The organism is Mesorhizobium sp. M6A.T.Ce.TU.002.03.1.1 (assembly GCF_003997275.1).
Taxonomy (GTDB): domain Bacteria; phylum Pseudomonadota; class Alphaproteobacteria; order Rhizobiales; family Rhizobiaceae; genus Mesorhizobium; species Mesorhizobium mediterraneum.
Genome location: NZ_RZTI01000004.1, coordinates 1 through 57,671 on the forward strand (window position 1 = coordinate 1; position 57,671 = coordinate 57,671).

The following is a 57,671-nucleotide window of genomic DNA, read 5'->3' on the forward strand; positions in this document are numbered from 1 at the left end:
GACCCGAAGTTCAAGCGCGACGTAGCGAAGAAATATAAAATGACCGTGTTTCCGGAAACCAAGGGGGCCTTTGTCGTCGATCTGAAGGGGACTTACAAGGCAATGGCAATGGGCCACAAGTGCCTCACGCAGTGACTCCGGCGGGCAAGGTCTATAGCGAGGTTTTTGAAAAATAACGACTTTTATGGAAGTCAGTTGGCGGAGCGCCCGCCATACTTATGTCCTCCATCGTCTTCTGATGTCCACCAACCTATTGTAAATAGGTGATTTTCTTTGACCAACTGTCGTCCATTGACGTGACGCCAGAATACACCATAAGTACTACGCCTTCTGGATCCACCGCAGCACATTGTCCTCTATATCTACTAACCTTTCCACACATTATAATGCTCTAAACGCACGCGATCATGGTGTGCGGGTTGGGAGGACTATTTCATGGCAAAGCCAGTGTTAGTACCAGTCGGCCCGGATTTCTCGCTGTCGGCGGCAAGTGTCGACCTGAACCTGAAAGCACACAGAGTCCAACTCGAAGAGAACGTCCCGCCGAGCGCGACAGTCACCGACGAGGCCGCTTATTTCGCCGGCGGGACCGCGGTGACAACAGATTTCACGTACACCGGCATCTGGTTCGGTTCGGACTTCTCAGACCGAATGATGGGTGACGACTTCGGCAACCTTTTTTTCAGTGGCCTCGGCAACGATTTCCTGCACGGCGGGGCCGGGGATGACTCCCTCAGCGGCGGTATCGGCGACGACACCATTAACGGCGGTCACGGCAACGACACTATCAGAGGCAGTGACGGTAATGACATCTTGAACGGTGGGGCTGGCGATGACTTCATCAGCAGCAGCGATGACAGCGGAGCTCACTCCTCTCCCGGTGACGACACCGTCAACGGTGGGGCCGGGAACGACACCATCAGCGACGGTCGTGGGAACGGCATCCTCAACGGTGGGGCCGGGAACGACATCATCGGCGGCGGCGAGGGTAACGACACCATCTACGGCGGTGCCGGCAACGACACCATCCGCGGCGACGGCGGCAGAAGCCTCAATAGTAACGGCACCGACATCATTCACGGCGGTGCCGGTGACGACATCATCTACGGTGATGAATTCCTTCCATCCGGCAGGGACAACATCCTATTCGGCGACAAAGGCAACGACACCATCATCGGTTACCTTGGGAACGACACCATCGACGGCGGTGCCGGCAACGATATCATCGACGGGGGTGACAATGTCTTCGGAGGTTCCGGGAGTGATACCTTGACGGGAGGCGGCGGAAACGACACCTTCATCTTCCACGACGGGGTAAAGGACACGATAACAGATTTCAAGCACGGCCAAGACAAGTTCGACCTTAGGGACACTCACGCCACCTCGTTTCTGCAAGGTGTCGATTTCAACTCGGCACAGTCGGCCCTCGATTACCTCGACGCCAACGAAATATCCGCCGAGGGCATGGTAGTAAAGGTCATCGACGGTTCTGCCGGAGCCCTCATCGGTTTCAGCGACGACGCCGGCACAATCGACCTCGACGTGTCAGTGGGCGCGAGGGCAGCAGCTCTCATAACCGATTCAGACTTCATCTTCTAACCCAGAGTGAGGGGCGGCGCACAGGTCGCCCTTCTCCGACGGGCTCGGCGGCGTGGACAAAGTCTCCAACCTGTACTTCATCGGCGACAGCACTCATGATGACTTGTTCGAGGCAGCAGTCCTTCGGCCTTGAGCGCATATTCAGGCAAAGTTTAGGGATTCCGTCCCTCCCGGTTGCAAGACTATCTGGATAACCGCGACGTAGTGGGAACCGACGAAGCCGCCATCAAAGCGCGATGAACTGGTGATTGCCGACCGCACGTCAGGTGCCCCTCGACGAGGCCGACCGCCTGAGCATACGCTCCGCTGAAAGCTTCACGGCTCCCGGAACTGAAGCAAGACCATGCCCTACCGACGCGGCGAGCGCGGGCGATTGCTGCAGCGCGTCGGCATCCTTATTTTTTTTAGCAAAATTTTTGATCACCCTTTGCAGAGGTTAGTCTGCATCTTTGCTAAAAGCCGACCGGTCCATCGCGGGGGTGGTGGTGGGTAGGTTCCACACGGTTCGCAGGCAATCGAAGGGCAGGTACCTGCGAACGCATATGCTTGAACTCGGAGGGACTAGGGGGGGAAGGAAATGGGGAAGGAGTACAACCAAGCCGTAAAGCCAAGTGTTTTCAGCTGGATAGGACGATAGTTGGCGGAGAGAGCGTCCGCCAAGAATAATTCTCATGCGTTCTCAATATTTCTCAAATTAAACTGCAAGCCATTGAATTTTCGATGGGTACTATCCTAATGTGTCTCACAAGTTGACTTTTTGTCCCGTCAAATCTCACCCCTCAGTTGGGGCCGGCGTTGGGGCCGATAGTCTTGGCAGACGGTTTAGGATTAAAATGCATGGCGCGCGCACTTCACAAATTGTCGGTACGAGCCTTCGGTGCAATCGATAAACCTGGGCGGCATGGTGACGGTGGCGGACTCTATCTCAATGTGTCAGGGGATGGGCGCCGCCGCTGGATCTTCCTCTACAGGCGTGAAGGCAAGCTGAAAGAAATGGGGCTCGGGAGCGCTCGCGATGTAACGCTGGCAAAGGCTCGGGAGGCGGCAAGCGCAGCGAGGGCGGTCTTAAATGCCGGCGGTGATCCTCTTCGTCTGAAACGCGCCAAGGAATTGGAAGCCGCCAACCCTTCTGCTGACGACGCCACTCCTCTATTTGGGGTGTTCGCAGATAGTTTGATCGAACAGATTAAAGGCGGGTTTCGTAATGCGAAGCATGTTGCCCAATGGAAAATGACCCTGGGTGACACTTATTGCCGAGCAATAAGGAAGATGCCTGTCGATCAAATCGCAACCGCCGATGTCCTGGGTATCCTTCAACCTATCTGGTTGTCTAAGGCCGAAACCGCCGGTCGAATTCGCGGTCGAATCGAACGCGTTCTTGATGCCGCCAAGGCCAGCGGATACCGTGAAGGCGAAAACCCTGCCCGCCTTCGCGGCCATCTAGCCTTGCTGTTGCCAGCAAGACCAAAACTGCAGCGTGGTCACCACCCCGCGATGCCTTACCCTGCGGTGTCCGCTTTTATTCAATCGGTTGGAAAGCTCGACAGCATATCGGCCGACGCCCTCTCGTTCCTGATCTTGACCGTGGCGCGAACCGGTGAGGTCACGGGCGCCACTTGGCGGGAAATCGATGCAGCTGCAAAGATTTGGACGGTGCCTGCGGAGCGAATGAAGGCGGGCAGGGAGCACCGTGTACCGCTTTCCGATGCCGCAATGACGTTGCTGCGTCGAATGGCAGAGATCGCGCCAGAAGGGCCTACCAGGGCGGCGGCATTCGTATTCCCGGGCGCGAGGTCAGACCGGCCATTGTCAGTCATGGCGATTGCAATGTGTTTGCGCGGCTTGGACCCATCCGCAACCGTGCACGGCTTTCGTTCGTCATTTCGTGACTGGGCTGGAAATGAGACGCGTTTCGCCCGTGAAGTTATAGAACAGGCGCTTGCACATCGTGTCGGTGATTCTACGGAATTGGCTTACCGGCGGTCGGATGCCCTCGATAAGCGCCGCAAGCTCATGGAGGCATGGGCTGGATTCGTAACAGCAAAGCCGTCTGCAAATGTCGTAGCATTTCCAATCAATGCAACCGGTTAGGCAAAAACTTCGCGATGCGTGACGGCATAATCTGTCAACGCAGGCGTTTGCAATTTCGAAACATCGTGGGAACCCATTTCTCAGAATGTGTATATGTATCCCATCCAGTATCACTCGAATGAAGGATCTGGAAAATGGGCCTCGAAAAGAAGTTCTACACGGTTGATGAGATCATAAGTCTCACCGGTAGCAGTCGTGCAACAATTTACCGTCTTCGCGGACGTGGCGTTATACAGTTTCGCAAGTTTGGCGGACGCACGGTTATTCCTCGCCTAGAATTCGATCAATATATGGACGATTTGCCGATCATCCCGGCCGAGGCGCAGCCTCATCCCGGCCGCGTTAAAAGCCGCGCCTGAAACGCAAAACCCCGCCTGGCAGGGCGAGGTTCGCATTCTCATAATCAGGTAAGCAGGCAATGGCATTTCATACCCAAATTGCGTCTTCCAAGCAAGTCGCTGGCGACGTTCATAGTGTTTGCGAAACGCAAACACCCAACGTCAATCCGTCTGGCGGATTGCGCCGGCTCATCGCCTCTGGCGTGGATCTATCCGAAGAGCAAGTCGCGGCGATTCGGTGTTCACAGGCCGCCGACATCGATCCGAACATCCCGATTACCTACGCTTGGCCCACGGCCGTCGAAGTTCTCCGAGGCGGTGGCCTGCACATAACCGGGATCACGAAATGCAGCCTGTGCAGGCGACTGCATTTTACCGGGCTAAGTGCCGATCCGTTGAGAGTCCCGGAATGCAGCGATGGCTTTCCGCCTTTTCATGGCGGGCGTCGAAAACCCGGCCTAGTCCGCGTCGTGCCTATTCTTGACGTTTTGCCCGACGAGATAGTTTTCGAAATGAAGGCGCCCACCGCAGATCTGGCTACTTTCTGTAAGATCGCGCTTGAGACGGTGGAGCGTGAGCCGGCCGCCTATGCCAGTTTGGCCGCCGATGTTTCCGAGCTTCGTAGCTTGGCGGTCTATCGGCGCACGACGCGCTGGCGTCGTTCCCACAGCGAGGCAGCTTTTGCTGCGCTGGTGCGTTCGAGGGTACTGGAAGAGCGGATTTGCATCATCGCGGAGGGGTCGGACCTACCCGAGCCGCAGCGGACGTACAGCGCAAGGCGACAGGCGCTCGCACAGTTCATTCGTGGCTATGGTCCGGGAAAGATGCGCAACCGGGTCGCTCGCGCGCTGTATGCCGCGCTTAAGGCGGCGGGACGTGGTGAATTGTGATGGACGGCAATCGGCCGGCCCCCGACGACTATTCTTCGGAACGGCCTCAATTTAAGAAGGAGCCTGCTTCACGCCGTGGCGCCAGCGGTGCCGCCGGCAAGCCCCTTGCGGTGTCAGCTTCGCCATTCGTTTGGGTTGAGCCGAGTTTACTTCCGCATCGTCAGTGGCTTTATGGAAGGCATTTGGTTCGGAAGTACGTGAGCGCAACCATCGCGCCTGGCGGCGTCGGAAAATCGACGCTCGGCATGGTGGACGCCGTCGCGATGGCCTCCGGGCGCCAGCTTCTGAACGACAAGCCTTTTGGCCCGCTTCGTGTCTGGTGTTGGAACGGTGAGGACGATTCGGACGAGCTACGACGGCGTGTCAGCGCTGCGATGCTGCACCATGAAGTCGACCCTTCGGAACTAGAGGGGCGGCTTTTCCTGGATAGCGGCCGCACCACTCCGATCAAGATTGGCTCAATGCAAAACGGTGCAATCGCAATCGCGACGCCGGTCGTTGATGCTCTTGAGGCGGAAATAAAGCGGCTTGGAATCGACGTGCTGATAATCGATCCATTTGTGTCCGCTCACTCCCTTCCCGAGAACGGCAATGAAGCGATGGACGCCGCCGTAAAGGCGTTCGCATCAATCGCGGACCACACAGGATGCGCCATTGATCTTGTGCACCATGCCCGAAAACTCAATGGGCAAGACGCCGATATCGACTCTGCTCGCGGAGGCTCAGCAATCGCAGCTGCCGTGCGCGCCGCCCGGGTTCTCAACGTCATGGGGGCAGATGCCGCGAAGGGCTTCAACGTTTCGGCCGCCGACCGCCGAAGCTATGTCCGTGTCGATGACGCTAAAGCTAATTTGGCGCCGACACGAGCGGCACGGTGGATACACCTTGTCGGCGTTCCGCTTGGCAACATCGCCCCTGGAAGAGAGGGCGATTGGGTCGCCTCCTGCGAATTATGGACTCCACCAGACGCGATGGCAGGAATAACGCTTGATCACCTTTTGGCGGTGCAACGCGAGGTCGACGGAAAACAATTCCGCGAGAATGTCCAAGCCAAAAATTGGGTGGGACACGCGGTCGGAAAAGTCCTTTCGCTCAATAGCCGCGTCGAGCCGGAGAAAACGAAAATCAAGGATCTGATCCGAGCATGGGTCAACAGCGGAGCGTTGGAAGAGGCGATCATTCAGGACGCACAAAAGGGCCGCGATGTTAAGATTTTGGAGGTCGGAAAATGGGCGGATCGCGAATGATTTCCCACCTTGAAACGTGGGGTGGGAAACGTGGGAAAGTGGTGCAAATCCTGCTCACCAAACTCACCCCACCCCACCTTCTTATAGGTGGTGGTGGTGGTGGTGGGGTGCTCGGCGGGCCGAGAATACGGTGGGGGCTTTGACCATGCTTGATCGTGGAGCGCGTCCGACCGGCCACCGTCCCTCCTATGGCGATCCTATTGCACCGCCGCTCAACCGGGCCGGAATCGAGGAAGCGCTAGCCGTCATGCGCAAGGTTGCGGAACATTACACCGGCACGGATGCCGGCCGTGCCTTCGAGGAAGCCGCTACCCTGTTATCCAAACTTGAGGCCATACCCGAGCGCGGCGGCGCGAAACAACATGAGCGCGGCCTTCGGCTGCGCTACCTAAGAACCTCTACGCACTACGCTGCGAAGACCAAAACAGTCAGGGGGTTTGTAAGTTCATTTCGCGCCGACGCTGATCACTATCTGAAAAATCACAGCAAATACGATGACCCGCGAACTGGCCTGCCACGCTTCGAGCCTTGGCTTTCCGTGGCGCGCGTCATCGAGCTTTGCGGTGGCGAAATTCCAAGCGGCAATACAATACGCCGCGATGTTCAATGATTTCAATGGCTTATAAAAACACGGGTCCTTCCCAGGCGGTGCCAGGGTGAGGGGAGCGCTGCATCGCACCTTTTCACTAGCGACAGAAATCTAGGAAAGCATACCTATTCTGTTCGTTGTGAATATTGCCAGGCGCCGGTCGGCTAAAGATTTCAGCTACTTGATCGTGTCGCACATGAGCTCTTTCGTATCGGTGGCCCACGATCCCCATGGCGATGGGCCAGGTTTCACAGGCACGGTGCTCTTCGAAAAGGAAACCGCACCGTGACCCAATCATTTTCAATGAGCCGTTTGCGCAAGATCGTTGCCGAAGCCAATGCCGCGTTCGCAGCGTCGCGCCAGGTGACCGAAGATTTTCGCAACGCGAAGTCAGTCGTTATCGGCATCGAAGCCAGGATCAATCCGCAGACTGGGTCAGGCTACGAGACGAAAAATTGGGACCGCGAACCGAAGGACACGTGGCCCGCCGAATATCGCAAGGCCCGTGAAATCCTGGCCGAGGCCGAGGCCGCCGTCGAGCGTCAGCGTGAAATCACGCAGCACGCCGGGCGAATAAGAGCCCGCGCCATCGAATTCGCGAGAGCAAGTGGCATCGAACTTCCCGCAGATTATTGAGGATCAAACTGATGGCAAAAATCATTGAGAAATTCGCCGGCCTCTTCGACAAACAGCGCCGTGCCGCTCGCGAGATTTCCGACGCAATCGAGGGTCCGCGCGTCGAGATCATGGCGCTGAATGAGAAGCGTCGCGAGGTCCAGGCCGCCCCGATATCGCCGGCCGAGGTTCAGGCGCGCATCGAAGAGACCTTGTCCGCCGCAGAAGCGGATACGCAAATATTTTTTCATCCTGACGCGCTCATCACGCCTCCCAACAGTGGAGTCGTTACCGATGCGCGCGTTGCGGAAGCCTTCACGGCTAAGCCGTTCGGCATGATGCTTGTTCTCGGCTTTCGCGAAGAGATCACTGAGGCCCTCACAGCAGCCGCAAACAAAAAACTTGCCGGGCGCGGCCGTGCCTACAGTGCCGAGGAGCGGGCCAAGGAACTTGCTCGCATCGACGCAGAAATCCTTGAAGCCGAACGCGACGAGGAAAAGCTCTGCCGATTGGCCGAGGAGGCCGGAATCTCGGTTGCACGGCGCGCCGATGCAAACATGGAATTCATTCTTGCGGAGGATCTATAATGGCTCTCAACCCGATTCTGGCCGCACTGACCTTTGCGTTGTCGCGCAAAGAGAAGCCGACTAGCACGACGCCCGTCCAGCAAAAGCGGCGATCCTCGACCTCAACACGCCGGGACTCGGTGAACCCGCCGTTCATGTCGGCTGGCTACCTGCCTACGGCATTTCGCGAAAATCCGATCGATGATCCAGCCGTTGAACAGAAACGCGCGGCGAGCGCAGCGCTTTGGCGCAAAGCGATGCGTCGGGAGCAATCGTGATGGCGAGTAAACCAACAGATCGAGCTTCGGCAGCGGCGCTTTCCGCGTTCAAAGCCAGTGTCACGACGGGCACTTTCAAGGCCATCGCTGCGGCGGTGCAGGAGCGCAACGTCGCTGCGGCAGCGGTACGGGAGCGCGCCAAGCCGGTGCCAGTTGCCGAGCCTGCGAGGGATTGGCAGTCAGTGAGGGTTTGGCGTCCAATGATAGCACGCAATCGTGACGGAGGCTTGGTCAGCCCCTCGGAGCGAGCGGCAGCAATCGCCGAAATCAACCGCATCGCCGATGGCGGCAAGCCCTATGCTGGCAAGACCAGCGATGCGTGACCTTCCTCATCTTGTGGCAGCCATATTCGGCACGGCGCACGCAATTCGAGCCGATAAGCTCGACATCATCGTCAACGCAGTCGCCGCCAGGATTTACGAAGGCCAAGGCATGCCAGCGACGGTGGTTGCTCCACTGCGTGAGTCAATCAAGTTCGGCACCAAAGCCTTTGCGCGTGGTGGGTATTATCTTGGGGCCGGGACCGGTGTCGCCGTGCTTCCTATCCTCGGCACGCTTGTGCGACGCGGTTCCTGGCTCGCATCGGAGTCCGGCTTAGCGAGCTATGATCGCCTTACGGACGCTTTCGCAGAAATCGCGATGTCCGATGCGGTGCGCGGCATCATGCTGGAAATGGATACGCCTGGCGGCGAGGCAAACGGCTGCTTTGATTTTGCCGACTTCATCCGAAAAGCCAGCGAAGCGACCGGCAAGCCCGTTTGGGCGCATGTCAACGAAGTCGCGGCTTCGGCCGGGTACGCCATCGCCAGCGCGGCGGCTCAAATTTGGGTGCCGACCACGGGCGAAGTCGGATCGATTGGCGTCCTAGCCGCGCACGTTGATCAATCCGGCGCGGATAAAAAGGCCGGATTGGACTGGACGTACATCTTTGCCGGCGAAGAAAAGGTCGATGGCAATTCGCATGAGCCCCTGTCTGATTCAGCGCTTTCTGTTCTGCAGGCTGATATCGACATGCTTTACGGCATGTTTGTCGACCTTGTGTCCCGCAATCGAGCAATGACCCCAAAGGCCGTGCTGGCGACCAAGGCCCGCATGTTCCGAGGCAAGAATGCCGTCGCCGCTGGCCTGGCTGATCACATTGGCACTCTTGACGAGGCACTTGCTGCGCTCTGCGCCGAGGTAGCCACGCGATGATGGGCCACAACGGAGGGCCGGCGCTGGACGACTTTCGGCCGGACGAATTCAATCTGAATGACCGGCATGGTGCCATGGCCGCGCTTGAGCGGGAACGCCGGGACCAAAAATTGCTCCTCGTAGATATGGAGGTTCTAAGCGGCGTGTCCGCAAACACCTTCCTGGCTTGGCGAGGTGGCCAGCGCGACCCGACTCTCGGATGCCTGGTCGCCCTCGCGCAAACCCTTGGTTTTGACGTCTTGATGGTCCGAAGGAGCAACGCTAGCAGATCAGATTGCGGCATGCTTCCGGCGGTTTCAAAGGCGGCTCGACTACAATTGACGCCTGAGAATCGAGGCGTGTCGTGACCGGGAAGCCAGTAGCAGAAGCCGCCGTAAGGCTATCGCTAATCGACCGGATCTCCGGGCCGATTAAGCGGCTACAGGCGCGCCTCGCCGCTCTTAGTTCCCGTCTTGGCTTCGACCGCATCGGCGCGTCCGTGGGACGCCTCGGCAGGGCCATAGGCGGCCTTGGCGATGGCCTGGCCCGAACGACCGGCCGCCTATCTTCATTCGTCGGACTCCTTGGCCTTGGCGGTGCCGGTGCTGTTGCTGGCGCCTATGCGCTGGCGAAGAGCGCTTCGGACCTCGGCAGCGAGATCGGCGAAGCCGCGTTCAAGCTCGGGGTCGGCGTCGAGGCGCTACAGGAATACCGCTTCGCCGCCAAAATGAGCGGCATAGAATCGGAGTCCCTGACCAAGGGAATTCAAAAGCTCGGGATCAACGCGTCTGCCGCGTCTCGCGGGAACAAGGCGCTTGCGAAGGACTTCAAAGCACTCGGGGTTGTCCTGAAAGGGCCGAACAAACAGCTTCGTTCGACCGAGGACATTCTAAACGACACGATGACGGCGCTCGCCCGCGTGAAAGATCCGCTTCGCCGCAACGAGCTCGCGTTCAAGCTCTTCGGCAAGTCCGGTGTTGATCTCGTCAAGATGCTTTCGGATGGGGAGAGTGGCCTTCGCGGCATGCGAGAAGAGGCCCGCCGGCTCGGTATCATCTTGAGTGACCGCGCAACCAAGGCGGCCGATAAATTCGGCGACAACCTTGATTCTCTGCTCCTTCGCGTCGAAGGCCTCAAGCTGTTCCTCGGCGTCCAGCTTTTGCCGGTCATGAACGAAATGATCGAAGCGACCACGAAGTGGTTTGACGCGAACGCAACCTTGGTTCGGTCCACTATCTCGGATTGGGTCAAGACCTTCGCGGGTGTCCTTCGTGACCTCATGAATCCGGCGTCGGATATCCGGCAGGAAATCAGCGGCATCGCCGAAAACTTTACGGCCTTCCTGGCCGCCATCAAACCTGTTGTGGATTTCCTCGGCGGGCCGATGCAAGCGACGCTCATTGTGCTCGGTACCTGGACGGCGGCGCCGCTCATCACCGCTCTAACGGCCGTTGGTGCCGCCTTTGTGACCCTTGGCATCACCATCATGGCGACACCTGTCGGATGGTTCCTTGCCGCCGTGGCGGCCATCGCTGGCGCCGCCTACCTGATCTATACGAATTGGGATTCCATCGCGAAGTTCTTCGGCGAGTTTTGGGATTATGTCACCGGCCTGTTTTCGTCCGCCGTGGCCTACATCGCGTCGATTCCCGCGAAGCTCTATGATGTCGGCGCCGCCATGGTGGACTCCATCTGGCAAGGCCTGAAATCGAAGTGGGGCGAGGTCGTGGCGTGGTTGAAAGGCGCCGTTGCGGACCTCATTGGCTGGCTTCCCGAAAGCATCAAATCCAGGCTCGGGTTTGATCTCACCACGTTGTCCCCGAATGCGGCGGCGGGCGATGCCGGCGCCAGGGTTGGCGGCATGGTAAAGAAGCCGCCAGCGGAGCAGCGGCCGGCGGCGGCGCCAGCGTTCGCCCCGAGCGTGAAACCAATGGAAGACGTGACCGCCGGGTTTACGGCGGCCTGGCGCGACCTCATGAAACCGATAGGGGATCTCGGCAAAGCGACCGAGAAGACGGACAAGGTCGAGGCCGGCACCGTTACCACGCAACGCGTGGACATCGCCGAGCCTATCATGGTTCACCAGCCGCAGGCGGTGAATGCACAGCTTAATGTCGGCGGCATCACCATCAACGTGCAGGGCATGACGCCGGCCGAGGCGCAAGGCATGGTCACGCGCGCCTTGGCTGCGGCGCAAGCCACGCATGCAGCTAATCTGCAGTCCAGTCTGTCGGATTGATGCAATGGAAGCGGATGGCGGCGACGCATCCCTGATTTTTGGCAACGATCCAGAGAACATGGTCACGTTGTCGATCATCGATGTACACGTTCCGGTGGTTCCCCTAATCGTCACCCCAGGCGCCGGAGTGGCGGCAACCGGCGTCGACTTCGAGGCATTTTCCGATTCAGGACAGAAATTTATAGGCCACTTGTTCACGTGGCAGTTGCCCGCTGATGTTGCCGCCATAGTGCGCCAGTCCTGGGCTGTGAAGCGGCGCCTATGCATCACGGCGGTGCGCACGGAAGACCCGCACGCTTCGGGTAGGCTCTGGCTGTCCGGCACGATTCATCTATCGGGCGACGAGCCGCGCATGCAGAGTACCACGAGCAGGCACCTGCACTGACTATTCGCCCCTGGTGATTCTAAGTCTTCGTTTGCATATCGCAAACATTGCCCGGTGAGTTTTTCTAATCCGTTTGCGCAACACAAACAACATGAAAAAACATCCCTGATATCGCTTAATACACCGTGCCACAGCGTGCGATTTCTGTTGCGTTATGTATGAGGTTAGTTGCAGATTGCGTGAGCCGGTGAATGGGGAAAACACTCACCGGCTCTAACCGAAACCGAAGAAGGACCTTCGATAATGGCACCCCTACAAACTACAGAACTGCCCGAATTCAGCAAGTTGATCTTAGCCGTCGCCAAGCTCGCTAAAGCCGGTCAAGACCGCGAATTGGTTGGCGTCATGACTGGCGGCACATACCGCACGCGCGGCGGCGTCACTGTTGGCCCGCTGCGGCCGTTTCGCGACGAGGAGGATGGCGCCCATACCGATGCCGTGGGGAGGTCCGCCTGGTTCTTCGTGGATGGCGTCGGCGCCTATGACCGCTACGGCTGCATCCTGTCCGGCGCCCCTGGTAGTAGCGAACTGGATTGCGTCTCGGTCTGGGATTGTCGGCCCCTCCTAGAATTTGCGGCATGAGGGAGCGGGCGCGCGAAATGTCCGGTGTTGATCCTATCCGCGACCTCCGAATCGCCATCACCGGAGCACGCCGGGCGATTGCGATTGCCGAGCGCGCCATTTCGAACGTTGCCGAGAAGGCGGAAGCGCTGTCGCACGCGGCCGAGCGAGCGAACGACTTTAGCGCGGTGGCCTTTGCCGCCACCGGCGAGGTGCTTCTAACCGTTGATGACGTCGCAAGCGTTCTGCACGTCAGCAAGCCCACGCTCGCCCGCTGGCGGGTGCTCGGAACCGGCCCCGGCTACGTCAAAAAGCAGGGCCGGATTCTTTATCGGGCCGAGACAATCGAAAATTTTGTGACTTCGAAAGAGCGCATCAAGACGCGCGACGATGATCCTGCGCGGTAAAAGCCGGCCCACATTCGCAAAACGATGGGCCTAACTTCCGACGCATGGTGTCCCTCGAAAGAGGAGCACAACGAATGCCTAATGCAATTTACGAGAACGGTGACGGCGGCGTAGAGGTTGATCCGACTCTCGCATCCGGCCTTCGCGGTTACCACGGCTGGTCGATGGTGACGGCTCTAGTCGCCGATGGCGAGCGCCGCGTTCGGCGTCTCGTTGACTGGACCGGCGGCGAAGGTATCAAGCCTGATGTTGGCGGCTACATCGGGCCGCTCGGGCTGGTTGTAGACATCGCAGATGCTACCGACGACCGTGGCACTAAGGGTGAAGACGGCGAAGGCCTGCCGGGGGCTCCGGGGGCGCCTGGCGAGGATGGGGCGGACGGCAAGAGCCTATATCAGGTTGCCGTCGATAACGGGTTTGTTGGGACCGAAGTGGAATGGCTGAACTATTACGTCAATGAGATCGCGGAGGCCGCCACGGCCGAGGCAATTGATGCGCGTGACATAGCGCAGGCAAGCGCTGTCATATCCACTGACAATGCTACGCAAACAGCGGCCGACGTCGATGCCTCAAATGCTGCGCTAGCTGACGCCGAAGCGGCAAAGGTGGTGGTCGAAGGACTGGCATCGGCGTTCATCATCGCGGAGAACACATTCGCCACCAAGGGTACGGCCGAAGAGTGGTCACCAATCGCCGCGCCTGACTACATCAGAACGGCAGGGGCGCTCGCGCCCGCCGATGGCGGCGGCACCACATACATGAAGGGAACGGGGCCAGGAGGGTTCACCCTCAACCTGTCCGGCGGCGGAACGCAAGATTATAAGCCTGGCGATATGCGCGGCGTCGATATCCGCGTGTTTGGCGCAGGGCCGACGAAGACGGCGACGGAGAATTCAGCGCGTATTGCCTTAGCCATGACCATGGCATCGGAAATTTGGTTTCCGCATCTTCCCGCAGGCGAGCACATCAACATCAACGAAACGATCGTTGTTCCTGATCACGTAAAGGTGCGGGGTTCCGGTTGGGCTTCTCGCGTGCGCCAAACCGTCCGTGAAAAGAACATTTTCGAAGCCGGGAATTTTTGCAGCTTCGAAGGGCTTCACCTTATCGGCGATGGTGGAATAACCGGCGTCGCGTTCGAAAAGATTAACGGGATTTATGCCTCCGGTAAAACGGGCGTTCTCGTCCAGAGCTGTTTCGGCGAGAAGTTCGAGGGCTGCCCCGTCCACCTTCGAGGCTGTAAAGACTACAAAATTCTGAACAATACGTTCTTTGCAAATCATTGGGGCGCGATTGCTAGCTCAGCCGACATCGTAGTTTATTCCGGCGTGGTAGCCGGCGAGCGCGGGCAGATCATCGGCAATAGCTGCCTGTCGAACAACTCCCAGGGCATTTTCGTGGATGCGCTGGGCCACGATGCTGACGTTATCGTTTCCAACAATAACGTTGTTACGCTCGACCCGCTGACATGCGTCGAAGCTGGAACCTGGGTCGAAGCGCCAACGGTCGGCGTTGCTCCATCGATTGTCAGGCGTCGGCACGGCATCGTCGTGGGATATCAAGCCAGCTCGGTCGGTGGACCTCGCGCTCTCGTCACCGGCAATATCTGCCGCAACACCAAGTGGACCGGCATTTACAAGCAGGGCGGCGGCGAAGGCGGCGCGTTGATTGTCGGCAACTTCTGTAGCCTTAACGGATGGGAGCTGGGGAATTCGCTTAGCGGCGGGATCTACGTGACCACAAGCGGCAATGACATCGTTTCGGGCAATCTCATTCGGGATTTCCAGAACACCGGCAGCGCTTCGGGTGGCATCACGATTAATGCAACCGTGGCCCCGACGACGCCGACAAAGGTTCATGGAAATACAATCCTGAACAGCATGGGCAAAGGCATCGCGGTCGGTACGAATTCGGCTTACGTCGACATTGAGGATAATACCGTTGTCGGTTCATCTGGCATGGACATCGACATTGTAAACAACAGCAATGCGACTACTGGCGGCCACAAGATCAGTGGCAATAAAATCAAGCGCACAAGCGGCAACTCTGTTCCTAGTATTCGTGTAGCGACAGGAACTACCACGAATATTACGACCGTAGATGGAAATTATATTGAGGGATTCGACAGGGCTAATGTAAGCAACCAGAACGCCGGTATTACCACCACAACCCCGATGGTTGTTCGGGTGCGGGGAAATCATATAAAGAACTTCAACGTCGCTTTCAGTTCGACAGCTTATTACGCGGCGGCGTCCCGCCTCTTCGATGTGGTGCTCGCGGATAACTTTATTGACGATTGCACCACGGGTTTCGGCGTGGCCGGAAACAACAACACGACTGTCGTCCCAATCGTCGGCAATCGCTTCACTAACGTTACCAATAAGACGGCAGCAAGCATCGGCTACGCGGCGGGCGGCATCAAGTGCGGGTACATCTGCCGCAAAGACAACGACAGGCTTGTTGTGCTTGAACTGGCGGCTGCTCCTACGGTCGGAACATGGGCTGTCGGTGATCGGGTCGAATTTACCGTGGCGCCAGCGAACGGCGCCCGAGACGCGATTTGTATGGTCGCCGGTAACCCTGGCACATGGGACACGCCGATATCGATTTCGATACTGACGGCCGACGCCGCGAAACTCGACATCGATACCGCACAGAACGTTTTTGCCGCCGCACAGGACGAATTGACCGTTGCCGCTCTGACGACCTACGAATTCGAAGCGCAATATGTCATAAGCCGCGCGGCTGGTGCGGTGTCGCGCACGTTGTCCGTGCTGTTCGGCGGAACAGCGACCTTTACCAGCATCGACTATACAGCCGAAACCAGTAGCGCAATCGGCAACGTCCTGGCGCCGAAATCGGAAATCGTCGGCAACGCCGCAACCGCCTTGACCGTGACCGCACCAAGTATCGAGACGACCGAAAATATCCGGGTCAGATTGCGCGGGACATTGCGGGTCAATGCGGGCGGAACGATCATCCCGCAATTTCAATTCTCGGCCGAGGCGGGCGGCGTTCCGACCGTCAAGCGGAATTCGTTCTTCCGCGCCCGGCCAATCGGGCTGAACACGATGCTTTCACAAGGCAGTTGGTCATAAATGATCCGATACAGCCTTGCCGATATAGCCGCGCGAAAGGTCAGGCGTCCGCGCGGCCAAACGAATTGTGTTGCCGAAGATCGATCCTAGTGGAAGTCAATCTTTTTTGACGGCTGCGCGGTGAGGCTTTTGAGACTGATGAGCGCAGGCGTGTCGATCTTCGATGCTATGCGCCGGGCGAGTTCCCGCAATTCGAAAAAGCCGTCAATACTCATCAGGCTCAATGGTTGGCCTGACGAAGTATCCCACCGCAAAGGTGCTTTGTCTTGCCTGTACGAAGATCCGTTCATCTCGCAAATGGCGTCGTATATCGCCTGTGCGATCAACATTTCGGCACGGATACGCTCTGCGTCTTTTTGGCTATTCACGAGAATTTTCCCCCAAACCCGCGTTCCCCCTTAGTCGGTTTTATTGGGCGCCGCTAGATCACGCGGATGTGACACGTCGGATAAAATCGATTGATATGGCAGAGGGAGATCGTGGCGTTGAATGGCAATATGCGCAATGTATATTGGACCGATGAGCACTATCGGCTACCCCAAGAAAGAGGCCAAGCGTTGATCAACCCGCTTCCGGATCCCGAGGTCGCGGACGAAGCGCCAAGCGAGCCCTACCTCACCCCATACGACCATAAACGCGTCGCCACGTATATGTGGCTGCTGGACGCCGCCTACGACGACGAGGATTGGCGCTGGGTTGCCAGGACTGTGCTGCATATCGATCCCGATAAGGAACCGGAGCGGGCGCACCGAGCCTGGGTAACGCATCTCGAGCGAGCCCGCTGGATTCTCAAGGAAGGGCACAAGTTCCTGTTCCCGAGCCCCACGACTCACTAAGGGGTCTGTCCCGTTAGGGCCGAAATTGGGGCCGAAAGTTGATGCCGACGAAATATCGAGTTAAATCAATGGCATATGGCGGAGAGAGCGTCTTTCGATTTCACGCCCATGGCACTGAAAATGTTAAGCTATTCGTGCTGTTTGTTACACAGTTTGTTACACAGCTAATGGGGCAGGAAGAATGAAGGGCGCTGCAAACATGGTTTCTGCAGAGCTTGTCGAAGCGCGCGAGTTTGCAAACAGGCTGCGCGAAAATCTGCCGGCTCGTATCGACGCTGCCGCTCTAGGCGTTTGGTCCAAAGCACCATTCCAATTGCTGTGCGCACGCGAAGCGCTGATCTGGCGGAGCGAAGAGCTGGCGCGCAATGCATGCGATGCTCTTGAACGCGAGGACCTGAGCGTTGCCGCCCTTCTGACCCGAGCGCTTACCGAGAATGCTGCCCTGGTGTGGAAACTCTGGGAGATTCTCGATGCGCGGCATACCCATTCACCGCAAGACCTGAACGATCTGCTGATACGGCTGCTCGTGGGCTCACGTAAATGGCCGGACGGGCCACAGGCCATGCAAATCTTGAGTTGTATCGACCGCATGGACAAAGCCGTACGGGGGGTGCGTGCCAGCTACGATAGCCTGAGTGAAATCGCACATCCGAATTGGTCCGGCGTCGCCGGACTATATTCTAAGCCCGACCCTCCACGGTATTTGACAGATTTCGGACGCGGATTGAGGGATACAAAGGGCACCGTCGACATGATCGCCAATGCGCTGCTTGGCTCGCTCGGCTTGTTCGAACTTGCGTACAATCGAATATCCGAAGCGATGCCGGAATTCCTGGCGGAACTTGAACCCATTTGATCAAATGAACGCTCCCAGGTCGCAAGCATGGATCACGAGCAAGCGCAGAAGTCCTACGGCACCGATCGAGCGCAACTCGTCTACGGAAGGCGCCCCGACGGGACATTCGCTCATATAGGCGAGGTCGCGCGCGGGCTGGCTTGCGGCTGCGTCTGCCCGGCCTGCAATGGGCAACTGGTGGCCCGGCTGAAGGAGGATCATCGGGTGGCGCATTTCGCCCACCACGATGTTGAGGCCTGTGGTGGCGGTCCGGAGACGGTTTTGCATTTGCTGGCAAAGGAAGCGTTTCGCAGCAATCCGAAGCTGATCCTGCCAGAGCGGCTTGGGCTCGATAACAAACGCCTGGTGATGAAGCCCAGCCTTGAGGTCGAAACCGAATTTCTTCGGCTCGAGTACAACGATTCCAAGGCCATCATTCCCGACCTCTATGTTCGCGCACTCGGCTATGACCTGTTCGTCGAGGTCGCCGTCACCCATTTCGCGGACAGCGCCAAAATCCAGCGCCTCAGGGAACACAAGATCCCCGCCGTCGAAATCGATCTGTCCAAGCTTCCGCGTGACTCGCTAAGGGATGCCATCAACGATGCGGTGCTGAAAACCGCAACTCGTCGGTGGCTTTATCATCCAGGCATCGAAGCTGCGCGGGCCAAGCAAGACGCAGATGAGCTCAAATGGCAGCAAGAACGGGGCAGGCGTGAGGCTGCCGCGACGGCCAAATACCGAAGCCGGGTCGAGCAAACAGCGGCAGCATACAGACAGGCATTGGCGAACCCGGTCGGCCGAGACTTCGTCGTCCCACGCGAGCTCGAGCTTCAAGCGATCGGTCTTGCAAAGTTTGTCGGCCGCGACGTCCCGGGCTTCGCCTGTTTTTCCGAACCGCCGGCGGTATGGCAAGCCATCATCCTGGCCGAGGTCTTTCATGATCGCTGCCTCGGCAACGCCCCGTGCAAAGCCGTGCCGATCGTCAACCATTTGGAAAAACGCCGGCTGATCCAAAAAGCCTTTCTGCGTGTGTCTGGCGAGGTGGCAGACGATGTCACCGCGATCGATGCCCGTTTCGCCCCGGCCTGGAAAGCGGTCGACAATTATATAAAATATTTGCTCGGTGAGGGTGTCCTTATCCCGCAACGCTTCGGTGTCATACTCGCCCCGGCGTTCGCTAAACAATGGAACGCGAGGACCCTGGCTGTAAACCAAAGAACCGCTTTGATTCAGGAGACCGTGCAGCGGGTAGGGTGGATACTTGGCGAGCTTCCCGAACACGAACGAGCCGGCACAACGGTCGAGCAGTGGCTGCAATCGGTTCACCAGGAATCCGGTTTGACGTATGACAGGGCGCTGCGCTCGGAGGTCGGGGCGCCCAAGATCATCGGCGAAGTCGAAACTATTGTGCAGATGCTGGAAGGAAACGGGCCTCTTTCCTATGGGAATGCAGGGCTGCCTATCGGCCATGCGATTTCCCGCCGCAAAGCCAAGATGGAAGAACAGGCCGAAGAACGCCGCCAACGGCAGCTGCTGGAAACAGGTCGCCTTCGTCACTCGCGGCGTGATCGTTTATGCGTCGATGCGGAAACGGAGTTGAACGGCGCGGATCGAAGCGCGTTCCTGCACACCAAACGCGCGGACATGATGCCGGTTTGCGAAAATTCGGGGGAGCGTGCATAGAAATTGCCGATGAGCAGGCATTGCTCGACCGCATCGCTGGCGCCTTATTGCGCCGAAGCCGTCTTACCCGGCTCGATCGACCATTGTTGCGAGCGGATCGGATTACCTACTACCGAACGGATGCCGCCGTGGCCGAAGGGGTCGATATCAAGAACCCGACACACCTTCCCTTTTTGAAGCGCGATACCTACGCTGCGGAGCAGGAATACAGATACGTCTTTGCCAAACGGGGAGGTTACGAACTCAATCAGGTCATCGTGAACAGGCTTCATGAGCGCAACGCCGACATTGGTAAATTGGAGGCTGACCAGATTACGGTTCGCATCGGCTCCATCCGAGATATCGCAAGACTGAGAGCCGCCTGAGCCATCATTTGCATAGGCTGGAACCTTTCACGCAGAGTTACGGCTTTCGTCACCACCCGGATGGGAGTTTGTGGTCTGCACAATCCCTTCGCCGTGCCCTGCGATCTCAAGTGCGAGATGCCGCGACGTCTAGTTGAGGCCGGCGAACCATCCGAAGCCTTTGGGCATCGTGTCTCGGCGGTAGGGAAGCTTGAATCCGACGCCAGCTTCCGGCGCTTTGTAAAAAGTCCTGCCAAGATCGGCAAATCGGCCAACACGCTCTCGGCGATATCGCCAATGTCGTCAAAAAGGGCTGTATTTTCCCGGGCCCCGTACTTCGCCCATATGGATTGGTGCGCCTGATGCAACCGTTCAAAGAATGGTCGAAATCAATGGTCTTCCAACCCCGGAAAAGTTGACGCAGAAATTCAACGCTGCACTCAAGGAGCTAATGCTCACGCCAGGCTCTCACTTCATGGACAAGAACCGTGACTATCGCGACTTCTCCGCGACCATTCGGGCAATTCAACGGATGGTGTCGGGCGAAACCCGCGTGTCTGGCGAGATGATGGTCATCGTGAACATGCTGCTGCGTCAGCATCGCCGGCTCAAGGAGAATCCCGATCTCAAGTGGGAGCGCAATCAGCACGGCGCCTGTTGGGCGACGGTATTTCACCTCAGACGCGCGGCCGTTGGATCCCCTCCTGCAGCCGTGGGCAGAGCCCCAAGGACTACAGCCCGCCTTTCGGTCGCTGGCTCGACTCGCTCGAGGGGCGAAGACCAAGGCTCTTGACAGCGGCGTGGCCGGGTAGACAGTGTTAATCTGCGCAGTAAAGGATTCTGCGAAGCCCGGCAGTCCTTGTCGTCCATCTAGCTTCATGACGTCGGAGCTGCCTGTGCGCACGAAATCGCGCCAGTAGCGCACGACATCGTCGACCAGAATTTGCTCGTTGGCGCTCAGGTCGAGCGAGCCGTCATCCGGATACTCGAATGCACCTATGAGGCCGCTTGGTTCCTGTACCATCGCATTCGCCTTGCAATGGCGTCTGGCGACCTCTCGCCGCTCGGCGGCAACGGCAAGACTGTCGAGGTTGACGAAACCTAGATCGGCCGCCTGACCAATACCCCGGTAACTCGTGGCACCGGCCACAAGAAGACCGTGGTTACGCTTGTCGAGCGCGGCGGTCGTGCACGCTCTTTCCATGTCGATACCGCCCGCATCGCAACAATCATGCCAATCGTGCGCGCCAACACTCGCCAAGGAAAGCGCATTGATGACGGATGAGGCTGGCGCCTACCGTCGCGTGGGCCAGGAATTCGCCTCTCACGATTTCGTCACGCATTCCAAGGACGAATACGTTCGCGGCACGGTCCACACCAACACCGTGGAAGGCTTCTATTCGATCTTCAAGCGCGGCATGAAGGGCGTCTATCAGCATTGCGCAGAACACCATCTGCACCGCTACCTTCCCGAACTCGATTTCCGCTATTCAAACCGGATTGCAATGGGCGTTGATGACGGCACCCGCGCTTTCATCGCCTTGAAGGGGGCCGCCGGTAAGCGCCTCACATCTCAGAGACCTGCTTGACGAAAAGCGGACGCATTTTCGGAGGCCGCTACAGTTAGAGTTGCCGCCTCTGGCGGACTGCCAAACGGCGCCGGCCTTGACGCGGACTCGCGAATGATTCATGATGTATGCAGGTGACGCCCGTCGCCTTCTTTACCTACCCCTTAGGCGGCTAACCTTGATAGGGGTAAGAACGGCAATGAGAGCAAACGCTCTCCCACCGTCCAAAGCGGAACCGGATATAATTCCGGACAGCCACCGCTTTAGGCCACGAACATACAACCATTGTCATACTCCATGAGTTGCTAGGTGAAAGCCTAGCGGCTCTTGGAGCGCTTCATTGCGCCCCAAGCTATCAAAGACGCTTGAAGCTTGGGACAATGAATGTGACGACGGGCGCCAATGTCTGTATTGCAGAGAATCAACCGTTGGTCAAGATTGTTTCAACCGGGTTGGGCATTGCTTGGTTTATGGCGGTTTGCGCATATCTGAATGTCTTTCTTGGCTTGATTGTTCTCTTAATGTTCGCTCACCAATCAATCGCGCCGATTGCATTCTCGCTTGATGTAGAGTAAACAAGGACTCATGAAAACGAACCCGTCCCTTTCCGACGTCGCGGCACGGCGTGAGCAACTCGAAGCGGAAATCGAGGCGCGAAAGCTGGAGCTGTCCGAACTGGCCTTCGCGGAGCGTGTTCTTAAGCGCTTAGGAGAATACATGCCGCCTGTAAGGGTGGAGCCAGCGGGGGGCGGCGTAACGCTAAACAGCGTCTCAAGGCCCATTCCGCCTAGGCCGCCGCCCCCACCTCCACTTCCGCCGCTGAAGGTTGAAGCCTATACCGTCGACCCCACCAAGGAATCTGTGGAGAGCTTGATACTTATCGTGTTGGGAGCCAGCGATAGGGTCTGGTGGACAGCGAACGAGTTGCAGTCAGAACTGACCGTTTTGAAGGGGGCCGAAGTGCCCATGTCAACGATCAGTCCCACGTTGAGCAATATGAAAGGGACACGCAAGATTGTTCGCGATGGAATGAAGGTGGCAGACCCCAAGCGGGCCGGCTGGCAGACGGATATAGATGATTTGATCGGCGTCGATAAGGACAAGACGCAAAACGAGAATGGGGAGGCGAAAGCCTCCCCAGAAACCGGAGAACTTGCAGGTTCTCCAAATGACAGTTCCGCTTGATCCGGCGGCCAGACCCGCCACTGGACAGTTGCCGGGAGACTGGAGCAAACCCATGCTCCACTTACCGCACGCGGCGGGCTATTCCCAACCGCGCCTCATAAGATAGAGTTTGGGCGGGGATCACTCCCCGCCCATTCGTTTAGCATACGCACGAATCGGAGTCTATATTCCTATGTCTAAGCCAGCAGATAAGCCGCAAAGTTCCGAGAGGCCGCGCGCGAACTGAAAACCGATTAGTCGGACGCTGCCTTCGAGGCCGTGGTCAACAAGATCGCGCACGCGCCGAAGCTCACCAATGAACAGATAAGGGAACTGGTGCGCCGGAAGCGCAAAGAAGGCGATCGCTAGGAGATCACGAAATCGGCGTGCGCCCTCAACTCGCGTCGCGCGCCCTTATGACCAAGGCTGCATAGCATCACTTTGACGCCTTCGCGTCGGACAAACTTGAACGCCGGTACAAAGTCACTATCACTAGTGACCACGACTACTGCTCGAACCATGTCTCTTAGCGCCAAGCGCGCCATGTCTAGGCCGATACGGATGTCCACGCCCTTCTGATTGATGTCTAGGGCAAAGTCCCCATCCACCAGGTCGCGCGACTTCTTGATTAGTTGGGCGGCCTTTGCAGGCTTCAGCTTCCAGTGGAAGGGCGTCAGGCGCGTTTCGCCCATACGAAGCGCAAACCCTTCTGTAAGCTCCAGTTGGTCATAGAGACTTTGCGCGTGTCGCGCTCTGTCGGTCGCAGCTAACGGATGTTCGGCTCCGCTTACTGGCAACTTGACGGTCTCCAGCGACGGCGGAGCATCATAATAATAGATACGCATAAGCTCATAGCTTGCTAGATGCGCGTTCGCGCGGATTGCATCACACAGGGCGACGACATCCGCTGCTGTTGGGGGGGGTCCCAAGCTTTTCGCTCAGCTTCCTAGTGACGAAGCCTCCGTCTAGGAGAATGGCGTAGCGAGCTTGTAGCATCTATAAAACGGAACCAGCCCATCCAAGTACCGCGATCGCGGAAACTTATCGGATGGGCTGGCTCACTGTTTATCTCGTTGCCGCCGAAGCGGCTTGTATGGGGTTTAGGAGCCGGCGGTTACCAAGTCAATAACACCGATCGGATGCAGACAAATAAATGTCCCAATAGCGTTAAGCGCTCAGCCAAAGCCTATGTAGGAAGCGGTAGCGCCTTCGGAAAGGACCTCCCGGCCTATTTTTGCCTGTAATCGATTATAGCGCAGCTACTACCCTACGGCTGGGTAGCGCAGTTCTAGCCCCTTTCGCAGCCTATCCCGTCGTGATCGCGGTCGAGATCATAGATATCTGCACCTACGACATTGACAGGCCCGCCTACATACGCTGGGCCATTGCCGGATCCGGATGAGCAATCGACATCGCTGGCTATCGGGACGCAACCACCCGTGTAGTTTGGATCGCAGGCTTGCTCGGCATGAGCGCAATCAATGAGTGACGTGACGCAAAGAGCGACAACGCACAGACGACGAATGGCCATGACTGCCCCCCGGCTTTTACACCCAAGAACACCTTAGAGACACAGACCTGCCAGCGCAAGTTCGGTTTGGTTTGACCTTACAATGGTTCGTCCAGACTCTATTGCGCTGCAACGTTATCCGAAAAATAACCGCAAAGCGGACTCTCTGGAGTCTTTCTGCTATCCCATGCATCCATGGACATGTCTAGTTCAAGCCCGAAAGACCTGTGCAGGCTTTGGATGTCTTGGTCCATCCGCCTCAACGCGGGCGGTTGATCGCGGTTCAAATCTGGAGGGCGAACGGCCTCGCTTCCCGCGGCGAAGTGTGACCGATAGCCGATGCCTGGCCGTCTTTCGCGAAGGGAGCCAACGACTGGTAGACCGTGGAGAATCATGGCACGCTGAAAAAATAGGGGTTGTTAGCGGCTAGATGCTCGATCTCTAGGTCCTCGGTTCTGGTCAATGGAGCCGGTCCACAAATGGTTTGGCGGACAGGGCGTCTTTCGACTTGACGCTTACGTCCTTGAAAATATTGAGCTTTTCGCGGCATTTGTTACACAGTCTGTTACACGGCTACAGCGTTAATTTAAGCTCTCGGCATCTGAGCTCGCGCGCCCGAGCATCGACCTAATCCGATACTGACTCGGGCATCGTTGCTCCCGGAGCTTCAGCATAGTCTCGCAAAAATTCCCAAGCCGCTTCGGGGCTGACGAGTCTGCGAAGCCGACGAGCGATAGGCAATACCGAGACGCAGACATTACGTGACGGCACTTGATATTGCAGTGCAGCAAGCGTAGAGCACCGCCCGCTTATCGGAGTGTCGTCCATGGCCCTTACCAATGCTGGTAACGAGGCAGAACCTGTCGAACAATCGAGCCATTCTGAGGTCGAGCAGCACAGCACCAAGGTGCTGATGCTGGGCGCGTTGGGCGTGGTTTACGGCGATATCGGCACCAGCCCGATCTATGCATTCCGAGAGGCGTTGCACGCATCGGCCGGTGGCAACGTCGCCAACCGTGGCGACATCCTCGGCGTACTCTCGCTGATTATCTGGTCGCTGACGATCACCGTCACCATCAAATACATCATGTTCGTGCTCCGTGCGGACAATCGCGGCGAGGGCGGGGTGCTGTCGCTGATGGCGCTGGCGCGCAACAGTTTCCCGACGCGCTCGGCGGTGATCCTCGGCATCGGCATTGTCGGCGCGGCGCTTTTTTTCGGCGACGCAGTCATTACGCCGGCGATCTCGGTGCTGTCGGCGGTCGAAGGTATGAATGTCGTCACGCCGACATTCCAGCCCTATGTGGTGCCGCTGACACTGGCCATCTTGGCGATCGTGTTTGCGGTACAGCGGTTTGGCACCGGTGGCGTAGGATTGGTGTTCGGGCCCGTTACCGCGCTGTGGTTCCTGGCCATCGGCCTTTCCGGCCTCAACCACATCATGGACGACCCGGAAATCCTGCTGGCAATCAGCCCGCATTACATCGTGTCATTCCTGATCAACTCGCCCGAAGTCGCCTTCGTCACGGTTGGTGCGGTTTTTCTCGCCGTCACCGGCGCTGAGGCGCTCTATGCCGACCTCGGCCATTTCGGGCGCAAGCCGATCGTGCTTGCCTGGCTGGCCATCGTGTTTCCTTGTCTGTTGCTCAACTATGTCGGGCAAGGCGCCTTCGTGCTGGCAAATGGCGGCGTTGTCGGTCATCCATTCTTCGAGATGAACCAGGGCTGGACGCTTATTCCGATGGTCGTGCTGGCGACGGCGGCGACCGTTATCGCCAGCCAGGCGGTGATCTCCGGCGCCTTCTCACTGACCAGACAGGCGGTGCAGCTCAATATGCTGCCGCGTTTCGTCATCCAGCACACGTCGGAAAAACAGTCGGGCCAGATCTATCTGCCGCGCATCAACCTGATGCTGGCGCTGGTGGTGATGTTGCTGGTGGTCGGCTTCGGCGAATCCAGCCGCCTGGCCTCGGCCTACGGTATTTCGGTGACCGGCAACATGCTGGTGACGAACATACTGCTTTTTGTTGTGATGACGCGCATCTGGAAATGGCCGCTCGGCGTCGCGGTCGCCCTGATGGCGGTGTTCGCCTTCGTCGATACCGGCTTCTTTGCAGCCAACATAGTCAAGGTGTTTGAAGGGGGCTGGTCCTCGCTTGCCATTGCCGCGGTTATTGTGCTGACCATGTGGACCTGGATCCGCGGCACCCGCTATTTGTTCGAAAAGACCCGCCGGAACGAGATCCCGCTGGATTTCCTTGCAGGCAATCTGTTGAAGAGGAAACCGCAGCTGATGTCCGGTACGGCCGTGTTCCTGACCAGCGATCCCGCCAGCGCGCCGACCGCGTTGATGCACAGCCTGAAGCACTACAAGGTGCTGCACGAACAGAATGTCATCCTCTCGGTGGTGACGGCGCAACAACCCGTCGTGCCCGACAGTGACCGGGTCAAGATGGAAACGATCAACGAGCTGTTCATGCGGGTGACGCTGACCTTCGGCTATATGGAGCAGCCCAATATCCCGCGCGCGCTGGCGATCTGCCGCAAGCAGGGCTGGAAGTTCGACATCATGACGACCTCTTTCTTCCTGTCGCGGCGCTCGCTCAAGGCCTCGCCCAATTCCGGCATGCCGGTCTGGCAGGACAAGCTGTTCATCGGGCTGGCGCGCACGGCGGCCGACGCAACGGAATATTTCCAGATCCCGACCGGACGTGTGGTTGAGATCGGAACGCAGGTGGCGATTTAGTGCATGCCGCAGTTCAGCAGCTGAGAAGCCACTTGAGCGTGTCCATAGAAAGCGCCTCACTGAATACCAAACATCCCCATCCTCTGTTTGGTACGTTTCCAACTCTTGATATCTTTAGGAATTGACCAAGGATCGCTGCTTGGGTTCTGTCTCGGGAGGCGCGACTTCGGTGAGCAGAACTCCAGCAGCCCTTTCCCAGACTCTCCGCATGAATCGGAGTAGCCTGCTTCCATCGGCGATTTACATCATGGGCATCGCCGTTGAGCGACGGCCACGCTTCCGCCCTAATGGGAGGAACAGCTATGGTCAGTAACACCAGCTCAATGAGTGGCATTGCCTATCCCAGCGACCTGGCTTTGTTGAAGCAGGTCTTTGATCGTGTCTGCGCCGAGGCAGGTATCTCCGTTAGTAGCATGCAGGCGGAGCGCCTGAGCGTGAGCGTAATGGCACTGTTCTCGGACGGCGAGTTCGATGAGGCCGTTCTTTATGAACGCCTTAAGCTTGATGCCCGCTCCTTGCCCAGAACGGGCAGCGTATGACCTCCGATCATCAGGAAGTCCTCACGAGCCTTGTAGCTCGTTATGAAACCGTAGTGTCGATACAGGACCGGATCGTTGAGCACGACCGGGCGTTTCGGGCCTAGCATCCGAATTGGATGAAGGCCTACTGGAGCGGCTGCTCGTCTCGTTACGGAAGGCCCGCGTCGCCCTGGAGCGCGAGATTGGGCCTACTTTTTAGTCCCGCTGTAACTATCGTTGGAGGTCCGCCACCGAGAGGAATTGGCGACGGACCTCGACAGTGGCTGCACCGAGACGGATCGACCGCTGCAAGTCTTTAACCGACGTGGACCTGCATTTGTTCCCCTAATGCAACCATCCCTGATCTGCGGGTTACGCAAAAGGCGGGGAACCTCGGCCGACATGATAAAGCGCGACATAGCTGGGCATAAGTCCCTTGCAGACGCCGTTCGGGAGTTGATCGGAACCGAAGACAATCGTCGTCATGTACAGAAGCTGTTTGGGCCAGTCGACACAGAGCTAAGCCCAACCCTAGCTTCATTACTTGAGGCGATTGGTAAGGCCAGAGACGACGAAGCTCTATAGCCGCCCTACATTCCCCTAATGGTTACCTATTGGTTCTCCCCTCCGGTGTACGTCAAGACCGACCGGCCTGGGACGACCTACGGAGTAAACCACCTAGAGAGTGCAGCCGAGGAACTCATGAAGTGGTCCAAGCGTGGACCTGTGGAGGAAGGCGGTCCAGGCCTGCGTTGACGCGTTTGAGAACCGGGCGACCCCGATGGATGTCCGTCAGGCCTTCGAGGCTGCTGCCAAGGAGGAGGGGGTGCTACGGTCCCGTGAGTAGCGCTCCGGGTTTGTTTCCGACCCGGCCCAATCACTGGAAGGGCGTCAGGAGCATGTCAGACCGGCATCTAAGGACATCAAAAAACGCGTACGTAGCTTCGCAGGGCCGTTCAGCCGTGCGTCAAGGCTGTGTGAAGGATTTGAAGGGCGAGAAGACCTAGGCCCGCTTCACTAGGAACAATCTCACAGTTCGGCAGTTCTCTTTTGTCACAAAAGAGATTTCAAATGTCAGAGTCGCGAGAATGGCTGGTGCAATGGCTTCGGGACGCTCATGCCATGGAAGAGCAGGCCGAAACAATGTTGAACGGGCAGCTAAGCCGTATTGAGAACTATCCGGAACTCAGCGATCGAATGCGTCTGCACCTTGATGAAACGAGGGAACAGGCTGCTCGGCTGAAAGCCTGTCTCGACCGGATGGATGAGGGTTCATCCACTATGAAGGATGCTGGCGGAAAGTTGACTGCCCTGGCGCAATCCTTGAGTGGCGTCTTCGCAGGCGACGAGGTGATGAAGGGCTCCCTTGCGAGCTACACGTTCGAACACATGGAAATCGCCTCCTACACGATCCTCATTGCCGCCGCTGAATCGCTGGGCGAAACCGAGGTCGTGCGGGCTTGCGAAGAGAACCTGCGAGAGGAGGTCGCCATGGCGGAATGGTTGAAAGACCATCTTCCGTCGACAACCGAGGAGTTCCTCGCGAGGGCCGAAACGGACAGCGACTCTGCCAAGCGCTGATCTGCTGCACCTGGCTGAGCGGTGCCTGGCGTCGGACGCGCAAGCCCGTCACTCCAGTCGGGCACGTCGCCTCGAACAAAGAGGGTCGTCGGCTCGCCCCATTCGCCCCGCCGAGTTAGCATCATGGGACCACGCAATAGCCGCGGCATGTTTGCTCGCAAGAGCGTTCGCGGTCCTTACTGCCCGATCTTCCGACTGCTGCTCTGCTGGACCGAAGACAGCCTGAAGGTGCCCGGTCTCGTCGGCGTCGAAGGCGGTGACCACAATGAATTGGGAGCCTTCTGCTGCGGCAGGAGCTGTCTCGCATGCTGACTGCCTTCCTCTGCCGCGAACCTGTTCGGTGTCGCTGGGACCGTCTTCGGCGGTGCCATCCCTGCTAAACTCATGACTCTAAGTAGCGGCCGCTAGAGCCAGCCCACGCTCCAGGGCAGCGTTAGCGAGGAGAAGCGCCTTGACTACTTCTCTGGCCCCACGATGGGCAGCTATGGCCTCGTTGGTCGCGAGCTTCCAGTCGGCAGCATCAAGTTGCTGTTCCTGCGATCTCCGCTTTGTTGTCCCGTGCCTGTTGTTCTCTCTGGGCTGTCCAGCCGCACGTGTTGGGTGGAAGACGTTGGCTCGGCACCGAATGGAAGCTCAGCAATGCCACGGGGCTGGGCAGCTTCTGATATTCAGTGCTGGGTTCTGCAAAGCAAGCGCAGCTTCCAGCGGCGTGACCTGAAGGGATATTCGGGGACATTGAGCCGGAATTCGCGGGGAATGAGCTGCGAGCGAGCGAAGGTTTCCATCATCAAGGCGACAAAACTGCATGGCCGGCCGTGGGCAATTTAAGCACTGGGTCCGCCGTTTTACGTGGCGCGCTAACCCATTCACTTTCTTGGCGGCCCCGAAGCGGCGTCGGCGAGCGCCTGGCTTGCGAGTTTTGCTTTGATGTCGCGCGCCATCCGCAGATGCTCGAGCACAGTCGGCAAAGTATCTGAGCCGAAATGCTGGAGGTCGGCATCCTGGCCCGAAACGATCTCCCATTCGAGCAGTTGCACGGTCCTCTGGTGATCGGTGATCTGGCCGCTGATATAGGCAAGGTCGAACGCAGCCCCTTCGAGCTTTTCGAGTTTGGCACGCAGCTGCTTGTGCTCGTCGTCGAGCCCTTGCGGCAGTGGGATCTTGTCGCTTTCGGCAAGCGATTTCAGTTTCTCGTTTGCCGCTGAGTGGTCGTCGACCATGCGGCTGGCAAATTCCTTGATGGCGGAATGGCTGGATTTTTTCGCAAGATTACCGAAATCGACTTCTGCCGTGCCGCCGGCCACGGCGAGCTGCGCGAACAGCTGGTCCTGATAGTTCGCCTGATGCGGCATGGGCTGACCCGGCGAGTCCATCAATGTGTCCGGGGCGTTGCCGGCCGGATTTCCGATCTGCGCAAAGAGAGGCGATGCGCAGAGTGCCGTCAGGCCCAAGGTCGTTGCAAGAACACGCATGAAAACCTCCACCGAAGATGTGCCGACCGGTCGGCCTGCCGCGTGTCAAAGTGCGAGCATATAGGCGACGAGATCATCCTTCTCGTCCTGGGTGAGCTTGACGCCGAGCACCAGGTTGAAGAACTCCACCGTATCGGCCAGCGTCATCAGACGGCCGTCATGCAGATAGGGTGGCGTGTCCTTGATGCCGCGCAGCGTAAACGTCTTGATCGGCCCGTCGGGCAGTTCCACCATGTCGTTGACGGTCCGCCCGGGTTTGTAGAAGCGCTCCAGTTTCAAATCGTGCATGTTGTTGTCCATGAACGATGTTTGCGGGTCATGGCATGCCGAGCAGCGGCCCTTTCCCATGAACACCCGCTCGCCCGCCAGCTCCTTTTCGCTGGCCATGGCGGGATCGAGCTTTCCGAACGCATCGAGCTTCGGCGCCGGCGGAAAGTCGATGATGTTCTGCATCTGCGCCATCATCGCCACCTGATTGGTGCGGTCTGGTAGGTTGACGCCTTTCCTGGTAGCGCTGACATGGTCGCCGTTGAAATAGGCGGTGCGTTGCTCGAATTCGGTGAAATCCTCGACTGAACGCAGCGACCGTTTCGACCCGTGGATTTGTTGGTTGAACAGGCCGCGCAGGCTGGTCGGATCGAGGCGGAAGCGCGCTGCCTGCGGCCTGACATCGGGCGTCAGATGAAAGGCGGCGTTGGTGCTGAAATTGGCGTGGCAATCGAGGCAGGCGACGCCCATGCTTTGCGCGGCGACCTTGCGGTCCTCGGATTGAATTCCTCCTGTGGGAACGGCGTCAACAGAAGCCGCAGACCCTCCCGGTGGGGCCAGCAGCTTGGAGCGGGGATCTTGGAGGGCCGCTAGGCCTGACTGGCGAGCCTTTGACTAGGGTGCTCGCCTTCGAGCGAACTCGTGCGCTCAAGCAAATGGGAACGAGCCATGCGAACGAAGTACGTGGCGTACTGCCGCAGTATCCAAGCCACAAGGCGCCCCGTAATCGGTCAATGCATCTGGCACGGCACTGCACTTTTATTTCTGAGCTTGGGCGGCGCGGCTACCCTATGTATTCGCCTCTGTCCTCAGCTTTTGCGCCGCTTGGACACTTCTTCTCCCGACGTTGCCTTCCCTGGCAGGGTGTTTTCGCCAATGCCGGACTTGGCTGCAAAACTATAAAGAAGGCCTGCAGCGACGAGCACCAAAAGCGTGCCGAGCGCCGCCACCTGCCACAGACCAGCCCCGCCACGCCAATTGCGCCAGACAGCCACATGCCCGCACCGGTCGTCAGCCCGTGGATCTCGCCTCTCGAAAACAAAATCGATCCGGCAGCAAGGAACGCGACGCCAGCGGTGACCGCTTCGACGACGCGAATCGGATCGACCTTTACCGAATCCTGCAGAAATATCGGCGCGTGAACGATTTCAATCGTCAGAATGCCGAACGTAGCCGCTGCGACGCAGACCAGAATATGCGTGCGAAGCGCTGCAGGCCGATTTCGCCATTCGCGTTCGAAACCGATCGCAGCACCGAAAATCGACGCCAGTAGAAGCCTCGCCGCAATGACCGGAAACGGGACGTATGTCGGATGGCCGAATTCTTGGAGAAGTTGTTGCATGAGTAATCCAGGCTGCCCGACACAACGTGATCGGGACGGCCCGGTTCCCCAAGCGCTGCGGGTGCTGCGGCTGTGCGCTGTTTTGACATTTCGACCTTGCGGTGTCGGATTATTTGCATGCAAATTTGCGACGCTAATCCTCCCCTTCTCAACGTACCATTCTGGGAGGAATGCATGGCTGCGCATGTGCAACATGCCGTTGAAATAATGAAGGGCAAAGGGTGGTCGGTTCGCGTGACGGTCAATGGTACCACTACCACGGTCCCTTTCACAGCTGAGAGCTACGCGCGCTCGTTTGCAGACGGTCAGGTCTTCCGGCTGGGCGTTCAGGTGGCGGAGCTCAAAAGGTCGGCTTAGCAGCGGGTTTTTGTCCCAATCGTTCATGCGGGCTCCGACCTGGTGCTGCCAGGGGCCGGGCGGCCTCAGCGGCCCGAATGGCGACCCCAGCACGCAACGTGCATCCTGGCACCGTAGAATCGCTGAAGAAAGTCGCGCAGCGAGCTCTTTAATTGGTGGCTTCGGCTGCTGCCACAGGCTGCAGGCTAGTTCGTCGCGTTCGGCAGGTCACTCAGGAGTACGCTGGCACGAGCCTCGTTTCGCGCAATGGCAACGCCATAGTGAAACGCAGGCCGCCGGGATTGTAATGCAGTTGACCTTCGCATTGCATTGCACTGTAACCACTCTTTCCAGCAATGTCGTTCCAAAGCCTCGTCGACTCGGCGGCTGCACAATGGGGCCGTCCCGCTCCTGCCAATGAAGATGCAGGACCTGCTCACCTGCGGAATCCGGTATCCACCATTGCACTTCAAGGCGGCCTTGCGGGCGCGACAGGGCGCCGATTTTTGCTGAGTTGGAGGCAAGTTCATGAAACGCCATGCCGACAGGTATCGCAATATCGGCGACGAGGGCCACATTCGGACCATGCAGTGAAATTCGCGGCTCGCCATGGATCTCGTAGTGGCTCAGTTCCGCCTCAAGCAACTTCTGTAAAGAGGCCGTCTGCCAATAGTCGTCTGTAAGCATTGAGTGCGTGTCGACAAGCGACACGATTCTTGCGTATATATTGTGCTCGCCACGGAGGTGCTTGACGCGCAGCTTGACCTCCCCCGGCTGCACCCACTGGGTCGCGGGTCGCTTCACGCCGCAGCGTTCGTCGTGTTGACGGCCATCGGCTCGGTTGGCCAGAGCGCAGGGCAAGACTGATAATTTTTCTCGCCCTTACCGGCGCCGGGATCGAGATCCTGCAGGGCACGCAAATAATAAGTCGCGACATGGACATATTCGACTGGTTTGCCGATTGTGTCGGCATCGCGTGCGGGCTCGCGATTGCAAGCTGGACAAAGAAGTTAGTTAGCGGATTCTCCTAGGTCACGACCTGTCAAGCTGGGGCTAATTGGCCGCGTGAAGCACTTGCCTGCTAGGAAAATCGCCGCGCCGGTCGGCCGCGTGTTCGAAGTGCTTGAAGCCTTGGAGACCCGCAAAGTGGCATACTCGCCTAAATGTCGTGGTCGCGGGTCAGTCGCTCGACCGTTTCGATGATCGCCTTGGCCAGCGCCTCGCCCTCGTTCACGGGTAACGGGCCATAGAGCACGTTTACCGCCTCTTCGCTCGGCAGCACCCCGGCCGGACAGGTGAGCTCGATCGCGATGCGCACGAGCTGCAGGCCGGTTCTTTCCCCATAGATGTAATTTCTCATCCATGGCCAGCATACTGGCGCTGGGCTGGCGATCGTCAAGGCCTGCGGAGTTTGCGCGGATATAGAACGGCGGACGGACGACGCTATTTGGAATCACGGAGCCAACCGACGATCTTGCGTGCTTCTCCCTCGGCCACGTCCAGCCGCGCAAAATATCCAGATGGGATATGGTTGGTGGGTCCCCATTCGGGGTCCGGGTGACCGAGGTCTGGGTCTGGAGGAATGATCCCCTGTTCTCTCCATTGAAAAAGACCATTATCGTTTTCATAGAAGACTACGCGTCGCTTGCCGTCTGCGGATAAGAGGACCTTGGGTGTTTGTTCCATTCTTGCCCCACAGATTCCTTTGAAAAATAATCAATCAGAAATCAATCACGGCGCGTGGTGGCAATAGTGCCCATTCAACGCCGCGAGTCTGGCGTGGCTCCCTCCGCCATACAATCGATTTTATCCGACGTGTCACATCCGCGTGATCTAGCGGTGCCCAATGAAACCGGCTAAGGGGAATCGCGGGTTTGGGGGAAAATTCTCGTGAATAGCCAAAAAGACGCAGAGCGTATCCGTGCCGAAATGTCGATCGCACAGGCGATTTATGACGCCATTTGCGAGATGAACGGATCTTCGTACAGGCAAGACAAAGAACCTATGCGGTGGGACACTTCGTCGGGCACACCGTTGAGCCTGATGAGTATTGACGGCTTTTTCGAATTGCGGGAACTCGCCCGGCGCATAGCGTCGAAAATCGACACGCCTGCGCTGATCAGTCTGAAAAGCCACACCGCGCAACCGCCACAAAAGATTGACTTCCACTAGGATAGATTTGCCATCGTGGGCCAGATGAACGTAGCCTCGTCGGCCAGGATCATTATCCCGCGTCTTCGTGCGCTCTTTCGAGCCCCGCCTGAACGATTCACAGCGTCCTCGAAACATCGACGCTGGTATAGAGTTCGGATTCGCCGGAGCTAACGGCGACGCCAAAGCCGGCCGTGTTGCTTGTTGTCGTGCAGAAATGCTCAATGGCCCGGCGACAGCGGTTCCCCATCCAACCGAGTCAGTTTGGGCGTGAGGGCTGGTGTCCGCCACGGAACGCGAGCCCGGATGAGACGACCACTCGGGTTTTGACGTGTGCTTCCCGCCGCAACAGAAACTCGGGTGGTCGCTGATGTCTTCGCCCGATCTCGCGAAGGAAGCCAACGGCTGGTAGGCGTCGGAGAATCATGGTGGAGCAATAGGCGTTAGGAGCCCCTAGATGTTCGGCCCTCTAGGTGCTCTGGTTCTGGCCGATAAACTAGGCCCAGAATGCGTCTTTCGAGTTCACGCCTATGACTATGAAAACATTGGACTTTTCGCGCTGTTTGTTACACAGTTTGTTACGCGCTAGAACGACGGTTTAAGCTCTCGCCTCTGAGCTCGCCCGCCCAATCCACCCCGACCTGATGGAGCCGAAGCCTTGTCGATCACTTGGGGGTGTACGTGAGGGCTTGGGTTCAGAAGGTGATGCAATGCTGACACGCGCGGCGATGGCCGATTTGCGCGCTCCAAGTCGGCCGTTCAGACTGTCTCAATCGCAACCTAATGCCGACTTTCCGGCGAGCCTTCTCATCGTGTGGTTACGCCATCTACCGACCTTCCGCAGGTCCGCAGGGCAATCTGAACGTCTTCATCGGTGCCGACTGCGGACTGCCAATACGGCGGTGCTCGGTCTGTCGAAGCAAGGCGTCGCCGTCCAGGAGATCGTCCGCCGCCGCGCAGCCCCCCGGGTTAGCGGAGCGGCGGACATTCCTGCCGGTCAAGTCAATGTGCCCCCGAAGCGAGGATCCCGCTCACAATATCACGGACACGGTCGGCCTCCTTCGGGCTGGAATTCTGGTTCCCGCTGTGCTGCACCGCGATATAGCACAGGCCGCTCCCGCCAAATGGCCGTCCATCCGGATTTCGAGGCGCTCGAGGACCCAGGGCTGCTGTCGAAGGAGAAGCTGCTGGCCGGCGGTATTCTAGCCGGCTCGGCTAACAGGGAAGACGAGGACGATGTCGTTGAGGACCAGGTGTCGTGAGCGGGCGTTATCGCGTTGCGACCACAAAGACAGTCGATGACTCAGGACCAGGACAACTGGTCGTGCGGTAGCCGGTGATCGGAATCGTGAACCCACGGCTTTATCGCGGTCTACAAGATTGGCAGGAAAGATCACCAGATTGGTGCCGCCGGCGTGACGCAGCGACGGGAAAAGGATGCCGCGAAGCCCGGCCGTAATAACCACGTCCGCGAGCTTCCACGATGGCGGGTCTTTCTTGTCGATGCGATCGATCTGGCGCCAGGCACAATCCCATTCCTGCCAGGTGCTGTCCCAGATGTCCGGGTCGAATCCCTGCGAAAGTCGGCGACCTCAGAAGCGTGATCTTGTAGGCCGCAAGGGCGGCGGGCGGGGGATGCTAGCGCCCTGCTTGTATTCCTCCAGCGCTGTCTGCGTCGAACGGGACAGATAGAGCGCTTCGACGCCGGGTCGATTGAAGCGCCCGCCGTCGATCGCAGCTCCTTCGCCTGGTGGGCAGGAAAGCCCATTTGGGTGTCAGATAGCGATGGAAGATCTCGTCTGGACCGCCCCGGGTGACCCTCACCCACGCGCTCCATTCTCGAGATCCCGGACTGCTTCGACCTGACCGTCGGCCACGAGTTCGGCCGCCGTACGATGGCTATAGTCAGCGGTCGGTTCGTTGCGATACCAGTAGATCGCCTTGTCGACGTCGCCAGTGAGCTCCGTCGCGGCCGAGATCACCTTCACCATCTCGCGCATCCGACCCTGCAGCCGCTCCGATGACGGGTTACGGAGCGTGTTGCGGTGGACGCCGGTCAACTGCGCCAAATTGGCAACCTTCACGCCTAGCGCCTGCGACAGGCGCTTCGGCGAGATATAGGGCGTGCGCGGCTCCTGCAGGCTATCGACAAAGCCTGAGACCACCTTGGAGTGTGCGAGCTGTGCGTGGGTCATGAGAAATCTCCCACCTCTCATATGCATAATATATGCACACCTCAACGCGTAGCAAGTGAACAGCCTCACGCTGTCCTTCCTCATCCACGTAGCGGTTGTTAGCTCGCTGCAGCAATGCGCACAATGTCGGTCACGAAACCCGCTGGCTCCATAAAAGCGGACGCTACAGGATCCGTTACGGAATGTGATACTCGGGCCACTTCCCGACATTCGAGTTGCCTAGCAAATAGCCGGCCTAGCAGCCTGCTCTAGCAGGCTTGTCGCGTACCTCGGCGGCCCACAATCGGAGACCGCTCCTACGCCATGGAGCCTCTACCGATTCTCGTGAGCGACCACAGTGAAGGATTCGATGCGCAATTGCGTCATCCATGCGACTTATTCGGCGTCGAATGGAAAGCGCTCCAGTAAGTGCGCTTCCATCCGCGTAACGGCTGCCGTAATGCTTCGGAGCGCCTATTTCTGATGCGCACTATGAATAAGTCATTGACAATCATATGCTTATGCATAGATTATTTAAAATTAACCAATAATCAGATTTTCATTGGCAAACTCTTCTATCGGGCAATGCCTGTGTCGGAGGGGACGCGTGATGAGTCTGGGTGCCGCAGGGCTCGTGCCCATAACGCCGACTGCGTTTATCAAGAAATGGCGGAAGTCGGATCTTAGCGAGCGACAAACCGCCCAAGAACACTTTCTCGACATCTGCTCGCTGATCGGCCATCCATCTCCGGTGCGTGAGGACCCGAGCGGGGAATTCTTCGCGTTCGAGAAAGGTGCGAACAAGCTCGGAGGCGGAAAAGGCTTCGCCGACGTGTGGAAGAAGGGGTATTTCGCCTGGGAGTACAAACGTAAGAAGGGCAACCTCGACCAGGCCCTTCTGCAGTTGATGCGGTATGCACCGGCGCTCTCAAGTCCACCGCTCCACATCGTGTGCGACATCGAACGGCTTCGCATCCATACCGCTTGGACCAACACCGTCCCATCTATCTACGAGATCACTCTGGATGACCTCGCGGAGCCTGCAGCACGCGAGATACTGCGCAACGTCTTCTTCAATCCGGAGAAGCTGAGGCCGACCAGAACGCGCGCCGCGGTCACGAAGGAGGCCGCAGACAAGTTTTCCACAATCGCCCTCCGGCTTCAGGGACACGGCACCCCGGATGAGATCGCTCATTTCGTAAATCAGCTCGTGTTCTGCTTCTTCGCTCAGAGCGTGAACCTCCTGCCAGACGGGCTGTTCACCAAGCTCCTAAGGCGATGCGCCCGCGTTCCAGACCGGGCGATAGGCTACCTCAACAAGCTGTTTGAAGCGATGGAGCGCGGCGGCGAGTTCGATCTGGCCGATATCGCATGGTTCAACGGTGGTCTGTTCGACGGTCGCCGAGCGCTGCAGCTAGATGACGGCGACATCGATTTGCTTATCGCCGCAGACAGCCTCGATTGGGGGCTCATCGATCCGACGATCTTTGGAACTCTGTTCGAGCGATTTCTCGACCCGGAAAAACGCGCCCAGATCGGCGCGCATTACACTGATCCAGAAAAGATCATGCGCCTTGTCGACCCTGTCATTTTGAGACCTCTACGACAGGAATGGGAACAAGCAAGGCAGGAGATCGTCGAGTTCCTGAATGGCAGTCGCAAGCCACCAATGCGCAAACAGCAATCCCGCCGGATGACGCGGGAGGAAGCGGCCGCTGAAGTGCGATCCCGTTTCACGGAACGGCTGCGAAAGCTCCGCATCTTGGATCCGGCATGCGGTTCCGGGAACTTCCTTTACCTCGCTCTCCAAGGGGTGAAGGACATCGAACACCGCGCCAACCTCGACTGCGAGATGCTCGGCTTGCCCGCGCAGCTTCCGCTCACAGGGCCGGAAATCCTGCGCGGCATCGAAATCAACACGATGGCCGCCGAGCTTGCACGTACGACCATCTGGATCGGCGATATTCAGTGGCAGATCAAGAACGGGATTCGCTCGAAATCGATTCCAATCCTGCGCAAGCTGGACGCAATCGAAAAGCGAGACGCCTTGGTAAGGCAGGCCGAAGACCTTGATACAGCGCTTGACGCACAAGGAGACCTTCTGGCTGCCCTAGGGCCACCCACGGGAGATGCCGAAGCTGAATGGCCGGAAGCAGAATTCATCGTTGGGAATCCACCCTTTCTTGGCGTGCGCTTGATGCGACAAGCCTTAGGCAATTCGACGGTTGAACGCCTTTTCGACGTTTACGACGGGAGGGTCCCTCGCGAGGCTGATCTCGTCTGTTATTGGGTTGAGAAATCCCGCGCAGCCGTGGCAGCAGATCGAACGCGCCGGGTGGGGCTGGTCACGACGAATTCCATACGCGCTGGAGCGAATCGAAAGGTGATGGATCGGATCATTGCCGAAAACCGGCTATTCGAAGCCTGGAGTGACGAGCCGTGGGTCGTCGATGGCGCGGCCGTGCGGGTATCCCTAATCTGCTTCGGCCACGGCGAGGACCCGTTGTGCCTCGATGGGAGGTCGGTTGCACAGATAAACGCAGATCTTACCGCGGGCGTGACCGACTTGACCAAGGCGCGCCGGCTCTCTGCAAACCGGAACGTAGCATTCATGGGCGATACGAAAGGCGGCGCCTTCGATGTCCCGGGTAGCTTGGCGCGGAGTTGGCTCTCCATGCCGATGAATCCCAACGGCAGGCCAAACTCAGATGTGCTCCATCCATGGCGCAATGGAATGGATATCACTCGCCGCGGCCGAGATATGTGGATCGTGGATTTCGACTGGGAGATGTCCGAGCAGGAGGCTGCACTTTACGAGGCGCCGTTCCAATACATCAGAGAGCATGTGTTTCCGGAGCGCTCACAGAACAGGCGCGATGCATACCGCGAGCGTTGGTGGCGACACGTGGAGCCGAGACCGGCTTTCCACGCTTCCTTGCAGGGCCATTCGCGCTACGTGGCCACACCTCGCGTCGCAAAGCATCGGACATTCGTATGGCTTGATCAATCGATACTGCCCGATTCCCGTATCTTCGCGTTTTCTCGGTCAGACGATGTCTTTTTCGGAATTCTTCACTCCCGATTTCACGAGGCGTGGAGCTTGCGAACTTGCTCGTGGCACGGCGTCGGCAATGATCCGACCTACAATAGTGCGGGAGTGTTCGAGACCTTCCCGTTCCCCGAGGGCCTCACTCCGGACATCCCTGCAGTTCGATATGAAAAGCATTCACGCGCCATCGCTATATCAAGCGCGGCCAAGAGACTTGATGACATACGAAACGCATGGCTCAACCCGAGCGACCTGGTCCAGATTGAGCCCGAGGTGGTGCTCGGCTATCCGGATCGAATCCTTCCGAAGGACATCGCATCGGAAACGATCCTGCGTGAGCGTACCCTGACCAGCCTCTACAACCGGCGTCCGCAGTGGCTAGTCGATGCCCACTCGGACCTGGATGCCGCCGTTGCCGCAGCCTACGGGTGGCCTGCCGATATCCCTGAAGATGAAGCCCTGGCGAATCTCCTAGAACTCAATCTGGCGCGTGAGGCATTCAACGCGCGCGCCAAATCCGGTTTGAAGACAGGAAAGCCACGTCGTCGTCCAACGCCGGAAGAGGTTCGACGTGCGCCGCAGATGAAGTTGCCCATTGCAGGTGGCCGCAAGTCAGTTGTCGGTCCGCAGCAACTGACCACCGAGGATCGCGAAAACCAGCCGACGTCAGCAGAGCGTCCGGGGAACACCAAACGCCGAAGAATCTGATCCAGGTCAGCCAAGTTGTGCGAGACGCCCTTGCTCCAGGATTGATGACCGACCCATTCCGGTCATTCCCGTTACACTTCATCAAGGACTGCTATGCGCCGCATCACGAACATTGGCGAGCGGCCTGCAGTTTCCCGGAAGCTGACCTACATCACACATACACTAGGAGAATGCCCTCCTACGCCGAAGTTGTGATTTCAATCCTCACCGACGGCAGGCCAGCCGCAACTTCTTCGTCGATTCAATTGCGTCTGTGACTTGATCCTGATCTTCTGGCGAGCCATCCTGTCATAGACAGAACATGTGGGGGAGGGGATGAATTTTGGGGCTTTCAGGTCAAGAATTACCGTAACATCATTGACTCCGGCTGGATCAATGCCAATCGGATCACGGCGTTCGTGGGCCAAAACGAGGCTGGCAAGAGCAATCTCTTTGAGGCGCTTTACACGCTGAATCCTATTATCCCGGGCGCCGAGTACAGTCTTGACGAAGACTGGCCGGTAGACCGATGGGAAGGTCGCAAGGAGGCGAATGGCAAGCTCGTCTGCAAGGCCCAATTTGTTCTGTCACGCGAGGAGATAGAAGAGCTTGCCTCGGCGGCACTCGTCACGCCTAAGGTGGAGCAGGGGGAGGAGGCCCCCCAGGTGCCACCGTTGTCCGGGTCGTTCTCTGGCGCAACTATGGCTCTCAGACCAGCTTCAAGGTGCACGACTTCGCCGAAGGAACCTTGGACGAGAATAAGGCCGTCGCTTGGGCCAAAGTGAACGTTCCCAAATTCGTCTATATCCACGACTATGAGATGTCCGGCGCGCAGATGGAGCTTGACCAGCTCAAGCAGCGACTGGACGGTGTCGGCGGCGATAAAAACCGGCACAAGCTCAGCAACGAGGACCAGACCATCCTCGTCATCCTCGACCTCGCGAACATTGACCTTAATGACTTCATTCAGAAGGGGCAGTCCGCCCAGGGACGCACCGTTCGCTCCTTCGGCAAACGATCTGCCTCCAAATACTTGACTCGCCAGTTTGCCAACTTATGGCAGCAGAAGGAGGTGAATTTCGACATCGAGATCGACGGGCCTACCCTCAACATTTTTGCCGAAGACACAGCTATCGGAATGCCTGTGCGCCTCCACCGCCGTTCAACGGGCTTCCGCTGGTACGTCTCCTTCGCTTGGAAGTTCACCCACGCCACCCAAGGCGAATTCAAGGACTGCGTGCTGCTGCTGGAGGAACCGGGGGTGCATCTGCACTTCTCAGGACAGCGCGACCTCCTGAAGGTTTTCGAGCGGCTCGCCGAGCACAATACCATCCTTTACACCACGCACCTCGCCTCAATGGTCGAGCTTGCCCATCCGGAGCGGGTGCGGATTGTAGAGACGAGGGACTGCCACCTCGGGATCACACAGGGCATCGTTAGCGCACACCGGGAGCCGATGGCAGTCATCGAGCGGAGCCTCGGCCTCACCGGGGATCAGAGCGGGCTGCTCGGGAACCGGCAGGTGCTCATTGTGGAAGGCGGTGACGATGCGATCATCCTGCACAAGCTATCGGGCCTCTCGGGGCAGCTGGCAAAGAGCGGCTGTCGGACCGCATCTACATGTGGCCGGCGCATGGTGCTTCGAAGACGCCGATGTATGCGGGCTTTGCAATTGGCCAGGGTTGGGACGCCGGTGTACTTCTCGACAGTGACACAGCCGGACAAGCAGCCAAGGCAAAGATCGACGAGTTGTATGTCTCTAAGCTCGCGGCTGAAAAGGCCAAGCGCTTCCGGACTTTCATGCTAGGTAAGGCAACGGGTTCGAAGAAGACCGATTTTGCTGTTGAGGACCTATTCCCGGACAAGTTCTACTCGATTGCGTAAACACCGCGTATGGGCTGGCAATTAAGCCCGAGGATCTGCCGGTGGACGGGTCGGGTATGATTACTAAGCGCGTTGAGCATGTGCTCCAGGTCCGGTACGGAATGTCTGAACTTGATAAGCGACGTGTCCTCGGCGAATTGGAACCGCTTCGACAGGTGGACTACGGCGTCCGACCTTCCCACCGGAACCGCGGCCAGCGCGGAGAAACTCTTCAAGGCCATCAACGCCGCGTTCGTTGACGAGGTTTAGGGCCGATAGGATTCCCTCCGACACCTTCAAGCGCTCCTACCTAGCACGATGTTGCGATCAGTGCCGGCGGCCACTGCGGGCGCGATGAAAGAGTGGGTCATCGGATGGCGGCTGTTCCCTAAACTCGTCACAATGGCAGACAGTCTCTTTCGGCCCCAAACCGGTCATCCGTTGTGTCGCCGACCACCGGCGCTATTGGGTCCAGCGTGTTTGCAACCGGCGCGGGAGGGGTGGCTCAGTGTGAAACCAGTTCCACACTGAACGGGCGGTGCATTTGTTCTTGGTTCTTTTAGGTGCGAACCGATCCCTCGGTGCTGGCCATCACTTGCGCTCCACATCTTGCCTCGAATTGCGCGGTCGCTCGCCGGGGAGACTGATCATCTAGTCTACCACCATCATTTGGAACCCAGTTTAGCGTTGCCGGCACTACCAAGTGGACAGTTGTGAATGTCAGTTGCCCTTTGGCTCTACTCTGCATAGAAGCACTAGGCCGGGGTTATAAGGGTTGGGTGCTAGGGCGTGGGTTCTAAGTTCGAAAAGCTAAATAGGCTGCGCGAGTCGCTGCGCGAGTCTAACCATGATTTCCGTGCGAGTACCCAGTTGTTCAATAGCTTGGACGTCGCCAAGATTGATCGCGACATGGATCTCGCTGGTCGCGGGAAGGAACGTGGCGAGGCGAACCAGCCGCCAAAGAACGCCAAGAATCTCGACGATGTCGAACATGCTATCATTGAACGGGTTGAGGACGAGAAGAAGGCTTCCTATCACACGCTGGAGGACAGCTTGCAGCTTCTCGGCGGGCGCCTTGCCGGCCTAGATTTCGAAGAACAGTTCGGTCTAATCCGCCAGGCTAATGCAGCCAGCGTGTCGGACTTCAAGGCTTCGGTTGCCGTCGGTTTGGATGAACTCCATGGACTGAGAAGGGCTCTTAACGACGCTGAGAAAGAGCACGCTTGGTTTAAGGAAAAGCACGGTTTGGCTCGTGCTGCGCGGGTTCAGCACGGCGCGGCTCATCTTTTTAGGCTCTCGCTGCTGCTGTTCCTATTTCTCATCGAGACAGCAATGAACGGCAGTTTCCTTGCCAAAGGAAACGAACAGGGGCTCTTTGGTGGCATCTTGGAGGCCGCGGCATTCTCGTTCATCAACATAGGCGCCGCGTTGCTGCTTGCGGTTTTTTGCGCTCGCCTGGTCACCCACCGGTCGATCTTTGCAAAGCTGGTGGGGATTGGTTCGATCGTTTTTTATGTCGCCCTGGCTGTGACCATAAACCTGGCGCTGGCTCACTATCGCGAGGTGACAGGCTCGCTCGCAGACGGCGCAGGTGCAGAAGTTGTCCGCAATTTACGCGCCAATCCGGCCGGGCTGACAGACGTGAAGTCATGGCTGCTCTTTGCGATTGGCCTCATGTTTTCGATTTTCGCATTTATCGACGGTTGGTTCGTGTTCGATCCTTATCCAGGGTACGCGGGCGTCGAGAATCGATTGGTCGGCAGGCGCGAGGACTATATCGATCGCAAGAAGGAGCTGATTGAAGAGCTTCAAGACGTTCGCGATGACCACAACGAAAAGGTTGAGGACATCGTCAAGGATCTCGGCAGTCGTCGAAGAGAGCATCGCGCGATCGTCGATCACCGGACCAGGCTGTTGGCCCTTTTTGCTCAGCATCAGGACCAGTTGGAGCGAGCCTGTAACCAGCTTCTATCAAGGTACAGAGAAGCGAATATCCAGGCTAGGACCGAGCCTGCGCCCAAGCATTTCGGGGCATCGTACAAACTCGATCGGATTAAGCCACATATCTCGGGGGATGACCTGTGGAGCGAGGGGGACGTTGGCGCATCGATCCGCGGTGCACAAGAAGAGCTCAACGCGCAGGTTCGCCTGATCGGTCAGGAATGCGAGCGGGGGATTGAGCAGTACCGCGACCTCGACAAGCTTCATCCGGACGGCGTGAATGGCTAGGCGGGCTCGCAGACGTAAGAAGGGCCGTGCGGGCACGATCGCCGCGGCTGTCGCCCTAGGGGTGCTATCGGTTTCGATGTTGGCCGGTTTTGGTTGGATGTGGTCAAGATCTGGCAACGGTCAGATCGACCCTAGCACGAATTGCCCCTTGGGCGGGCCAACCAGTCTAACGGCGGTTCTCATCGACGCCACTGATCCTATTTCGGCAACTACGATGGCGGATCTGAAGAACGAGTTCCGCAAGACCATCGGTCGCGTCAAGCCAGGCGGTTATGTGAGAATTTATACTCTGAACTCTGAACCCGGCGACCTGACCGTGATGTTCGACGGGTGCAATCCTGGCGATGGGTCGACTGTGGATAGTTGGACGAACAACCCGGCGCGTCGTCAAAAGAAGTGGGAGAACGCCTTTGGCGAACCTTTGAGCAAGCTTCCTGACGCAATTCCGAATGGAGACTCCGCAAGTCAATCTCCAATAATCGCCGGCATCCAGAAAATCAAATTGTCGCTCTTCGATAGCGGCCTGGCGAAAAAGGAAAGTGCGAAGCGCTTGGTGGTCGCCTCGGACATGATCGAGCATACGAGGCTCTATTCACAGTACCGATCGGGGCTCGATTACCAGAAATATCTCTCTAGCGCTGCCGATCGGACCTACGGAACGTCGCTCGACGGGGTGGGCGTCACAATTCTCTATATTGACCGGGCAAAGAAGCCATTCAAGTCGCTCGAGCATGCCGAGTTCTGGACGCAATGGGTCCAGAGCCATCATGGAGAATTCGAGAAGCTAGTTGGCTTAGAGGGATTAAACTGATGGCCAGGAAGCGCGACAATGCCCTCTTGGGCCATCCAGGCTTTCCGCTCGTTGTCTTTGCGGCGCTGACCCTAGGCGGTTGCGTGTTCATCGCTGTCGCCAAGCTGTCGGGCGTGAACCCTATTGTTGCGGCGGGGGTGCCTGTCTGCCTCATGTTCTTCTATCTCGGCGTGTCGGCTTTCACGGGGAAGCTGCGGCTTCACGACGAGCAGACCGGAGACAATCTCTACTACATGGGCTTCCTATTCACGCTGACGAGCCTCGGGGTATCGTTGTTTCAGTTTGGCTCGGAAGGCTCAACTGAAACCATCGTCAGGAACTTCGGTATCGCCGTTACCTCAACGATCACCGGTATTGCGCTCAGAATTTTCTACAATCAGATGCGCCGCGACCCTGCCGATATTGAGCGGACGGCGAGGCACGAGCTCGCTGATATGACGCGGCGGGTGAGAGCCGAGATGGAAAGCGTGACGCGGGAGTTTGCCGAGTTTCGCCGCGTTAGCCATCAAATGCTCGAAGAAGGGTTTGCGGAGATTGCCGTCCAGGCGGAGCGGAATGGCGAGCACATCAGATCCGCACTGGACAAGATCGCGATGGAATCGATCAAGCCCGTCCAGGAAGCGTCAGGCAAATTGAGCGACGCGCTTAGAGACAATTTCGGTCAGGTCGAAAGTCAGTTCTCTTCTATAGCGCAGCGCGTAGAGGCGGCCGCCGATTTGCTCGATAAGGCCAATAGCTCGATGTCCTCGTCAGTGAGCAAACTTGGCGCGCAAGCAGACACCGTGGCCGCGAAGCTGGAGAAAGTTGTCATTCCAGACGAGGTACTGAAGAACGACCTAGCGCCCATGGTGAAGCTTCTGGGCAGCGCAGTGGCGCAATATGTCGTGAAAACCGAGACCGCCTCACAGGAACAGCAAGCGCGTATGATCGGTCTTGCCGATGCAGTGGCCAAGGTGACGACTGGCGTGGAGCGGGTGGCAGCTGCGGCCGAAAAGACTGCAGAGACTGTTCAGGCAGGGCAACGATTGACCGAGGCACTTGGCGCAGTAGTGCAAAAACAAAGTAGGGACACGAGCGAACTCATTGCGATGCTCGCGGAAAAGAGCCTTCAAGTCTCGCGCGCGAACCACTCCGTCAACGGACCAATAGCAATCGATCCGGCACGCTCTGGGACAGCTGCTGTTGCCGGCGTCGGCGAGGAGGCCACAATCAAGATCGCCGACACGCAAACCGAATCCTTCCAAACCTTGGGCGGAACATCGCAGGCGGAAAAGCCTGAGCCGCCGAGAAGAAGCAGTTGGTGGGGCAGATGAGCGAGGTCGGCGCAACATCAGTTGCTTTCGAGCGCAAGGGCTATGGCCGTGGCCTGATCCTTGGTCTGACAATGGCCGAGACAATGCTCCTTTTGGTGTTCTGCCTTTTGTTGGCGGCCGGTGCGATGATCGCCAAGAAAGAGAGAGAGACTGCGGAGGCGCAGAAGCTTGTCCAATCCGTCCAGGAGAAAGCTCGCAAGCTCGATGAGGAGAACAAGCGGCTGCTCGCCCAGCTGAATGAAATGGCAAAATCGCCGACGGGAGGCAACGTGCCTGACCAGCAATGGCGTGAACTAGTGCTGGCCAAAGACGCTATCGATAGAATCAAAATGGCAGGACTTACGGCTGAAGAAGTGATCAAAAGAGCCCCCGTCACCAAAGTCCTTTCCGAGAACGATTTCGACGTCGCCCAAGCCAAGGTGATGATCGAGCACATGAAAGTGCTGAAGGAGTATGGCTATGTCGGCGCTGGCAAGACACCTAAGGACCTCTCGGATGCCCTGAAGAAGGCAAACGCGTCTGCAGTTACCGCCAAACCCCACGATTGGCCGCCAATCATTAATCTCAGCGAGCTTGATGGCTACAATTTCGATACTGGAAGCGCGGAGCTTTCCGATCGCTTCAAGACGAGGCTGCGGGATCTCTCGAAGACGATTGCGGGCATTGCAACGTCTTACGGCGTCGACGTCATCGAGGTGATTGGACACACGGACGAGCAAGCAATGTCCGGCCAGTCATCGAATATGGACAAAGGTCTCCAACCGGTGTTGGCAGGCAAGGTGGCGGTTGGTGCGCTTCATCCAGCCGACAATGCGGGCCTTGGGTTGGCACGAGCAATCTCGGTTACTAGCATCCTTCGTGATATGCCCGAATTGCAAGGTTTCACTATCCTGCCTATGTCCGGTGGACAGCTGATATTGCCTGGCGATCGTCTGACCGACGGGGCGCAGGCCGGCGACGTGAAGGCAAGAAGGCGAATTGAAATTAGGGTAAGGCAGCGCTCCCGCGAAACGGACCTCGCGCCGGCTCAGGGATTGAAGTCATGAGTGGGAAAAGAATGCTGGTGAGCTAGCGCTCACAGCATTGAGTTGGGGGACTCAAAGGATGGGGTTTTACGTTCTAAAATCGATCAGCGCGGGACCGTTCCGCTTCAATTTTTCGTCGGGCGGGCTTGGCGTCTCGGTTGGCGTAAAAGGCCTTCGGATCGGGACGGGCCCACGAGGCCACTATATCCACGCTGGGATCGGCGGTTTGTACTACCGCGGTACCCTCGGAAAAGCCGGCGCGAGAAACGTTGCCCGATCGCAGGCGCCAAAGGCACTTCAAGCACAGCCGCAACCGTCCGGGTCAGAGTATGTCGCTAATGGCGTCCTGATGAGGGAGATCGAGTCCGGCGACGTGATGGACATGCGCGATGAAACGTTTGCCAATGTCCTGGATGAAATCAACGCCAGGCAAGCGCAGACGCGGCTCTCCGTGATACTGGCAGTTTTATTTGGTATCGTGGGCTTCCTTATCGGGAAGGCGATCGGCGGTGTCGGGCCTGTGGTGGGGGTAGCTGCATTTCTACCGGGCATGCTGATAGGGCAATGGTTTGACGGCTATCGCCGCGTGAGCGTGCTTTATTACGATCTTGAGCAAGATGCCGAGGCCGCCTATGGGAGGTTGGTTGCCGCGTTCGAAACGCTTAATCGTTGCGCGGGACGGTGGCACGTCGCGGCCGGGGGCAAGATCCAAGATCTAACAACTTGGAAGCGCAACGCCGGGGCCAGCATGCTGGTCGACAAAAAGCCCACGACACTTGCAAGCGCCCTACCGAACGTTGTTCGCAGCAATGTTACACCGCCTTCGCTTCACGTGGGCCGGCAGGTGCTCTATTTCATGCCCGATCTCGTCCTCGTGAAAGACGGCAACCGCTACGGGGCTGTCCCTTATGGCGACCTCCAGACCCAATTTGCGCCAAGCAATTTCATCGAGACTGGCCAAGTTCCATCCGATGCTCAGGTGGTGGGGCATACTTGGGCGCATCCCAACAAAAGCGGCGGCCCCGACAGACGGTTCAAAAACAATCGGCAGATTCCCATCTGCCGATATGAGGCGTTACGGCTATCCAGCGCGAGCGGATTGAATGAACTCGTTGAGTTCTCGAAAACGAATGTCAGCCAGCCGTTCTGCCAAGCGATAACAGCGCTGGCCCAAGTACATGGGGCATCCCGATCGTTCCTCAAGCGAAATAGCTTCGACTGATCTTCTCGCCTCGGCAATTGCGAAGGTCTCGCCGTCGCGGAGGGAAGTCTCCTGCTTTGGGTAGCTGTAGCGATGAATGATGAATGAGCGCGCGAGTGCTTCGAAAGTCGCATAGGAGGGCCGCACTATCCTTGCGCTTCTTGACATCGACGGTCCGCGCCGATCGCCATCTATTCCACAGCAACTTCGAGCTTCGAGCCCCGCCGATGCGCCGCGCGGCATGGAGTTTCTATACAGCCTCAACCGCTTGAATGTGGCGACGTCCCGGGCGAAATGCGTATGCGTCCTAGTTTCGTCGCCAATGCTTTTCCAGGCCGAGTGCCGAACACCTCGCCAGATGCAGCTTGCAAACGCACTTTGCCGCTACTTAGAGCTCGCAACATCGCTTTAGCTCGATGTGCACACCTGCTAGAAGAGGCAAGACGACGGTAGTCTCTGTGGAGAGCTAGAATTGAATAGTAGTCGGCAATCCCTACGACGCCGATCGCGTCTACGATCCGATAGAAAAAACACTTTTGGCCGGATGCCCAGAACCGGAGCGATCGCCATCATATCCTTAGCAATCGCTGCCCTAGCGGCTTCAGCGTACGCCGCTTTTTCTCTCACGGAAGGCAGCCACAACGAACTTGGCACAGCCATAGCCCACTGGACTGCGGTAAACGCACCGGCTATCGTGGGAACGGCGTCGGTTGTGGACGGTGACACCATCGAGATCCACGGTCAGCGCATCCGCTTCAACGGAATAGACGCGCCTGAAAGCCGCCAACTCTGCAAAGATGTCAATGGCGTAGATTATCCATGTGGACGTCGGTCCGCCGAGGCCCTGGACACTTTTTTGGCCGCGTCTCGGCCGGTACAATGCACCTTCGTGGCATGGGATAGGTATCACCGCTTCGTCGCCGATTGTCGCCGAGCAGACGGCGCCAGCGTCACCACCTGGATGGTAGATCACGGCCAGGCGCTAGATTGGCCCCGCTACAGCAACGGCGCGTACGCGCAACTCCAGGCGCAAGCAAAAGCTGCCAAGGTTGGACTATGGGCCGGTGAGTTCGAAGCGCCATGGGATTGGCGCGCTGATCACGCTAATGACCGGAAGCTAATACACAACCATAAACTCGGCCTTGTAACGCATGGTCAGCTAGCGCAGAGCTATTCGTGCCAGCCTCGCCGCTATTGCCTCTCAGATTTCCTCTTGCGATGAAGCGCATTGGTACCTGAACAACTGCTCCTGGGGCAGCAAGCTCGACCGAGATGGCGACGGGATACCCTGCGAGGGCCTCTGCTGATGCAGCAAAGCGCGGAATGTTTCCTCACGCCCCGGCCTTGAGCCCCTGCCCATTCAGAATCTAGCCGTTAGAGTACTCTTATCGCCGAAGGCGGCGACGTGACGAGGACGACTGATCTCGTCGCTCAATCACGATGACGCCGCCAACTCGCCATCGTGAGAAAGCCGGGAAACTCTACCTTCCGGCGGTCCAGAGAATCGGATCGGAGCCGCCGATCGGTTGATCTCGCCGGCGGCAAAACACGCGGTCGTTGAGAAGTCGCGAGAGTTCACGCTGGTCCCGTGGCGACCAGTGCTTGATCGGCACATTGGCAAGGAGGTATGGGGAGAGGATTTCGTTGACCATCGGCCGGCAGAGGAGCGGGCCGAGCGTTTCGTGACATGACCGAACGGAATTTTCGTCCGGCTGCGCAAAAAGGTGCCCTGTCGAGACTTACTTGTTGGCCGGATGGCTTAGCAGGGACGAACACGTGAAGAGTTAAACGACTGATAATGCAACATTATCGGTCATTTTGTCGCTCCGACAGGCTGTGCGTTTCAGCGTGAAAATCATGGCGCAAAGCGCACGCCCACTTTACCCTCGAAAGCATGATTCGTCTCGATCCCGCAACCGCAGGCTCCCCGCCTATCGCGCTGCCGACCGTCCCGGCCTGGGCGCTCACCCACGGCGGCGCGCTAAGCGATGCGGACGCCGCCTTCCAGGCCGGCGCCGCCTTGGCTTCGCTCGACACGCTGGCCCGCGCGCAAGCCAGCTGGGCCGGCGCCTGGCGCCAGCGGCTGGCGCTGTGCCGCCGCCAGCATGCGGCTCGCCGGCCGCGCCGAGGACGAAGCCGCCTTGCGCGATGCCTGGCAGCTTTGCCCGGCCGGCAACGATCCCGGCCCCGCCGGCGCTGTCTTTGGCGCCTGGCGGCAACTGGCGCTGCAGCCGCCCGCCGCCAGCGCCGATCGGCTCGAAATGATCCTCGACCAGCTAGGGCTCCATTGGGACTGCGCGGCTCTCGCCGACCTCTGCACGGAGATCGAAAAACTGGCGGGGTTGCAGCGGCCGGCGCCGTTCGCCGCCGCGGCGATCGCCGCTCACGTCGTCACCGTGCGCCCCGACTGCGAACTTTTTGCCTGGTGGCTCGCCGACCTGGCGCTGGCGCAAAAGCTGCGCTGGCCGCGGCCGGTGCCGCTCTTGATGGCGCAGGCCTTCGGTCCGGCGTTCCGCGCGGAGGCCGGCGGCCGACGGAAAAAGCTCGGGGAGCAAAATTTTGAGCGCGCGGTTTGCGTCGCGCTGGCGCATGCGGCGGCGGAGGCCTGCCGGCTGGCCGGCGAGCTGTCGCGGCGCGCCGAAAAGCTCCTCGCCATTGCGCCGAAACTGCGGGCCAAGGGCGCTGGCGACGTGGTTTTTTTGCTGCTCAACGAAGACGCCGTCTCCGGCTCGCTGACGACCAAAAACCTGTCGCGTTTTGCGGCGCGGCGCCTGTTCGAACGGCTGCAACAACTCGACGTCGTACGCGAGCTGTCGGGCCGCCCCACTTTTCGGCTGTTTGGGCTCTAGCGATGGCCGAAGTCTCCGCCCGCCGCAAGGCAAGCGATCAGCCGGCGCTGCTCGACACCGAGCTGGACCACCTGCCGCCGGAACTGCGCTGGCGCGAGTGGATGGGCCGGGTCGAAGCGGTGGTCTTTGCTGCCAGCGAACCGGTACCGCGCGAGGTGCTGGCGCGCGTCGTCGGCAAAAGCTGCAATCTCGAGCTGGTCATCGACGACATCCGCGCCGAGCTCGCCGGGCGCCCCTATGAGCTGGTCGCGGTCGCCGGTGGCTGGCAGCACCGGACCAAAAAGGCCTTTGCCGACGTCATCCGCGGTGCATTCGGCACGCCCGCGGGGCAGGGGTCGAAAGAATTGTCGCAATCCGAAGCGCTGGTTTTGATGTGCATTGCCTATTTCCAGCCGATCACCCGTGGCGAACTCTCCAGCTTCTTCGGCAAGGAAGTGTCGCGCGACCTGATCGGCGTGCTACGCGCGCAGGAGCTGATCGCCTCGGGGCCGCGCTCGCCGCAGCCCGGCGCGCCCTACACCTATGTGACGACCAAAAATTTTCTCTCGCAGTTCGGGCTCGACACGCTGCGCCAGCTGCCGGATTTCGAGGCGCTCGAGGACGCCGGGCTGTTGTCGAAGGAGAAGCTGCTGGCCGGGGATATACCGACCGGTCTTGGCCGGGGGGAGGGCGACGGCGAAGAGGGCGAGCCAACGACAGGCGTCGTTGAGGATGAGGCGCTCTGAACTGATCGAAAAACGGGTTGCTTACGACAGCTAGCAACTTAGGGCCATGATGACTGATCGTGCGGCAGCCGGTGATCGGGATCATAGACCGCGACCTTGTCGCCTTCGACAAGGTTGGCTGAAAAGATCACCAGGTTGGTGCCGCCGGCGTGGCGCAGCGACGGAAACAGGATACCGCGAAGCCCGGTCGTAATGACCAGGTCCGCAAGCTTCCACGATGAAGGTATCTTCCTGTCGATGCGAGCGATCTGGCGCCAGGCACAATCCCATTCCTTCCAGGCACTATCCCAAACATTCGGGTCGAACCCCTGAGAAAGATCGGCGATCTCGGAAAGCGTGATCTTGTAGGCGGCAAGGGTGGCGGGCGGGGTGATGCTGGCTCCCTGCTTGTATTCCTCCAACGCTGTCTGAGGCGCGCGGGACAGGTAAAGCGCTTCGACGCCGGGCCGATTGAAGCGCCCGCCATCGATCGCCGCGCCCCCACCACTGGTGGGCAGGAAAGCCCATTTGGGTGTCAGATAGCGATGGAAGATCTCGTCTGGACCGACGCGGGTGATCCTCACCCACGCGCTCCATTCTCGAGATCCCGGATAAAGGCCAGAACCGCCTCGACCTGGCCGTCCGCGACGAGTTCGGCAGCCGTGCGATGGCCATAGTCGGCAATCGGTTCATTGCGGTACCAAAAGATCGCCTTCTTGACGTCGCCGGTGAGTTCCGTTGCGGCCGAGATCACTTTTACCATCTCGCGCATTCGACCCTGCAGTCGCTCCGATGACGGGTTACGGAGCGTGTTGCGGTGGACGCCGGTCAACTGCGCCAGGTTGGCCACCTTCACGCCCAGCGCCTGCGACAGGCGCTTCGGCGAGATATAAGGCGTGCGCGGCTCCTGCAGGCTGTCGACAAAACCTGAGACCACTTTCGATTGTGCGAGCTGTGCGTGGGTCATGACAAATCTCCGACCTCTCTCAAACGCATAATATATGCACATTCCTAGGCATAGCAAGTGAACAGAGCCTGACGCCATTCCAGCGCACTGCTTGTGCTTCCCCATCCTCGTAGCGGATGCTAGCTAGCGGCAGCAATGCGCCGATATCAGATACTCAGACCAACTGCGCCCGTTCCTAGAAGCCGGCATTAGACGATTAGAGACAGAACCCAATCAGAGCATTGAACGCGTGTAGTGGCGATTTGGTCCTGAGCGTTTCGACGGCCGCTACAGGTTATCCGGTAAGCCATCACGGCCAAAAGCTAGTTGTTTCTGGAACCTCTGCTTCCGCCTGTCCCAGTTCTGCAGCGGACGCGCATACGCGACCCGGAAATATCATGCGGAATCTACTTCGTAGTAATCGATTAACCGCTTATCAGTCACCAGAATGTTGGGTCGTTGATCTCCGGCAAGAATGTCATTGATTTCGGCAGCGAAGATGTCAGCATGGCCCTCCAAAAGACCATTCCTTCCGTTGCGCCAGCCTCCGTCCCGCCTCTTGTCGTCCATGTCCCGGTCGAGGATGACATATTCGACTTTCATGTCTTCCGGTATCAGGTCCACGATTTTCAGGCGGTCGCGCTTTTTGATATTGGTCGCATCCAGGACCGCGCTTTCTCCTCGTGACAGTTTGGCGACCAGTCGCTGCGTGACCACTTCGAATATCTTCGCTTGAGGTCCGGCGACCACAGAGGTGCCGAAAAGCTCTTCCCTGACCGAGTCGGCCGATACGATCTCATCTGGTGGATAGTTCGTTTTCGCATAAGTGCTTTTGCCAGCACCGCTTGGCCCGACCATCATGATGAGTTTCTGGCCACATCTCGGCCAATCCCAGCCGACCGTCTCCTTCCTGCTGCTGAAGGCGTAGGTTTTCCACGTCGCCGAGAGAGTGTTCAGCAACGTGCCTGCCGGGATTTCATTATGGGCGATATCATTGCGCGCTTTTGCTGTTTGCCTGAGAAACGTCATTTCCCGGTATTCGAGGGTATCGCCGAGACAATCCCGCAAATATTTGTTTTCCATGTCATATCGATTGGTGATCATCTTCTCGCCGAACGGCAACGCGACGCGCCACGGCAGCTTGGCATCGATGGAGCTCGCATAGGTGTCGGCAAAGTGCCTGCACACGGTGGCGTTGAAGTCGAGCACGGGGCCGCTGACCGCGCGCCAGCGCCGGATGTCGAAGGCCTTCCTGTCGTCTGCCGCGATCAGGCTGGCAGTGTGAACGAAGACATCTCCGTCAATCGTATCGACCAGTCCGTTGCCCCAGCACGGCCTGACGTCGGCATTCCCGCCATATGCCTTCTTCAGCGTTTCCCATGGATCGATTGCCGAGACGGGGTCGAGGGTGACCAGATATTCTGCTAGTCTCGGATCGTAGCCGGAAAGCCGTATAGCGACCTCGATCGCCACCTTATCCAGAAGCGCCAGGGCCGCGAATCTGCCCGTCCGTCTGGAGATGTAGGTTCTCATGTCAAAAGAAGAAACGCGGCCGTTCCATTGGACAAATGCGCCAGGGAAGAGTCGGTCAAGGTCGGCCTTCGGGACATCGGGAGGAACGAGCGCTGCCAGAACAGGCTTCAGGGCCTCATTGGAGCGCCTGCGCCATTCCGCGGAATATGACCTGAAGAAGATGCTCCAGCTGTCCCATTCGTCGTTATCGATATCTTCGATTAAGAATCCGGCACCTCTGAACTCGGGTTTGTCGATCAAAGACCCGGCGGTGCGCATCGACATGCGCATTTCACCCGCAGCAATGGCCAGCCGATGAATGATCGGCCCGCCCGCTTTGCTCGGGACCGTGAAGACGGGAACGTAGCCGTCGTTTTCCAGCCTCTCGATGACAGCTTCGGAGAGGCCCGGCGCACGGTAGAGGGGTGCCTGGATGGCGACGATACCATGTTTCGTGACGGCTTCGGCGATGTCTTCGATGAAACCGGAGGGGCCCGGAAGGGACCAGAATAAAGCCTTGTCGATCATTCTGCGGCCAGCAGCGTCATGCCGAGAAGTCCTGCCGTCAGGGGCGTCGGCAGGTAGGAGCTTTTCTGGCGTTCGACCCCGGGCTTGGCAGGCGCAACGGCCAGCAAGCCCATCAGCGTGCCGTATTGAACGAGAGCCTCTCCGGTCATGCCAGGGGCCCTGAGATCGTCGTTGAGGTCGAGGAACGCCTCGACGTCGTTGACGCTGAAGGCGGTCGGCCCGATCAATTCGAGGACTTTTCCGAGCACCTTTCCGTAATCCCCCGTCAGCCCGGTCGCCGCTGCATCGACGGCGTCTGGCATCTGCTTCGGTTTGACCCTTTGCGCGTAGCCGACATATTGGGACATCGGCTCATTCCAGCCGCCATATTGGGCAAGCAGGTCCTCGTAATGCTGGATCGAGGGACCGGGGTGTTCCTTGTCGACCATCTCGGTGAAGAATGCCGTCGACCATGGTTCAAGGACCATGATCTCGACATGGGATGTCAGCCCGGCCAGTTGGCCATCGGCGGCAACTGAGGCAGCGTGTTGCGGGCCACCGACGAATATCACCCTGACATCCCCCTTGGTTACGGGTTTCGCGTTAATAGCCGATTTGACCCATTCGGCGGTCCACGGTGCCGATGGCTTGATGACGGCGATGGCCTTTTTGCCCTGAACTACGCGCTGGTCGCGAAGGGTGTTCGCCATTTCGGCCGCGGTGTTCACGGATAGGATTCTTACGTCGTAATTGTCGCCGTCCGAGAAGGAGTCAGGAACCGTCTTCAGCACAGCGGGGACGATGTCGTAATCCGCGAGCTTGTTGCCGAGAATGACGGTCGCCCTTGAGCTGGAAAGCAGGATGTCGCGCTCCTGGCTCAATGTGAGCGGCGACACGGACCGCTTCTGCAGGACGTGTTTTGCAGCTTTGATCTCCCTCCTGTGCGATTTCGGATCGAAACCGACAGGGGCTTCCATCTCCGTGAAATCGAGCAGAACAGTGTCGATCTCGTCGCGGGTGCCGAGGAGGCGGACGACTGCGGTCGAGCGGAGTGTCCATCTGTCGGTGCCGATCCGTCGGACAATGCCCAACCCTTCCATTTCGTCGAGCAGGTCGTCGAAGAGGGAGAAGCGGTTCTTGTCCTTGAAGCCGGCTTCCCAGAAGCCGATCGAGTGTTCGCGAATTTCACGGGTCGTGAACCCGTCGTCCATCCGGCCTTCTGCCTCCGCCTCGAAGACGAGGCTCGCCACGACGTAGGCGATCAGCTTGTACCGCAGGTCGATGCCGAGCGTCATGTCGAAGATCGTCTTGATCTCCGATTTGGTCGTCTGGTCGTCCAGCACACTTGCGATCTGCTCCGACGGTATCTTGCGGATGGGCTTTTGTGTGGACTGTGTGATGTAGAGCACCTTCTTCAACAGATGCTTCGCATAGGTTTGGATCAGGACAGGATAGTAGTTGGAATGAGACAGTATCCTCCAGATGTCCTGCCTTTCCAGTTCGAGGCCAAGAGCTGCGAAGGGGCGAAGCACGAGGTCCTCGGCCGCCGTGCGTTCTTCGCCAGTGAGGCTGCCGATGCGTCTCGGGTCAGCAGAAATCTGCTTGAGTGGCGGATTGCCCGTCTGAACGAGACGGGTGACGTTCGACAGTCCTGCCAGCACGAATTTGAAGCGCCTGTTGGTGTCGGTCATCAATTGCTGGAGCGCCAGGAACTCGGCATAGCCGTTCGCAGCATCGCTAACGATGAACTGGTCGCACTCGTCCAGCAGCAGGTAAATCCGGCGGCGGTTGTCATCGGCCAGCCACCTCTTGATCACCTGGGTTACCCGTGTTGCGTCGATCGGAGTATTGAGCTGGAAAATCTCAGGCAGCGCCCTCGCGATCTCCTGCCAGATAACCTTGGTCGCCAGATGCCCCTTGCCGATCTGATGGGCATCGACGAAGCCGACAAGTCTGCCCATTTTCGGGTCGTTGTTCTCCAGCTCGATATGTTTCAGGAGAGCGGTCTTGCCCATGCGGCGGCCGCCATAGACGATGTTCGAGCCGCTATCGAGGAGGATCGCCCGAATGTCCTGCGAGCGTCCGACGAACATTTCACGGGGGACAGCACTCCTCCCCCAGTCGGCATAGGGTTCGGCGAAGCTGTAGGGCTGAGCCAGTTCGATCAGCGTCAGCGCCCTGATCTGCGGTTCGCTGACAGCGTAGGAAATTGTTGCTGAATCGATCAGCAATATGCGGCGATTGGCTGCCAGGTTCCTCATCAGGAACTTCCGGCGCTCTTCGGGTGTGACGATGTCGCTGACCATCAGGATCAGGCCGTTGCCCGTCGTCAGTTTCTGCAGAGTGCTTTCCGCAGGGAGGGTTTGGCT

General features: G+C 58.4%; 47 protein-coding genes and 7 pseudogenes (1 of these 54 running past the window's edge). 41 read left to right on the forward strand and 13 right to left on the reverse strand.

Annotated features, from left to right (window positions below):
• Positions 1–435 precede the first annotated feature (435 nt).
• The 16 genes from EOC93_RS02275 to EOC93_RS02350 all read left to right on the forward strand — a co-directional run bounded on the left by EOC93_RS02275 (position 436) and on the right by EOC93_RS02350 (position 16,076).
• A complete protein-coding gene (locus EOC93_RS02275) occupies positions 436–1,599 on the forward strand; it encodes a calcium-binding protein (RefSeq protein WP_095488463.1) in 1,164 nt (387 codons plus the stop codon).
• 837 nt (positions 1,600–2,436) lie between these two features.
• The gene (locus tag EOC93_RS02280) at positions 2,437–3,690 is read left to right on the forward strand and encodes a site-specific integrase (RefSeq protein ID WP_127203746.1); all 1,254 of its coding nucleotides are present in this window, start codon (positions 2,437–2,439) and stop codon (positions 3,688–3,690) included.
• A 134-nt stretch (positions 3,691–3,824) separates the two neighbouring features.
• Positions 3,825–4,049, forward strand: a complete 225-nt coding sequence (locus EOC93_RS02285) for a helix-turn-helix domain-containing protein (RefSeq protein WP_127203747.1) — start codon at positions 3,825–3,827, stop codon at positions 4,047–4,049.
• 59 nt (positions 4,050–4,108) lie between these two features.
• Positions 4,109–4,918: a hypothetical protein gene (locus tag EOC93_RS02290; RefSeq protein ID WP_127203748.1), complete on the forward strand. Its 810-nt coding sequence runs from the start codon at positions 4,109–4,111 to the stop codon at positions 4,916–4,918.
• Positions 4,918–6,165: an AAA family ATPase gene (locus EOC93_RS02295; RefSeq protein WP_127203749.1), complete on the forward strand. Its 1,248-nt coding sequence runs from the start codon at positions 4,918–4,920 to the stop codon at positions 6,163–6,165. The genes EOC93_RS02290 and EOC93_RS02295 overlap by 1 nt, the downstream gene beginning before the upstream one ends.
• Before the next feature lie 139 nt (positions 6,166–6,304).
• Positions 6,305–6,775 carry a hypothetical protein gene (locus EOC93_RS02300; protein ID WP_127203750.1) on the forward strand — a complete coding sequence of 157 codons (471 nt, stop codon included), beginning with the start codon at positions 6,305–6,307 and terminating at the stop codon, positions 6,773–6,775.
• 264 nt (positions 6,776–7,039) lie between these two features.
• On the forward strand, positions 7,040–7,390 hold the full coding sequence (locus EOC93_RS02305; RefSeq protein ID WP_127203751.1) for a hypothetical protein: 351 nt from the start codon (positions 7,040–7,042) through the stop codon (positions 7,388–7,390).
• A 110-nt stretch (positions 7,391–7,500) separates the two neighbouring features.
• Positions 7,501–7,956, forward strand: coding sequence for a hypothetical protein (locus tag EOC93_RS02310; RefSeq protein WP_127203752.1), 456 nt, complete (start codon positions 7,501–7,503; stop codon positions 7,954–7,956).
• Positions 7,956–8,213 (forward strand): hypothetical protein, encoded by a 258-nt coding sequence (locus EOC93_RS02315; protein WP_127203753.1) that lies wholly within the window; start codon positions 7,956–7,958, stop codon positions 8,211–8,213. The genes EOC93_RS02310 and EOC93_RS02315 overlap by 1 nt, the downstream gene beginning before the upstream one ends.
• Positions 8,213–8,536: a hypothetical protein gene (locus tag EOC93_RS02320; protein ID WP_127203754.1), complete on the forward strand. Its 324-nt coding sequence runs from the start codon at positions 8,213–8,215 to the stop codon at positions 8,534–8,536. Before EOC93_RS02315 ends, EOC93_RS02320 begins: the two co-directional genes overlap by 1 nt.
• Complete coding sequence (locus EOC93_RS02325) at positions 8,529–9,407, forward strand: S49 family peptidase (protein WP_164759019.1); 879 nt, start codon at positions 8,529–8,531, stop codon at positions 9,405–9,407. The genes EOC93_RS02320 and EOC93_RS02325 overlap by 8 nt, the downstream gene beginning before the upstream one ends.
• Positions 9,408–9,750: 343 nt before the next feature.
• Positions 9,751–11,625: a hypothetical protein gene (locus tag EOC93_RS02330; protein WP_127203756.1), complete on the forward strand. Its 1,875-nt coding sequence runs from the start codon at positions 9,751–9,753 to the stop codon at positions 11,623–11,625.
• A gap of 4 nt (positions 11,626–11,629) precedes the next feature.
• Positions 11,630–12,010 carry a hypothetical protein gene (locus EOC93_RS02335; RefSeq protein ID WP_127203757.1) on the forward strand — a complete coding sequence of 127 codons (381 nt, stop codon included), beginning with the start codon at positions 11,630–11,632 and terminating at the stop codon, positions 12,008–12,010.
• A 345-nt stretch (positions 12,011–12,355) separates the two neighbouring features.
• On the forward strand, positions 12,356–12,592 hold the full coding sequence (locus EOC93_RS02340; protein WP_127203758.1) for a hypothetical protein: 237 nt from the start codon (positions 12,356–12,358) through the stop codon (positions 12,590–12,592).
• Positions 12,593–12,609: 17 nt separating this feature from the next.
• Positions 12,610–12,978, forward strand: coding sequence for a helix-turn-helix domain-containing protein (locus EOC93_RS02345; RefSeq protein ID WP_127203759.1), 369 nt, complete (start codon positions 12,610–12,612; stop codon positions 12,976–12,978).
• A gap of 74 nt (positions 12,979–13,052) precedes the next feature.
• The gene (locus EOC93_RS02350) at positions 13,053–16,076 is read left to right on the forward strand and encodes a right-handed parallel beta-helix repeat-containing protein (protein ID WP_127203760.1); all 3,024 of its coding nucleotides are present in this window, start codon (positions 13,053–13,055) and stop codon (positions 16,074–16,076) included.
• A gap of 86 nt (positions 16,077–16,162) precedes the next feature.
• On the opposite strand, the gene EOC93_RS02355 is transcribed toward EOC93_RS02350, so the two are convergent.
• Positions 16,163–16,444, reverse strand: a complete 282-nt coding sequence (locus EOC93_RS02355; protein WP_127203761.1) for a hypothetical protein — start codon at positions 16,442–16,444, stop codon at positions 16,163–16,165.
• Between the two features lie 111 nt (positions 16,445–16,555).
• Here EOC93_RS02355 and EOC93_RS02360 point away from each other — a divergent pair, with 111 nt between their 5' ends.
• The 8 genes and pseudogenes from EOC93_RS02360 (at position 16,556) to EOC93_RS02395 (ending at position 22,530) form a co-directional block, all read left to right on the forward strand.
• Positions 16,556–16,912, forward strand: a complete 357-nt coding sequence (locus EOC93_RS02360) for a DUF2285 domain-containing protein (RefSeq protein ID WP_348627583.1) — start codon at positions 16,556–16,558, stop codon at positions 16,910–16,912.
• 181 nt (positions 16,913–17,093) lie between these two features.
• The gene (locus EOC93_RS02365) at positions 17,094–17,768 is read left to right on the forward strand and encodes a hypothetical protein (protein WP_127203763.1); all 675 of its coding nucleotides are present in this window, start codon (positions 17,094–17,096) and stop codon (positions 17,766–17,768) included.
• 27 nt (positions 17,769–17,795) lie between these two features.
• The gene (locus tag EOC93_RS02370; RefSeq protein ID WP_127203764.1) at positions 17,796–19,433 is read left to right on the forward strand and encodes a hypothetical protein; all 1,638 of its coding nucleotides are present in this window, start codon (positions 17,796–17,798) and stop codon (positions 19,431–19,433) included.
• Positions 19,434–19,453: 20 nt separating this feature from the next.
• Complete coding sequence (locus EOC93_RS02375; protein WP_127203765.1) at positions 19,454–19,798, forward strand: hypothetical protein; 345 nt, start codon at positions 19,454–19,456, stop codon at positions 19,796–19,798.
• Between the two features lie 358 nt (positions 19,799–20,156).
• Positions 20,157–20,570 carry a hypothetical protein gene (locus EOC93_RS34385; RefSeq protein WP_206532208.1) on the forward strand — a complete coding sequence of 138 codons (414 nt, stop codon included), beginning with the start codon at positions 20,157–20,159 and terminating at the stop codon, positions 20,568–20,570.
• 180 nt (positions 20,571–20,750) lie between these two features.
• Positions 20,751–21,366: pseudogene (locus EOC93_RS02385) on the forward strand (IS1595 family transposase); the annotation flags it as partial.
• Positions 21,367–21,725: 359 nt separating this feature from the next.
• A complete protein-coding gene (locus EOC93_RS02390) occupies positions 21,726–21,920 on the forward strand; it encodes a hypothetical protein (protein ID WP_127203766.1) in 195 nt (64 codons plus the stop codon).
• A 10-nt stretch (positions 21,921–21,930) separates the two neighbouring features.
• Entirely contained in the window at positions 21,931–22,530 is a 600-nt protein-coding gene (locus tag EOC93_RS02395) for a hypothetical protein (protein WP_127203767.1), read from the forward strand.
• A gap of 344 nt (positions 22,531–22,874) precedes the next feature.
• Here EOC93_RS02395 and EOC93_RS02400 read toward each other — a convergent pair whose 3' ends face one another.
• Positions 22,875–23,354, reverse strand: coding sequence for an NYN domain-containing protein (locus tag EOC93_RS02400; protein ID WP_127203768.1), 480 nt, complete (start codon positions 23,352–23,354; stop codon positions 22,875–22,877).
• A gap of 1,491 nt (positions 23,355–24,845) precedes the next feature.
• Here EOC93_RS02400 and EOC93_RS02410 point away from each other — a divergent pair.
• The 4 genes from EOC93_RS02410 to EOC93_RS02425 all read left to right on the forward strand — a co-directional run bounded on the left by EOC93_RS02410 (position 24,846) and on the right by EOC93_RS02425 (position 28,864).
• Positions 24,846–26,765, forward strand: coding sequence for a potassium transporter Kup (locus EOC93_RS02410; RefSeq protein WP_126104920.1), 1,920 nt, complete (start codon positions 24,846–24,848; stop codon positions 26,763–26,765).
• A 302-nt stretch (positions 26,766–27,067) separates the two neighbouring features.
• Entirely contained in the window at positions 27,068–27,304 is a 237-nt protein-coding gene (locus EOC93_RS02415) for a hypothetical protein (protein ID WP_091600251.1), read from the forward strand.
• 697 nt (positions 27,305–28,001) lie between these two features.
• The gene (locus EOC93_RS34565; RefSeq protein ID WP_245458158.1) at positions 28,002–28,130 is read left to right on the forward strand and encodes a DUF982 domain-containing protein; all 129 of its coding nucleotides are present in this window, start codon (positions 28,002–28,004) and stop codon (positions 28,128–28,130) included.
• Between the two features lie 224 nt (positions 28,131–28,354).
• On the forward strand, positions 28,355–28,864 hold the full coding sequence (locus tag EOC93_RS02425) for a DUF892 family protein (RefSeq protein ID WP_126104921.1): 510 nt from the start codon (positions 28,355–28,357) through the stop codon (positions 28,862–28,864).
• 866 nt (positions 28,865–29,730) lie between these two features.
• Here the strand turns inward: EOC93_RS02425 and EOC93_RS02435 are convergent.
• The 5 genes and pseudogenes from EOC93_RS02435 to EOC93_RS02465 all read right to left on the reverse strand — a co-directional run bounded on the left by EOC93_RS02435 (position 29,731) and on the right by EOC93_RS02465 (position 33,641).
• On the reverse strand, positions 29,731–30,336 hold the full coding sequence (locus tag EOC93_RS02435) for a DUF4142 domain-containing protein (RefSeq protein WP_126104922.1): 606 nt from the start codon (positions 30,334–30,336) through the stop codon (positions 29,731–29,733).
• 45 nt (positions 30,337–30,381) lie between these two features.
• Positions 30,382–31,151, reverse strand: a pseudogene (locus EOC93_RS02440) (cytochrome B6); the annotation flags it as partial.
• A gap of 261 nt (positions 31,152–31,412) precedes the next feature.
• Positions 31,413–31,945 (reverse strand): annotated as a pseudogene (locus tag EOC93_RS02445) (MgtC/SapB family protein).
• A 564-nt stretch (positions 31,946–32,509) separates the two neighbouring features.
• Entirely contained in the window at positions 32,510–32,968 is a 459-nt protein-coding gene (locus EOC93_RS02455) for a sensor histidine kinase (RefSeq protein ID WP_245458159.1), read from the reverse strand.
• A gap of 472 nt (positions 32,969–33,440) precedes the next feature.
• Positions 33,441–33,641, reverse strand: coding sequence for a hypothetical protein (locus EOC93_RS02465; RefSeq protein ID WP_095486945.1), 201 nt, complete (start codon positions 33,639–33,641; stop codon positions 33,441–33,443).
• A gap of 530 nt (positions 33,642–34,171) precedes the next feature.
• On the opposite strand from EOC93_RS02465, the gene EOC93_RS02470 reads away from it, so the two are divergent.
• Positions 34,172–34,453: a hypothetical protein gene (locus tag EOC93_RS02470; protein ID WP_126104924.1), complete on the forward strand. Its 282-nt coding sequence runs from the start codon at positions 34,172–34,174 to the stop codon at positions 34,451–34,453.
• A 1,115-nt stretch (positions 34,454–35,568) separates the two neighbouring features.
• Positions 35,569–35,694: pseudogene (locus tag EOC93_RS02475) on the forward strand (segregation and condensation protein B); the annotation flags it as partial.
• On the opposite strand, the pseudogene EOC93_RS02480 reads toward EOC93_RS02475, so the two are convergent.
• Together EOC93_RS02480 and EOC93_RS02490 are read right to left on the reverse strand one after the other, a co-directional pair.
• A pseudogene (locus EOC93_RS02480) lies at positions 35,635–36,165 on the reverse strand (RES family NAD+ phosphorylase). The pseudogenes EOC93_RS02475 and EOC93_RS02480 sit on opposite strands and share 60 nt — an antisense overlap.
• A gap of 87 nt (positions 36,166–36,252) precedes the next feature.
• On the reverse strand, positions 36,253–36,627 hold the full coding sequence (locus tag EOC93_RS02490; RefSeq protein WP_127203769.1) for a hypothetical protein: 375 nt from the start codon (positions 36,625–36,627) through the stop codon (positions 36,253–36,255).
• A 589-nt stretch (positions 36,628–37,216) separates the two neighbouring features.
• Between EOC93_RS02490 and EOC93_RS02495 the strand changes: the two genes are divergently transcribed.
• The 11 genes and pseudogenes from EOC93_RS02495 to EOC93_RS02555 all read left to right on the forward strand — a co-directional run bounded on the left by EOC93_RS02495 (position 37,217) and on the right by EOC93_RS02555 (position 52,358).
• Positions 37,217–40,363, forward strand: a complete 3,147-nt coding sequence (locus tag EOC93_RS02495; RefSeq protein ID WP_206437554.1) for a class I SAM-dependent DNA methyltransferase — start codon at positions 37,217–37,219, stop codon at positions 40,361–40,363.
• Between the two features lie 727 nt (positions 40,364–41,090).
• Entirely contained in the window at positions 41,091–42,149 is a 1,059-nt protein-coding gene (locus EOC93_RS33960) for an AAA family ATPase (RefSeq protein WP_164547110.1), read from the forward strand.
• An 845-nt stretch (positions 42,150–42,994) separates the two neighbouring features.
• Positions 42,995–44,434, forward strand: a complete 1,440-nt coding sequence (locus tag EOC93_RS02505; protein WP_126104926.1) for a hypothetical protein — start codon at positions 42,995–42,997, stop codon at positions 44,432–44,434.
• A gap of 214 nt (positions 44,435–44,648) precedes the next feature.
• Positions 44,649–45,245 (forward strand): hypothetical protein, encoded by a 597-nt coding sequence (locus tag EOC93_RS02510; RefSeq protein WP_126104927.1) that lies wholly within the window; start codon positions 44,649–44,651, stop codon positions 45,243–45,245.
• Positions 45,245–46,558, forward strand: coding sequence for a hypothetical protein (locus EOC93_RS02515; RefSeq protein ID WP_126104928.1), 1,314 nt, complete (start codon positions 45,245–45,247; stop codon positions 46,556–46,558). Before EOC93_RS02510 ends, EOC93_RS02515 begins: the two co-directional genes overlap by 1 nt.
• Positions 46,555–47,604: an OmpA family protein gene (locus EOC93_RS02520; RefSeq protein WP_126104929.1), complete on the forward strand. Its 1,050-nt coding sequence runs from the start codon at positions 46,555–46,557 to the stop codon at positions 47,602–47,604. Before EOC93_RS02515 ends, EOC93_RS02520 begins: the two co-directional genes overlap by 4 nt.
• 328 nt (positions 47,605–47,932) lie before the next feature.
• Positions 47,933–48,805 (forward strand): hypothetical protein, encoded by an 873-nt coding sequence (locus EOC93_RS02525; protein WP_245458160.1) that lies wholly within the window; start codon positions 47,933–47,935, stop codon positions 48,803–48,805.
• Positions 48,806–49,328: 523 nt separating this feature from the next.
• Positions 49,329–50,006 carry a thermonuclease family protein gene (locus tag EOC93_RS02535; protein WP_164547111.1) on the forward strand — a complete coding sequence of 226 codons (678 nt, stop codon included), beginning with the start codon at positions 49,329–49,331 and terminating at the stop codon, positions 50,004–50,006.
• 322 nt (positions 50,007–50,328) lie between these two features.
• Positions 50,329–50,475 (forward strand): annotated as a pseudogene (locus tag EOC93_RS02545) (DUF3363 domain-containing protein); the annotation flags it as partial.
• A 203-nt stretch (positions 50,476–50,678) separates the two neighbouring features.
• A pseudogene (locus tag EOC93_RS02550) lies at positions 50,679–51,633 on the forward strand (DUF1403 family protein).
• Between the two features lie 2 nt (positions 51,634–51,635).
• Complete coding sequence (locus tag EOC93_RS02555; RefSeq protein WP_126104932.1) at positions 51,636–52,358, forward strand: SMC-Scp complex subunit ScpB; 723 nt, start codon at positions 51,636–51,638, stop codon at positions 52,356–52,358.
• A 38-nt stretch (positions 52,359–52,396) separates the two neighbouring features.
• Here the strand turns inward: EOC93_RS02555 and EOC93_RS02560 are convergent, their stop codons facing one another.
• From EOC93_RS02560 to EOC93_RS02575, 4 genes are all read right to left on the reverse strand, one after another.
• The gene (locus EOC93_RS02560) at positions 52,397–52,921 is read right to left on the reverse strand and encodes an RES domain-containing protein (RefSeq protein WP_127203770.1); all 525 of its coding nucleotides are present in this window, start codon (positions 52,919–52,921) and stop codon (positions 52,397–52,399) included.
• Complete coding sequence (locus EOC93_RS02565) at positions 52,918–53,304, reverse strand: hypothetical protein (protein WP_095204923.1); 387 nt, start codon at positions 53,302–53,304, stop codon at positions 52,918–52,920. Before EOC93_RS02565 ends, EOC93_RS02560 begins: the two co-directional genes overlap by 4 nt.
• Before the next feature lie 375 nt (positions 53,305–53,679).
• The gene (locus EOC93_RS02570; RefSeq protein ID WP_126104934.1) at positions 53,680–55,323 is read right to left on the reverse strand and encodes an AAA family ATPase; all 1,644 of its coding nucleotides are present in this window, start codon (positions 55,321–55,323) and stop codon (positions 53,680–53,682) included.
• On the reverse strand, positions 55,320–57,671 hold the final stretch of the coding sequence (locus EOC93_RS02575) for an RNaseH domain-containing protein (RefSeq protein WP_127203771.1). It continues 7,581 nt past the right edge of the window; the window shows 2,352 of its 9,933 coding nt (coding positions 7,582–9,933); its start codon lies off the right edge, out of view; it ends in the stop codon at positions 55,320–55,322. The genes EOC93_RS02570 and EOC93_RS02575 overlap by 4 nt, the downstream gene beginning before the upstream one ends.

Bases quoted from the DNA above. Each gene is read 5' to 3' on its own strand.
- EOC93_RS02455 (WP_245458159.1), bottom strand. From the start codon at position 32,968: ATGCTTACAGACGACTATTGGCAGACGGCCTCTTTACAGAAGTTGCTT.
- EOC93_RS02395 (WP_127203767.1), top strand. From the start codon at position 21,931: ATGAAAACGAACCCGTCCCTTTCCGACGTCGCGGCACGGCGTGAGCAA.
- EOC93_RS02465 (WP_095486945.1), bottom strand. From the start codon at position 33,641: ATGAGAAATTACATCTATGGGGAAAGAACCGGCCTGCAGCTCGTGCGC.
- EOC93_RS02490 (WP_127203769.1), bottom strand. From the start codon at position 36,627: ATGACCCACGCACAGCTCGCACACTCCAAGGTGGTCTCAGGCTTTGTC.
- EOC93_RS02425 (WP_126104921.1), top strand. From the start codon at position 28,355: ATGTCAGAGTCGCGAGAATGGCTGGTGCAATGGCTTCGGGACGCTCAT.
- EOC93_RS02390 (WP_127203766.1), top strand. From the start codon at position 21,726: ATGAATGTGACGACGGGCGCCAATGTCTGTATTGCAGAGAATCAACCG.
- EOC93_RS02315 (WP_127203753.1), top strand. From the start codon at position 7,956: ATGGCTCTCAACCCGATTCTGGCCGCACTGACCTTTGCGTTGTCGCGC.
- EOC93_RS02565 (WP_095204923.1), bottom strand. From the start codon at position 53,304: ATGACCCACGCACAGCTCGCACAATCGAAAGTGGTCTCAGGTTTTGTC.
- EOC93_RS02515 (WP_126104928.1), top strand. From the start codon at position 45,245: ATGGCCAGGAAGCGCGACAATGCCCTCTTGGGCCATCCAGGCTTTCCG.
- EOC93_RS02345 (WP_127203759.1), top strand. From the start codon at position 12,610: ATGTCCGGTGTTGATCCTATCCGCGACCTCCGAATCGCCATCACCGGA.
- EOC93_RS02280 (WP_127203746.1), top strand. From the start codon at position 2,437: ATGGCGCGCGCACTTCACAAATTGTCGGTACGAGCCTTCGGTGCAATC.
- EOC93_RS02340 (WP_127203758.1), top strand. From the start codon at position 12,356: ATGACTGGCGGCACATACCGCACGCGCGGCGGCGTCACTGTTGGCCCG.
- EOC93_RS02295 (WP_127203749.1), top strand. From the start codon at position 4,918: ATGGACGGCAATCGGCCGGCCCCCGACGACTATTCTTCGGAACGGCCT.
- EOC93_RS02285 (WP_127203747.1), top strand. From the start codon at position 3,825: ATGGGCCTCGAAAAGAAGTTCTACACGGTTGATGAGATCATAAGTCTC.
- EOC93_RS02495 (WP_206437554.1), top strand. From the start codon at position 37,217: ATGAGTCTGGGTGCCGCAGGGCTCGTGCCCATAACGCCGACTGCGTTT.
- EOC93_RS02520 (WP_126104929.1), top strand. From the start codon at position 46,555: ATGAGCGAGGTCGGCGCAACATCAGTTGCTTTCGAGCGCAAGGGCTAT.
- EOC93_RS02570 (WP_126104934.1), bottom strand. From the start codon at position 55,323: ATGATCGACAAGGCTTTATTCTGGTCCCTTCCGGGCCCCTCCGGTTTC.
- EOC93_RS02555 (WP_126104932.1), top strand. From the start codon at position 51,636: ATGGCCGAAGTCTCCGCCCGCCGCAAGGCAAGCGATCAGCCGGCGCTG.
- EOC93_RS02350 (WP_127203760.1), top strand. From the start codon at position 13,053: ATGCCTAATGCAATTTACGAGAACGGTGACGGCGGCGTAGAGGTTGAT.
- EOC93_RS02410 (WP_126104920.1), top strand. From the start codon at position 24,846: ATGGCCCTTACCAATGCTGGTAACGAGGCAGAACCTGTCGAACAATCG.
- EOC93_RS02275 (WP_095488463.1), top strand. From the start codon at position 436: ATGGCAAAGCCAGTGTTAGTACCAGTCGGCCCGGATTTCTCGCTGTCG.
- EOC93_RS02370 (WP_127203764.1), top strand. From the start codon at position 17,796: ATGGATCACGAGCAAGCGCAGAAGTCCTACGGCACCGATCGAGCGCAA.
- EOC93_RS02365 (WP_127203763.1), top strand. From the start codon at position 17,094: ATGAAGGGCGCTGCAAACATGGTTTCTGCAGAGCTTGTCGAAGCGCGC.
- EOC93_RS02335 (WP_127203757.1), top strand. From the start codon at position 11,630: ATGGAAGCGGATGGCGGCGACGCATCCCTGATTTTTGGCAACGATCCA.
- EOC93_RS02325 (WP_164759019.1), top strand. From the start codon at position 8,529: ATGCGTGACCTTCCTCATCTTGTGGCAGCCATATTCGGCACGGCGCAC.
- EOC93_RS02290 (WP_127203748.1), top strand. From the start codon at position 4,109: ATGGCATTTCATACCCAAATTGCGTCTTCCAAGCAAGTCGCTGGCGAC.
- EOC93_RS34385 (WP_206532208.1), top strand. From the start codon at position 20,157: ATGGTCGAAATCAATGGTCTTCCAACCCCGGAAAAGTTGACGCAGAAA.
- EOC93_RS02525 (WP_245458160.1), top strand. From the start codon at position 47,933: ATGAGGGAGATCGAGTCCGGCGACGTGATGGACATGCGCGATGAAACG.
- EOC93_RS02510 (WP_126104927.1), top strand. From the start codon at position 44,649: ATGGCGGATCTGAAGAACGAGTTCCGCAAGACCATCGGTCGCGTCAAG.
- EOC93_RS02415 (WP_091600251.1), top strand. From the start codon at position 27,068: ATGGTCAGTAACACCAGCTCAATGAGTGGCATTGCCTATCCCAGCGAC.
- EOC93_RS02535 (WP_164547111.1), top strand. From the start codon at position 49,329: ATGCCCAGAACCGGAGCGATCGCCATCATATCCTTAGCAATCGCTGCC.
- EOC93_RS02310 (WP_127203752.1), top strand. From the start codon at position 7,501: ATGGCGCTGAATGAGAAGCGTCGCGAGGTCCAGGCCGCCCCGATATCG.
- EOC93_RS02320 (WP_127203754.1), top strand. From the start codon at position 8,213: ATGGCGAGTAAACCAACAGATCGAGCTTCGGCAGCGGCGCTTTCCGCG.
- EOC93_RS02435 (WP_126104922.1), bottom strand. From the start codon at position 30,336: ATGCGTGTTCTTGCAACGACCTTGGGCCTGACGGCACTCTGCGCATCG.
- EOC93_RS02400 (WP_127203768.1), bottom strand. From the start codon at position 23,354: ATGCGTATCTATTATTATGATGCTCCGCCGTCGCTGGAGACCGTCAAG.